The organism is Deinococcus frigens DSM 12807 (genome assembly GCF_000701425.1).
GTDB classification, from domain to species: domain Bacteria; phylum Deinococcota; class Deinococci; order Deinococcales; family Deinococcaceae; genus Deinococcus; species Deinococcus frigens.
The window spans coordinates 1-55,272 of sequence record NZ_JNIW01000017.1; the positions used below are offsets into that span (position 1 = coordinate 1).

Here is a 55,272-nt window from a genome sequence, read left to right on the forward strand (position 1 = left end):
CCCCCGCCGCTTCGGAAATCACGCGAACTGTCCCGAATTCAACCGAGTCCGGGACGCCTCACTTTTCTCTATCTTTCCCTACGGGAGAGGACCGGGCCGAGGAGTCTGCCTTTCATCCTGCCGTCCATTCGGCCTCAGACGCTGACTTCGCAGTGGCCCGAGTAGTGGCCCGGAGCAGTGGCCCCAGGAGTTCATGGCGAGGATTTTGCCATCCTGCCCTCGCCACGCCACAATGGCGATGTGAAGCGCCTGTCCCTGGCCGTCCTGATCTGGTTGCTGCTGGCCGGTGTGGGCGTGGCGGCGCTCTTCCTGTCGGCGCGCGGGCAGTTCGCAGAGACCTTTAACACTGACGCGCGTATCCTGCACCGCGTGCTGTCGCAGCGCATGGAGCAGCAGGAGGCGGTACTGAACGCCGTGGACGCCCTGGGGCAGGGAGAGGGCACGGTGACGCTAGACACCTTTCTGGACACGCTACTGCGCCCCTACCCGCAGGTGGTGGCGGTAGAACGCTGCGCGGCGCAGGGCTGCCGGGTGCTGGGAACGCCCGCCCAGCGCCCTCCCAGCCTGGAGGCCACTCCTGTCCTGCAACCCACCGTGCGCTGGCCAGTTGGCGGCGGGCCGCTATACGCCCTGTCGCGGGACATCGGCCGGCGCCTCGTGACTCAGTTGACTACGGGAGACGTCCAGGATCTTTTGAAGGAGCTGCGCGGCCGTCATGCCGACAGTACGGTGAGCAAGGTCTATAGGCGGTTGTGCCGGGTGCTTGATCTGGCGGTGCAGGAACAGGTCGTTGTGCGCAACGTCGCGGCGGCGATCCAGCGCAAGCCGACGGTGAAAACCAGGGTTCCCGCAGAAGGATGGACGACTGAAGAGGTTCAGAAAATCATCCGTACAACCAGGGAGGTCGACCCGGCGATGTACCCGCTGGTGGTGATGGCCTTCGCCAGCAGCGTCCGCATCGGTGAACTGGTCGGTGCTCGGCTTCAGGATTATGACCTGGACAAGAATGTCTTCTGGGCGGACGGCACGGCGAAAGAGGGTGGGGGTCGTGGCAAGGGAAAATCTGACCGGGCCCATCGCCCGATCTCGCTCTACCCGGGAGCGCAGGACGTGATGCTGGCTCACCTGGATCGGCTGCAGCGCCTGAAGGAGGCGGTCGGGCCGGCCTGGGGGATCAAGCGCGTCCACAGCGAGGAAACACGTGAAAAGCAGCGCCAGGCCGCGTTGAGGCAGTATGGGCGACACTACGACCAGACCTGGAAGCCGGCCAAACCGGTGCCCACCGAGACGCACGAGTGGCTGTTCCCGACCTCCCGTGGCACGCGCGACTTCAAGACCAACGTGGGGCGCCGCTGGCACAGGATTCTGGAGGCAGCTCAGGTGAAGGACAGGGTCTTCCATGCCGTGAGGGCGACGTGGATCACCGCGGCACTGGACGACAATGTCCCGATGCACGTGATCCAGGCCGCTGTCGGGCATGCCTCGCCGGTCATGACCCTGCGGTATGCGGAGCGGCCCAAGACGGATGATGCTGCAGCGCGTGTCGCCAGGCGTCTGGGGCTCGACACCGCCGTGAACCCACCGAAAGGCTGAGGCATGCTTCTTGAGCGCGGCCGCGGCAGTCAGGTCAGCGCCGCGCTGGTGCTGTTCCTCAGGGAAGGTACCTGTGCGATACCTTGGAACGGATCACATGCCCAAAATTCTCGACAATATCGACCTCAAGCTGATTGACGACCTGCGGGTCTCCATGCAGTCTGCGGTGCGCGCCGATTTCTGCGTGGGGTACTTCAACCTGCGTGGCTGGAAACTCATCGATGATCTGGCCGATCAGTGGAGTGGCCGCGACGATGCGCGCACCCGCCTGCTGGTCGGCATGCAGGAACTGCCAGAAGGCGAACTGCGCGCGTCGCTGACGCTGCTGGGTTCGTCCACTGGCCTCGACAACCAGACAGCCGTGCGTCTCAAGCGGCGCGCGGCCGAAGGGTTCCGGCAGCAGCTCATGCTGGGCGCGCCATCCAACAGCGACGAGGCGGGACTTCGCCGCCTGAGCTGCCAGCTCAAGTCAGGCAAGGTGCAGGTGAAGTTGTTCCTGGGCTTCTTGCTGCACGCCAAGCTCTACCTGCTCCACCGGCACGACCACGCGGCGCCCCGCCCTAAGCATCAAACGAGATGTCGATGCCCGTGGGGTCAGGCCCGGCCGCCTCCGCCCCACTCTCGACCTGAAGGGCCTGCCAGCGCCGCAGCAGCTCCCGGTGCTCCGGGACGTGGTTCAGAAAACGCTCGCGCCACTGCGGGTCGCCGATGCTTTGCGAGCGCCCGATCAGCTCGTCGTGGCCGGTCTCCAACGCCAGTCGCTCGGTGTGGTGGTCTCCCTGCGCGGCGAAGACGTCGGCGCAACTCAGGTAGACGAGGGTCAGGGCCTCGATGCTGGCCCCCTGGCTTTCTTGCAGGTACCGCCACACCTCGGCGGCGCGGCGTCCGGCGTCCTCCAGCCGGCCCAGGGCCAGGTCGCAGCGGGCCAGCGCCGCGTCGGCCTCGGCCAGGTAGCCTGGAAGTTCCGCCTGTTCCACCAGCGTGTGCGCCTCAACGTAAGTCGCGCGCGCTTCCACCAGTCGACCGGTGCGCTCGAGAATGAGGCCAAGGTACATCTGGCTGCCACTCAGACCATAGATATCGCCGATTCCATCCAGTTCAGTGAGGGAATCCCGTGCCGAGCGCTCCGCCACCTCAAACTCGCCCAGGTGGAGAAGAACCACGGCAAGATTCTGCAGACCATAGCCTCGCCCCCGCCGGTATCCCACAGCAGTGGCCAGCCGCAGGGATTCCTCGAGCGTGTCGCGGGCCTGCGGGTAGAGTCCCAGCATCGAGTAAGCCATCCCAAGATTACTGGCCGCTATCATTTCCTGAGTCCGGTCTACGGCGAGCTGCGCCTCCTGAACGGCGAGCAGGCCCTGGTTTATCGCTTGCACGAGATCCCCTGCCTCAGTGTAGAAAGCCTGGGTGAAGGTCAGGATCTGGGCGCGGACAGGGCCGGAGGGGACGTGCTCGAGCAGTTCCAGTGCCCGCCGCATGGTGTCCTGCGCCGCGCCGTCGCCCAGACGCAACAGCGCGCTCGCTTTGCGCGACAGGGCCTGGGCCTCCAGCGCGGGGTCACCCGCATCGGCGGCGGCAGCGATGGCCTGGTCGAACAGGGGCAGGTCATCCCGCTGGACTCCTTCATCGGTGAGAACGACCGTTCTGATCCCGTAGGATTCGGCCAGCCAGGCCCTGTCACCGGAGCTCTGAGCCAAACGCACCAGCGAGTCCAGGTTGACCTGCCGGGCGTCCCGCTCGCCCAGCAGCCGGAGCGTTTTCTCCTGTGCGAGCGCGATCTTCCAGCGGGTTTCAGCGTCTGTCGGGTCGGCCAGGGCCAGGGTGCGCTCCAGCAGGCTGCGGGCCTCGCGGGGGCACCCTGCTGCACGGCGCGTTCCCCGGCCTGCAGGTAGTAGCGCGCCGCCCGCTGCGGCTCGCCCCCCAGGTCGAGGTGCCACGCGAGCTGGGAGCTGAGTTCGGCCGTGTCGGGGCCGCACAGCTCCTCCAGCACCTCGCCGACCTCGCCGTGCAGCAGCCGGCGCTGAGCCTGGCCCAGTTCGCCGTACAGGTACTTCTGGAACAGCGCGTGGGTGAACCCGTACGCCGACAGCCGGCTGCGCCCGGCCACCAGTTCGCCCCGCTCGGTCACCAGGCGGTGCTGCTTTTCCAACCCCTGCGAAAGCTCCCGGATCAGGGGGCGCAGGGGCCGCTGGGTGACCTTCGCCACCACCTCGGCGGTGAACGCGGCCCCCTCGACGCTGGCGATGTCGAGGAGGTCGCGCTCCTGCTGCCCCAGCCGCCCGATGCGCTCCTCGATCACGCCCTCCACACGGGCGGGGAGGGTACTCCAGTCGAGCTGGCCCGCAACCCAGCGCTCGTCCGCGTCGCGCACGAGCTGCCCACGCTCCTGCAAGGTGCGCAGCAGTTCCACCGTGAACAGCGGGTGGCCCCCGGTGTGCGCATAAAGTTGCTGGCGAAAGGCCGCGTCCAGCCGGTTGGGTTCCAGGTCGAGGAGCTCTTTGACAAACGCCAGGCGCTCGGCCTCGCCGGTCTGGGAGAGGTCGAGGGTGACGTCGCCCGCATAGCGCTTGATCTCGGCGAGCACCTTTTCCAGCGGGTGGCGCTCGCCGTCCCTGGCCGTGGCGATCTCATCCGGGCGGTAGGTGCCCAGCATCAGCACCCGACTGCCGGCCAGGCGGCGCGACAGGTGAAAGAGCAGCCCCACGCTGGCCTCGTCGGCCCACTGCAGGTCGTCGAGGACAATCAGCAGCGGCTGCTCCTTGGCGAGCGCCTCGAGCACGTTGGCATACTGCTCGAAGATGCGGCTCTGCTCGATGGCGCCGCCGTGCTCCTGTTGGCGCTGACCGAGCCGGGTGAGTTCGTCCAGCCAGCCCGTGCTCTTGATCACGGTTCTGCCTATCCTGGCCACCAGCGAAGCCCCCGGCACGAAGGCGCCCACCAGATCCGGGCCCACCTCGACCAGCAACTGCACCGAGCGGGCGAACATCGTGTTCAGCCGGTTGTTTCCCGTGTGCATGTCGGCCGCCTGACGCGCCCCGGTCAACGCCGAGAGCACTTCCCTGAAGGGCAGGTAGGGATCGCCGAACCGGCCCTGGGCGTTGCACTCGCCCACCGCCACCCGCAGGGTCTCGTGCTTCGCCTGAGAGCGGGCCACGAAGGTTTGCACCAGCGCCGTCTTGCCGTTGCCCGCCTCGCCGGTCACGAAGGCCACCCCGCCCGCGCCCGCCAGGGCCCGTTCCAGAAATCCCCGCAGGCGCTCCTGCTCTGCGCGGCGACCGATAAAAGCGGCTTCGTCCATAAGCTACCCCCCGTGATGACCTGCGCTGGTTGAATCAGGAACCTGAGAGCGGCGACCCGCCGAATGTGTGAGGTCACCTGGAACGTCTGAAGCCGTGATGCGCGGTGCCACACTCTATCCGCATTTCTGGCGCACCTGCAGGCTCGCCTGCCTGACCACGTCCGCCCTGTTTCGCTGCGCTGGCACGGAGGCCGCCGCGCCCTCCGTGTCGAGCTCTGCGACCGGAGCGGCCGCCATGCACGGTTCACTGGGACGCAGACGGGCCGGTGCCTCCCCGAGCCGGTTCAGGCGCGGCATGGGGTCGGAGGGCACGGCCGCCCCGACACTCCCACCTGCGCTGCTCCCACGCACGGCACGATCTGGCCGTCGAGGCCGGCCGCGTCTGTTGCATGGGTTTCGGTGGACGGCGTGTCCAACGAGGCGGGGCGGGCCGCACTGCGCGCCGAACTCGACGGGCGCGTGGCCCACCTGTACAACCTGACCGAGAGCGAGTTCACTCACATCCTGGGCACCTTCCCGCTGGTGGCACAGGAGGTCAAGGACGCGGCGCTGGCGGCTTATCGGCGGCTTGGAGGGCCTGCGCCTGCTCAGGCTTCGCTGAGCGCTCTGCGCGTCTAACCGCAGCTCGGGGAAGCAGAGAAACCGGGTGGTTTCGTGGCACAAGCGAGATCACCGGTTTTGCGTCCAGAACCTTGTGAATCATGTGCGAGTGGAGTATGCAGTTGGGTATACAGAAATCGACCCAAAAACAGCACTTTTCCTCAGTCTGTCGGTCAACTGTCGGTCAAAGCGTTTGTTCCCACAGTGACAACAAGTGAAAAAACCCCGACTGTGCCGAGGTTCTTGTTGGTGGGCGGTATAGGACTTGAACCTACGACCTCTCGCGTGTGAAGCGAATGCTCTACCACTGAGCTAACCGCCCGAACTGTTGAACGGACACCCTATTCCTGGTGGGCCTTGCCGGATTTGAACCGGCAACCAATCGGTTATGAGCCGACTGCTCTGACCGTTGAGCTAAAGGCCCGCAGCCTTCGCGCTTGCCCTCCAAAAGGCCACGGGCGTGGCGGGTCTTCAGGCGAGGGGAAGTGTAGCAACGGCCCCCCGGCTTGTCAAACCTGCCTGGCCCCAGACCCGTGGATCCGTGAGCGACGCGGGCGGGTACAGTAGCAGCCATGCGTGTTGTTCATGTGGCTGCGGAAGTATTTCCATTCTCGCGTTCGGGCGGGCTGGGGGACGTGCTGGGCGTCCTGCCGGAGGTGCTGGCGGCTCAGGGCGCGCAGACCACCGTGGTCTCGCCGTGGTACGGCTCGCTGGCAGGGCAGCCCACCGAAGTGTGGCGCAGCGTGGTGCCAGAGCTGAGGGCAGGCCCCGCGCCCATCTTCGAGGTCCGGGTGGGTGAGATCGTCCAGAACGGCGTGCAGTACCTGTTTATCGGGCTGCCGGAATTTGACCGTCCGGGGCTGTACTTTGACGACGACGTGCACCGCTTCTGCCTGTTCGGGCGCACCGTGCTGCCGATGCTGCGGCAACTTGGGGTGGCCGCAGACGTGGTCCACGGGCACGACTGGCAAGCGGGGCTGGTGGTGGCCTACGCGCACCTGGCCGGGCTGAAGACTGTGTTCTCGGTACATAACCTGCAATACCAGGGCCGCTGGAACTTGGAAGAGGCCGCGCGCTGGACCGGCCTGCCCCAGTGGACGCTGGGACCGGACGCGCTGGAATTCCACGGCGACCTCAACCTGATGAAAGCGGGCCTGACCTTTGCCGACGCGGTCACCACCGTCAGCCCCACCTACGCCCAGGAAATCACCACTCCCGAATACGGCGAGGGCCTTCAGGGCCTGCTGGTCCGTTTGACCATCGAGGGCCGTCTGAGCGGCATCCTGAACGGCCTGGACCAGGAACGCTGGGACCCGCGCACCGACCCGGACGTGCCGCAATTCGGCGATCCGGCGGGCAAGGCGGCGGCCACGGCACTGCTGCGGGGGGAATTCGGGCTGGACGACGCGCCGATTCTGGGTGTGGTCAGTCGGCTGGCCGATCAGAAGGGAATCGACCTGCTGATCGAGGCACTGCCCGAACTGATCCTGCACTGGAACGTGGTGGTCCTGGGCGGCGGCGACCCCCTGCTGAGCGCCGCGCTGTCCGGCTGGGCACAACACCCGCGCGTGGCCTACGTGGGCGGCCTGAACGAACCGCTGGCCCACCGCATCTACGCCGGGGCCGACATCTTTGCCATGCCCAGCCGCTTCGAGCCGTGCGGCCTGTCGCAGATGATCTCCATGCGCTACGGCACGCTGCCGGTGGTGCGCCTGACCGGGGGGCTGGTGGACACCGTGCCCGCCGACATCGGCTTCCGCTTTACCGACGCCACCCCGCAGGCCCTGAGCGCCGCCTGCGCCGAGGCACAGGCCGAGTATGACCGCCCGGAAGCGTGGCAGGCCAGGATGGAACGCGGCATGGCGCTGGACTTTGGCTGGCAGGGTCCGGCGGCGCAGTATCTGGCGCTGTACGGGCGGCTGGGCCGGTGAACTTCGGAGTTCAGTGCGTCCCGCCTGCCGAACTATTGCCCGCCTTCGCCGCGCTATACGGTGCAACGCCGGAAGACATGATCTGGATGGCCGACGCCTGCACGGCAGGCTTTGTCGCGCTGGCTGACGGGAACGAGATGCTCGGCGCAATCGGCACCCGGCCCAGCCCGCAGTACGGCGCGGAACTGGTGGGCGGCGTGTTCCCCGGCCCCGTGCGGGACGAGGTGGTGCTGGCACTGGTGCGCGCGGCACTGGCACAGGTGGGCCGCGTGTATCTGTTCGCGGACGGCTCCCTGTTCCCCGCCGAGGCGCTGCTCTCTGCCGGGCTGCGCGAGGTGGGCGCGTACCGCCGCCTGAGCGGGCGCGTGCCGTACCGCCACGTGGACCCGCCCGTTGGCGTCCGGTTGCTGCCGCTGGCCGAGGTGCCCGGTCCCGAAACCCGGCTCCAGGCACTGCAAACCTATGAGGACCGCGTCGGCCACCACGCGGTCACGCCCGAGGCGGCGGCGGACGGCGCGGGCGGCTTCGACTCTCACCTGAGCGTGATCGCGCTCGATGACGGGGGACGCGGCGTGGGCGTGTGCCGCGCGGCCATCGAGGACGGCGAGGCAAGGATGGATGCGCCCGGCGTGGCTCCCGAGTGGCGGCACACCAATCTCCGCGCCGCCCTGCTGAACGAGGTCAACACCCGCCTGCGCGCCTCGGGCATCACGCGGGTCAACGTGGATTCCTGGGGCGACACGCCGGGAGACCTCGCCCACGACCTGAAACTGGGCCTGGGCGTCATGGAAGAAGCGCCGATTCTGGCGCTGGGGTAATGGGTTGGGGTAACGGGCTGGGGTTATGGGCTGGGGTAACGGGAAGGCCCGCCACCGTGTCCCGATTTGCGGCCTGCCGGGTGGCTCCCTTCACAAGCCGCTCTCCGGGTCACCTGCGAGGCCGGAAGGGCGAGGGCGAGGCGTCCTCTTCCACAGTCCTCCAAGCCTGCTAGCATTCCGCGCGTGACCCTGGCTGTCGTTCTCGTTTCCCCCAAGACCCCCGGCAATATCGGCTCGGCAGCCCGCGCCATGCTGAATATGGGCGCAAAGGACCTGCGGCTGGTGGCCCCGCGCTGCGATCATCTGGATTCGGGGGCGCTGGCAATGGCGGTTCACGCCGCCGATCTGCTGCGCGGCGCGACGATCTACCCCACGCTGCGCGAGGCGCTGGCGGACCGTGACCTGAGCGTCGGCACCAGCGCCCGCATCCGCTCGGACCTGCCCATGCCGCAGCACCCGGCGCAGATCCGGCCCTTCGTGCGCGCCGCCACCGCCCCCGCCCTGGTCTTCGGGCCAGAGGAGTCCGGTCTGAACAATTCGGACCTGGAGCAGTGCCAGATGACGGTCCGCATCCCCACCGGGGACTATGCCAGCCTGAATCTGGCGCAGGCCGTGCTGCTGGTCTGTTACGAGTTCCTTCAGGGCGAAGGCGATCCCCCGGAGCGGGTCCGCAAAACGGCCACCCGCGAGGAGATGGAGGCCATGTACGGCCACCTGCACGCCACCATGCACCTGATCGGCTACACCGACGCCGTGCGCGCGCGCCACACCCTGCGCCTGTGGCGGGCACTGCTGGACCGGGCTTTAATGAACAGCGTCGAGAGCCGCCTGTTCCGGGGCCTGCTGCGGCAGGTGCACTGGAAGGTGGAGGACGCGGCCAAACGCGGGACGACGGAGCCGAGGCAGGGGGAAGAGAGCGTGACGCAGGAGTAGGGCCGCCGCTTAGAGCATTTGTCAAAAGAGTTCTCCACTTTTGACCGAACGGAGTGAGTGAATTTTGCCGAGTATTTGGGAGAATGGAAGCATCGGGAGTTTCTTTTCCGATGCTGTAATTCGGACAAATGCTCTAAACGGATTCCGTTTTCCTGCTTCTCGCGGTCTTGCCCAGGGCAGCCCCCATGAGAACGCCTGGACGCCCGCTCGGATGTCCAGGTGGTTCCAACACTTCTCAATCGGAGGCCGTATGAGACTCGGTTCACAGCGGCCCGGTCCCACCCGCGCGCCGAAGCGTTCGCGCGTTTCTGCCGTCTACCTCACCACGCCCCGGTAGCGGCGGGCGCTCAGGGCAGAACCTCGTACAGTTCTACCTGCCGCATCACCGCGCCGCCGAAGGACAGCACCGCGCGGTACGCGCCCTCGTCCGGGGCGGTCAGCCGGAACGTCGCCGTGCGCTGGCTGGCGTCCAGATACACGCTGTCACTGCCGATGGCGCGGGTGCTCTCGAACCAGTTGACGCCCAGGTAGCCCGGCTCGAAGCGGCCATCCACGGTGGCGGTCACGATCAGTTGGTCGCCGTCGCGTTTCAGGCTGGCGTCCGTGACGCGCGGCGGCAGGTCCGGCGTCACCACCGGGGGCAGCAGCGGCACAAAGTTGTAACGGCACCCGCCGAGGCCCAGGCCCAGCGGAAGGGCCAGCGCACACAGCAGGGCGGGACGCAGGAAAGCGGGGCGGGGCATGTCGGCATGCTAGAGCGCCCAGGTGTGAATGCGTACAGGAGGGGCGGGGTCTACCGCGTGTTGGCGAGTGAGCAGCCACGGTCCTCTCCCCTACCGCAGATCGCAATAGAAGTGGACCAGACCGCTCAGGGGGCTGAGGTCTCCCCTGACACGACAAGGCTCTACCAGCTCTGCGGATCGCTCTCCAGTTCTTCCGCAAGCAGCCACAGTTGGCAGCCCTGCCCGGCAGCGTCGCGCTGGGCGTCGAGCATCACGCGCTCCAGCTCGCCGCTCAGACGGGGGTGACGGCGGCGGAAATGCTCGAAGTCGCACAGCAGCAGGCCCAGGCGCGGGGGGCGGGCCTCGGGATCGGTCAACACGTCGTACAGCGCGTCCCAGTTGCGCCCGAAGTTGTCGGTCAGGGCCAGGCCACGCAACATGGCAAGCATCAGCGATTCCTTGTCGTGCACGTCCGAAAACCCGATCTCACGCAACGACACCTGATAGCCAGCGGCCAAAATGCGCGGATCATGGGGGGCTTTCTGAATGCCCTCGGGGGATTGATCGAACACTTGCATCATGGGCGAATCCTTTTAAAACTGGCGTAGTGGTCGGCGGTGTAGTAGCACTCGGCGGTGCTGGTGACCGGCTGGCCCCCGCACACGATGCGCCGCGCGCCCCGGTCGTTCTCGCCGGGGGTGGGCACGGTGTATTCGCGGTAATAGCTGCCGGATTGCCGGGGCAGCAGGCGCTCGCGGTTGCCGAAGGTCACGCCGTCCTTGCTGTACCGCAATTTACCGTCCTGCGCAATGGTCTGAAGAAGCTGCGCGCCCTCGCGCGGCAGTTCAGTGGCGTCGATCCAGCGCAGGCCACTCTGCGGGTCACGGCTGGAGACCTGGTTCTGTTGGGGCTGACTCTGCTGGGTCTGACTCTGCTGCGTCTGGGCCGGGGGTTGCCCCTGCGCCGTGTCCTGACCGGGCAGATCGCAGGCGGCAAGGAGGGCAGCCAGCAGGGGCGTCAGGAACAGGGCGCGCAGATTCACGCCCCTGACTCTAGAGCGCCCGCTCGTCCAGCCAGATGAGGAGGTTCGGCAAAATCCCCCGCAAACCCTTGTAGATCTGTTGCCCCGGCGTCATGGTTCGCAGCGCCGCCGCCAGCGCGCGGGCCTGGGCCGGGGTCTGCACCGCCACCTCCAATGGATACAGGTAAGGCCGGATGGTGAACAATGCTCCGTGCGCCGCTGGAAAGCCAGTCAGGGTCTGCCGCTCCACCCGCACGAACGCCGTGTCCGGGTCAAAGGGGGCCGCCTCACCGGGTTCCAGCGTGGCGGGATGGTGGTCCAGCCAGTAATCCAGCGCAATGCCCCAGACAAAACGCACGAACGGCCCGCGCCCGATCACCGCGTCCACCAGCCGGGACACAGTGGCGTTCATCGGCCCCGCGCCAGCCACCGGGGAATGCACCGCCACGAAATCCCGCCCCAGCTTGTCGCGCGGGTCCCAGCGCTCCGGCGACAGCACATGCGTGGCCGCCAGCCAGTCGCGCCCGGTCTGCGGATCACGCGCGATAATCGCCAGGTCCTCCGGGGCGTTCAGGCCCAGGAAATCCAGTGCGCCCAGCGGTTCGAGGTCTGCCCGCAGTCCGGCCAGCGGCGCGCCGAAACGGCGCAGGTCCTGCACGCCGCCCCAGCGCAGGTCCAGCCGCGCCTTCCAGCCCAGCAGCTCATTGCGGAACGTCTGCCCGTCCCAGGTCATCGCCCCGCCACTGTCGGCGGCCAGGGTGCGCGCTGTGAATTCGAGCGCTGCCACGCGCAATTCGGGTGACAGGTTCGCCTCGCCCGCATATTCGTGCAGCGCCCGGCGGTGGGCCGCCCACTTGCTGACCACGAAGCGTTTGTAGTCGCCCTCCAACGCGAAGGTGTGCGTTTCCGCCGCACCGTCCTCGCGCCAGGGAATCGGCTGTCCGGCCAGACCGGCCCCCAGCCGCAACAGCCCCGCCGAAACCGTGTAGACGCCGTTCAGGAAGGGGCGGTAGACGGTGGGGGCGGGCATGGGGAAATTGTGGCAGAAAGGTGGACGTGGCCTCTGTACCTACCCATCTTGCACCTTCCACTTTCGGAAGCGCGTTCGCGTTAGCCTGACGCCATGCCTGAACGCCCCCGGCGACTGCGCCGCACGCCCGCCCTGCGCGCCCTGACCCGCGAGGTCCACCTCAGCCCGGCGCACTTCATCTACCCCATCTTCGTTTACGAGCAGCCGGACGAATCTCCTATCGCTTCCATGCCCGGCGTCAGCCGCCACAGCATTGACGGCGCGGTGCAGCAGGCGCGCGAGGCGTTGCGGCTGGGGGTGCCCAGCGTCATCCTCTTCGGCATCCCGGACCACAAGGACGCCCACGGCAGCGGGGCATATGCCGAGGAAGGCATCATCCAGCGCGCCACGCGGGCCATCAAGGCGGCGGTGCCGGAGATGACCGTCATGGCCGACACCTGCCTGTGCGAGTACACCGATCACGGCCACTGCGGCCCGCTGTGCGAGGTGCCCGGCCAGAGCGGCGCGGAGGCGTGGACGGTGGACAATGACCGCAGCCTGGACCTGCTGGCCCTGACCGCCGTGTCGCAGGCCCGCGCCGGGGCCGATGTGGTGGCCCCCAGCGCCATGATGGACGGTCAGGTGGGGGCTATCCGCGCGGCGCTGGACGCGGCGGGCTTCACGGACATTCCGGTCATGAGTTACGCGGTCAAGTACGCCAGCGCGTATTACGGCCCCTTCCGCGAGGCGGCGGGGTCTGCGCCCAGCGTGGGCAACCGCGCCACCTACCAGATGGACCCGGCGGGCGGCCACCGCGAGGCGCTGCGCGAGGCCAGGCTGGACGCCGAGCAGGGCGCAGACACCCTGATGGTCAAGCCCGCGCTGGCGTATCTGGACGTGGTGCGGTTGCTGCGCGACTCCTTCGATCTGCCGCTGGTGGTCTACAACGTCAGCGGTGAATACTCGCTGGTCAAGGCGGCGGCACAACTGGGCTACATGGACGAGCGGCGCACCGTGCTGGAAAACCTGACCGCCATGCGCCGGGCCGGGGCCGACGCGATCATCACCTACCACGCGCTGGACGCCGCCCGCTGGTTGCGCGAGGCCGTGTTGCAGGAGGACGCGCTGCGCCCCGTGACGGCCCCGGTGACGCCCCTGCAAGAGGCCGTGCCGGAGAATGGAGCGTGACCCCCTCCTCTGATCACCCGGCACCCGACAGCCCCATACGCGTGGACTGGATTCCCACCGGGCTGTGGCCTGGACGGCTGGGCCTGACCTTTGCCCCCGGCAAGAAGGGGCGCAGTGTGATCCAGCAGGGCGTGACGCATGACCGCGACGTGTACGGCGACATGCAGACGCTGGCGGCGGACGGCGTGAACGTCCTGACCCCGCTGATCGAGGACTTCGAGTTTGACCTGCTGGGCATGGACGGCTACCACGCCGCCGCCGAGCTGAACAACCTGGAGGTCAAGCCCTTTGCCGTCCCCGATCAGCACGCCCCCGGCAAGCGCGCGGACTTTGCCGCCTTCATCGACGAGCTGATGACCGATCTGCTCGACGGGCGCGGCGTGGTGGTCCACTGCCGGGGCGGGCTGGGCCGCGCGGGGCTGGCCGCCGCCTGCCTGCTGGTGCAGGGGGGCATGACGGCGGAGGGGGCCACCGCGCTGGTCCGCCGGACCCGTGGCCCCCAGGCCATCGAAACCCCCGCACAGCAGCAGTTCATCCACGACTTCGCCGACGCCCTGCCGGTCTGATACGGACTCCGGTGAAACCGTTTGCAACAACGGTTTAATCCAAGCGGATGCGAGAAGGAGAGGAGCGGCCTCCGTTCGTTTGATGCACAGACTGCGAAAGCCCCGGTTGGCAAACTCCACGTCCGAACCCATCTGTCATCGGCTCAAGTCCGCCCGGATTGCCTCGTTTGCGCGAGTGATTCAATCGAAGTCAGGATTACAGCCCCACATGCACCCGTGGCTTTAATCCGCCCTGCCGCACGGTCTGGCGCACCTCTTGGCAGCGGCAGCCCCTGTACTGGCACAGCAGGGCCTCGGGGTCATGCTGGAGCAGCCGCACGGTGCTGTCCACCAGATCGCGCACCCGGTACAGCCGCAGCGTGGACGGCCCCACGCGCGCCGAGCGGAACTTGAAGTGCATCTCGGGCAGCAGGTTGTCGAAGTCCGCCGAGCAATTGGGAAAGGCGGTGGGCAGCACCTGGCCGTCCAGCGGCACATAGCGCGTCAGCAGCGGGATTCCGGCCAGGTACTCGCCGTAGTGGACGCTGGTGTTGCTGCCGAAATCCACGCCGATCAGCAGCGCGTAGCCGTTGAGGTCATACAGCGCCCCGATGGGCTGGTATGGGTTGTTCAGCGACTGCGCCGCCGTGATCCGCGCGGCCTCGTCGCCCAGCGCCACGAAGCTGAGGGTGGGATGAAATGAGCGATACGCGTCGCGCCGCTCCACGAGTTCCTGAGACACCCGACCGATGTCGCGGCTGACGCGGGTGTCGCGGTGAAATCTGGCGTGGACCATGCCGCCAGGCCGACTGAGCAGCGTGTTGTAGCTGAAGGCCGGGGCCACCAGCGTGGCCGTGCGCCGCCACAGCGTGTCCACCAGCGCCCTGGCCCCGCCGTCCAGCGTGCCAAAGGACTTCAGGCTGGCGTGGACGATCAGGTGCTGCGTGCCGTCTAGTCCCAGCGCGGCCAGCCCCTCGTCAAGTTCGGCGGCCTGGACAGCGGGTTTTCGCAGCAGATTCAGCACAGCCCGCAGTTTAGCGGTCCTGCGCGGGCTGGGGCTAGGGCCGCGTCCCACCTTCACGGTCAACGGCCAAGGCGGCATGAAGCGCGGCGGCCCGTCTATCCCGCCTCGGGCCGCCCGCATGCAGTCAGGCGCTAGACTTGGGGGCACGTCCAGCAGGTCACGGCGTCGCGAGGCGGTCCAGCGGGCGGACCTTGCTGAAGGCGGGGCGGCGGGCGCGACTTTAAGCGTTCAGTTCTCTCCCAGACCGCCAGCAGCGCGTCCGGGAGGTTTGATGATGTGGGAGATTTGGTGATGGGGAGGAACGACACATGGGAATGACGATTGCGGAAAAGATTCTAGCGGCCCACAGCGGCCACGACGTGCTGGTGCCCGGCCAACTCATTGAGTGCAAGACCGACTGGGTGCTGTGCCACGAGATCACCACCCCCGCCGCCCTGCGGATGCTTGAAGAACGCGGCATGGACCGGGTCTTTAACCCCGATCAGATCGTGGCGGTGCCGGACCACTCGGTCCCGGCCATGAACATCAAGGCCGCGCAGATGTACCAGAAGCTCAAGTCCTGGGTCAAGGAAAAGGGCATCAAGCACTTCTACGACGTCGGCAGGGGCGGCATCGCCCATGTGGTGCTGGAGAACACCGGCCTGATCAAGCCGGGGCAGACGCTGGTCAGCGGCGATTCTCACACCTGCAACGCCGGGGCGCTGGGCTGCTTTGCCACAGGCGTGGGCAGCACCGATCTGGCCGGAGCGATCTACGCGGGCCGGGTGTGGTTCAAGGTCCCCGAGACCATGCTGATCCGCGTGACCGGGAAGTTGCAGCCGGGCGTGACTCCCAAAGACCTGGTGCTGGAAGTCATTAAACGCATCGGCGCGGACGGCGCGAACTATCTGGTCATGGAGTGGGTGGGCGACACCATCGACAATCTGGACATGGAGGGGCGTTACACCCTGACCAACATGGCCATCGAGGCGGGCGGAAAGACCGGCATCGTGGCGGTGGACGACACCACCCGCGCCTACCTGCAAGAGCGCGGCATCAGCCCCGGCGACTACACCGAATACACCTCGGATGCGGATGCCAAATACCGCGTGGTCATCGAGCTGGACGCCTCCGCCGTGGAACCCACTGTGGCCTACCCGCACATTCCCAGCAATGGGCGCGTGGCGGGCAGCGACAGGATTGCCGTGACGCACGCCTACGTGGGCAGTTGCACCAATGGGCGCATCGGTGACCTGCGCGACGTGGCCCGCATTCTCAGGGGCCGCAAGGTGGCCGACGGCGTGCAGATGATCGTGGTGCCGGCCACCCAACTGATCTGGAAGCAGGCGGCCAGCGAGGGCCTGCTGGAAATCTTCGTGGACGCCGGGGCAAGCGTGTCCTACCCCAGTTGCGGCGCGTGTCTGGGCATGCACAGCGGCGTACTGGGGCCGGACGACGTGTGCATCTCCAGCACCAACCGCAACTTCGTGGGCCGCATGGGCGATCCCACGGCGGCGATCTACCTGGCCTCGCCCGCGACGGTGGCAGCCAGCGCGGTCAGCGGCTTTATCTCTGACCCGCGCGAGTACAACGACAGCATCGAAGCGGCGGACTGACTTCAGGGCTGGAGTGGCTAGTTCAAAGGGGGAGGGGAGCGAGGAATGCGCCCCTCCCCTTTTTTTGTCGAGGCCCCCGAAGCCGTTCAGACCAGGCCCAAGACCGCCCGCCATCCTACCCAGACCAATCCATGCTTGACTGTCAACCCTATGGGTGAAGCCAAACGCCGCAAACAACTGGGTCTGATGCCCACCGTCCATCCCTTCGAGGCGCAGCTTGAGGCGTCCGGCGAGGTCACGCTGATCCGGGGGCCAGACGACGCCGCGCTGACGCGGACCATCGTGGACGCGCTGAAAGGCACGCAGCTCAGCGGAGCGGCCTGGGACAGCGAGTACCGCACCTCGCTGGTGCTGTCCGGGAAGCACGGGGGCACGCTGTCCACGGCGGCGGACGTGGAGGCCGTACCCGTGCCGGACCTGCGCCGCATCACGGGCGAGCTGGCGCTGGGGCCGCTGGGGAGCAGCAGCGAACAGGTGACCATTCCGGTGGAGGGCGGCGCGATCCGTCTGCGGGAGCAGCGGCATTCCTTTGACGGCAAGTGCTGGGAGACCCTGAGCGCGCCGCACAGCCCGCAGCAGCTCATGTCGGCCATGCAGAACAATCCGGCCTTTTTCCTGGAAGGCGAGCTGATCGGGCAGTTCAATGCCGAACACTGGCAGGCCGGGCGCATCGACATCGAACCCGATCCGCCGGAAGAACTGCTGGAAGCGCTGGAAGACGTGGTGCGCGAGTGGCACGGCGAAACCGAGAGTTTGTGGGCCGAACTGCACCGGGACCGCATGGAGGACCATGACGTCCCCATTCCACTGGCCCGCCGCAGCACCTTCGAGTTGCGCGTTCCCGCGCCACTTCAGAATCCGCTGGGGAAGGTGTTCGCCATTCGCAACGGCGCGGAGTTCAGTCCGGTCATGGACACGGATGCCCATACCCCCGATGGCGAAACCTGGCTCAGTTACGCGGACCCCGACGCCGAGGTAGACGGGGGCCACCTGCCCGCTGAACTCGCCAGCATCTTCGATATGGAGACGGTGGGCGTGACCGTGTACGCCGACGGGCGCGTGGAGTTTGAGGAAGGTGCTCCCGAGGACCATACCGGGCGCATCCGCACCGAACTGCGCGAGGCCACCGGGGCCGGGGACGCGCAGGAGTGGGCCGAATGGACCGCCCAGATGCTGAGCGAAACCTACGGCGACGAGCTGGAGGTGCCGGAAGGTCAGACCCTGCCCGTTCCTGTCGCCATGCGCCTGGACATCCCCGAGGACGCCTTACAGGACCCCGATCCGCTGTCCCAGACCTTTATGGAATCCGAGGTGAGTTTTGACGGTCAGCAGTGGCGCGACCTGTTTGGTGACCTGCCGCCGGAACTGACCGCCTTCGCCGCGCCGCCCACGGAAGAGGACGACGCCGGGCGGCTGAACTGAGGTGGACGCTCTGGCGCTGACCATCCCCAACCTGCTGCAACTGCTGCCGGGGCTGCTGGCCTTCGGCGCGGCGTGGCTGTGGCTGGCGCTGCGTCCGGTGGCAACGGGAGAGAAGGCAGGCCGTCCGCTGGGCCTGTGGGGCGCGCTGGCCGGGCTGGTGGCCGCCGCCACCCCCAGCGTCATGGCATCCGTCATTCAGTTCATCACTCTTGGCCGCTTCAACACCGAGCAGCGCAATTTTGTCCTGCTGACCACCCTGCCCGCCACGCTGCTGTTTCTGATTCTGGCGCTGGTGGTCCTGGTCGTCAGCGCGGCGCAGCGCCAGGACCCCCTGCGCCGCAGTTTCGCGGCGGCGGCCCTGTTCGGCGTCTTCGTGCGCGAGCTGCTGATGCTGCTGTTCGTGGGGGCCGGGCTGGTGTTCGGTCTGTTTGGTCTGCGCTAGCGCGTCCCGGCGTTTCCCTCCAGCCACACCCGCGCCTCCGCCTCGCCGTGGACGAAGCGGATCAGCGGGTGGGGAGCATGTTCGTGGGTCAGTTCCGCGAAACGCTCGTCGTGGGCCGCAAAATCCGGCAGGACCAGCGCCACCCGGATTCGGTAGTTGGTGAGCTTCTGAAAAGCCTCGCCCGCCAGCCCGCTGCGAAGGTCAAAGAATTGCGGCGACAGGTCCGCCTCGCTCAGGCTCAGGCCGTCCAGATCAAAGGCCGCGCCGATCAGGGTGTGGATGTCGTCCGGGCCGCGCAGGGACACTCCCAGGTTCCGGGCCGTCTGGACGCGGAACGCTTCATGCGGGTTTATCTGGAAAGCAGGCTAACAAATCCCCGGTCTGCGAAACTGAGACCATGACGGAACCTGACCACGATCCCGCCCACCGCAACGCACGCGCCCAACTGGCCTTTGCCCGCCTGCTGCCCAAGCTGTTCCGGGGCGGACAGGCGTTCGTGGGCGTGGAGGCCACCTTAAGCGGCCTGGACGCCGGGGCCGCGGCGCGCGTGCCGGACGGGTTGCCGCACAGCGCCTTGGACCTGCTGGCGCATGTGAACTGGTGGAACCGCTGGATGCTGGACATCATCGAGATGGGCCAGGCGCAGCCCTACCCCGCCCACGCCGCCGACACCTGGCCGGAGGTGGGGGCCGCCGACTGGAGCCGGGTCAGGAGCGAATTCTACGAGCTGCTGGCCCGCGTGGACGCGCACGCCTCGCGCCCCGATCTGGCGAACCCGGTCAACCACCAGGAGACCATCGGCGAGCTGCTGGCCGACTTCGCCCTGCACACCGCCCACCATTTTGGGCAGATCGTGACGGTGCGCCAGGCGCTGGGCGCGTGGCCCCCCCCCGGAGGAGGCGATACCTGGTGAGCGGCCAGACCTTTGGCAAGGCGGTGGGCAACCTGTTCCCGGGCGGCCCGGCCAACGTGTCGTGGGAAGCAGCACTGGCAGACCTGGAGGCCGGGGACGCCGAGCGCACGCCGAACAACCTGCCCCACAGCGCCGCGCAGATCGTGGCGCACGTCCAGTTCTGGCAGGCGCACCTGCTGGACACGCTGGCCGGGAAGCACCCGGCCACGCCCGAACACTCGGCGGGAGGCTGGCCTGCGCCGGGCGACTGGCAAACCCTGCGGACCACCTTCCTGCGAGACGCCGGGAAACTGCGTGCCCACGCCCGCGATCCTGAACTGTGCGCCGCCCTGGACCGCAGCGGCGTTCCCCACGCTGCCACGCTCACCAACTCCGCCGGACACAGCGTCTATCACCTGGGTCAAGTCGTGACCATCCGGCAGGCGCTGGGGCTGTGGCCGCCGCCGGGTGGGGGCGATACGTGGTAGGGCGGCAACGCGGTTTTGAGGTGGTATCTGAGCCGCACCGCCAGCACCCGGACGCCGGGATTCAGCTTCCCAGCCGGGGTTCACGGCACTCTGCCGGGTACGATTTGCACACGCCGGTCGGCTTCACGCTCATGCCAGGGGCCAGGGCGGTCATCGTCACCGATCTCAAGTCGTACATGCTCCCGGACGAGGTTCTAAGCGTGTATCCGCGCTCATCGGTGGGATTGCGCGGCGTCATGCTCACCAACACGGTGGGCATCGTGGACGCCGATTATTACGCCAATGCCAGCAACGACGGCAATATCCGCCTCTCCTTCCACAACATCGGTCCCGAGGCATTCACGGCGCAGGCGGGGGACCGCATCGCGCAGGCCATCTTCACCAAGTACCTGCTGGCCGACGGCGACGGCTTCGCGGCTGGCCCCGAACGTCTGGGCGGGCAGGGTCACACTGGCCGCTAAGGCGGCTGACCCCATTCAACTCTAGGATCATCCCATGTCCAACGTCTTTTACCGTTCCCGCAAACCCTACCCCGTCGCCACCCGTGCCGAGGGCGTCTATATCTTCGACGACAGCGGCAGACGCTATCTGGACGGCAGTTCCGGCGCGCTCGTCGCCAATATCGGGCACGGGCGGGCGGCAGTGGCGGACGCGATGGCGGCCCAGGCCCGGCGGCTGGCCTTTGTGCACGGCTCGCAGTTTTCAAGTGGCGTGCTGGAGGAGTATGCCGCCCGCCTGGCCACCTTCCTGGGTCTGCCGGATTTCCGCTTCTGGGCCGTTTCCGGCGGTTCGGAGGCCACCGAGAGTGCCATTAAACTGGCCCGCCAGTACCACGCCGAGCGGGGCGAGACGGGCCGCTACCGGATCGTCACGCGCAGGCCCAGCTACCACGGCGCGTCGCTGGGGGCGCTGGCGGCGTCGGGCATGGGCGCGCGGCGCGAGCTGTACACGCCGCTGATGAACGAGGCCGCGTGGCCCAAACTGGCAGCCCCTGACCCGGAACTGTCCGGCCAGGCCGATGCCGAACGCCTGCGCGCGCTGCTGCAAGAGGTGGGGCCGGACACGGTGGCCGCCTTCATGTGCGAGCCGGTGGTGGGCGCGTCGGACGCGGCGCTGGCCCCCAACACGGGTTACCACACGCGCATCGCCCAGATCTGCCGCGAATACGGCGTGCTGTTCGTTGCCGACGAGGTGATGTGCGGCATGGGCCGCTGCGGCACGCCGCTGGCCTTGCGGCTGCATGAGGACGTCACGCCCGACATCACTGTTCTGGGCAAGGGACTGGCCGCCGGGTACGCTCCGCTGGCCGGACTCATGGCGAGCGGTGAGGTTCACAACACGGTGATGAACGGCTCCGGGGCGTTCAAGCACGGCTTTACCTACGCGGGCCACCCGGTCAGCGTGGCGGCGGGCCTGAGCGTGCTGGACATCGTGGAAGGCGAACGGCTTATGGAGGCGGCGAATGAACGGGGCGCACAGCTTCTCGAAGGCTTACAGGAGCTGAAGGCACAGTATCCGCAGATTCTGGAGGCCAGAGGTCATGGCCTGCTGCTGGGACTGGTGTTGGGCGATCCGGCCACTGGCGAGGCGTTCGAGACTCCGGGGCTGGCAGAGCGTGTGGCGGCGGCGGCGCGCATAGGCGGGCTGATCACCTACCCCGGCTCCGGTGCGGTGGATGGGGTGCGCGGCGATCACCTGTTGCTGGGGCCAGCGCTGAGCATCACGGCGGCGCAGGTGGACGAGATGCTGTCGGGGCTGGACGGGGCTTTAGCGGACACGCGGGATTGAGGGCGGCTTCGCTGCTGAACTGTTCTCTCCCCTGTCGCAAGCGGCTGTGCCAGTCACCACGAGGGGAGAGGGGTGAATTCACCCTTTCCGCCGCTTCTCCGCACCCACCATCCGCATAAAATTGAGCAGGCGGGGCGCGCGGTTCCACCTCTTGCGGTCCCCGGCGACGCGCCAGATCCATTCCACGCCCAGTTTGCGGGTCCAGGCGGGGGCCAGTTCCGCCGTTCCGGCCAGCACGTCGATGACGCCGCCGCAGCCGATCATGACGGGCACGCCCAGCACGCCGCGCCACTGCTGATTAAAGACCTCCTGCCGCCCCGCACCCATCGCGGTCAGCAGCAGATTCGCGCCGCTCCCCTCCACTAGACGGGCCACCCGCTCATCGTCCTCCGGGCCAAAGTAGCCGTGGTGGAGTCCGGCCACCGTGACGCCGTAGTCGCGGGCTGCCTTCTGCGCGGCAGCCTCGGCCACGCCGGGTTTCGCGCCCAGGAAGAACACCCGCAACTCTGCGCCGTGCCGCTCCATCAGCCCCTGCACGATGTCGAAGCCGGGGGCGCGCGGCACGTCCTGGCCGCGAAGCTGCCGGGCCGCGTACACGATGCCCACGCCGTCCGCCGTCACCAGATCGGCGCGCTGCACGGCCCCCGCGAATTCAGGGTGGCTGCGCGACTGCACGATGATCTCGGGATTCAGGGTGACCACGGTGTGCGGCGCGCGGGCCGGGTCCGCCAGCCAGTCGCCCAGCAGCGTCAGGGTGCCTTGCAGATCGATCACGTCCAGCGGCAGATCGAACAGCCGCAGGCGCGGGCGGGAGGCAGGTGAGGACATTCAAGGGGGATTCTAAACGTTTGCGCCGGAACGGGGGCGGTCCACTCCCCGGTCTCAGGGTGCGGGGCGGAGGGGTTACGCGGCAGGGAACACCCTGCAACACCCTGCCAGACCGCCTGACCATGGCGTCTGCCCACCGGCCCCGTGCTCCCGCTTGCGTTCCCCGGCGGCAATTGCGGCATACTGACGCACATATGTTGCCCGGAGCATTTGGAACCCTGCCTGAGACGGCGCAGGCGCAGGTCATGGCGGCGGGGCGGGTGGGGCGCTGGGCGCGGGCCGGGCTGCTGTTTCACCCGGAAGACGCCGCCGAAACGCTGTTTTTGATCCTGCGCGGCACGGTGCGGCTGTACCGCCTGGGGACCGGCGCACGTGAGGTCACGCTGGACGTGCATGGCCCCGGCGCGCTGCTGGGCGTCTCGGCCCTGACCCCCGGCGAGAGCTACAACGTCTACGGCGAGGCGATGGACGACGTGGAGGCGCTGATGCTGGGCCAAGACGCCCTGAGCCGCCTGACGGGCGCACAACCGGCGGTGGGCGTGGCCCTGACCGAGCAGATCACCCGCCAGACGCGCGGCGTGCAGGAACGCCTGTCCGGGCTGGTCTTTCTAGAGGTCTCGCAGCGGCTGGCGCTGGCGCTGCTCAACCTGGCCGAGCGCGAGGGCGGCTGGCCCAACGAGGGACCGATTGCCCTGCGGGACCGGGTGTCGCATCAGGACCTGGCCTACGTGGTGGGCAGTACCCGCGAGACGATCACCAAGCTGCTGGGCGACTTCCGCACGCGCGGGCTGCTGGACCTGGGCTACCGCCGTATTATCCTGACCGACAGAGGAGGTCTGCAAAAGGCCTCACGGGAATCGCTGCGCTAGGCAGGGCAGGGTTTTTCAAATCAACCAGCAACTGGTCCCCGGTATGCGCCGGGGCGGGAAGGAATGGGCGGTATGGCGCGGAATATAGCGGCGGAGTACAGGGCCGGGGGGCTGGAAGAGTTCTTCCGTCTGCCGGTGGACGGGATGAAACAGGCTCAGGCCGGGGCCAGGCCAGAGCTGGACCGCGTGGCGCTGGCCGAGGCGCTGCGGACGTATCACCGCGACCTGGGCACGCTGGACCGGAATGTGGAGGACGCCCTGATCCGGCTGGCCCACCCCGCGTCCAGGGTGATCGTGACCGGGCAGCAGGCGGGCGCGCTGAGCGGCCCGGCCTACAGCGTCCACAAGGGCGCAGACGCGGCGCTGCTGGCCCGCCGCCTGAACACCGAGGACGCCCCGGTGGTGGCGGTCTACTGGGTGGCGAGCCAAGACCATGACGCGGCAGAAGTCGCCAGCACCAGCCTGCTGGATTTCTCAGAGGTGCTGCACCGCCTGACATTCGACGTGTCGCCAGGACTGCCGGTGGGCCGTGTGCCGTGGCGACAGGACTGGACGGCGCAGGCGCTGGCGTTGCTGGACGCCTTCGACGCCCCACCCGAACACATTGCCGCCGTGCGTGCGCGAATCTTGCGGGCAGTAAAGGCGGGGGGCTGTGACGCCGACGCCAGTTATGCAGATGTTTTTGCCCGCCTGATCCACGGGCTGCTGTCCCCCGCCGGACTGATCGTGCTGGATCCCCTGCACCCTGCCCTGGCCCGGCTGATGGCCCCCACGCTGGCGCGCGAACTGGAAGACCCGCTGGCGTCCTCAGCGCGCATCGAGGATGCGGCGGCCCAGTTGTCGGCGCAGGGCTTCGCGCCGCAATTGCGCCGCCCGGCGGGGGCCACCAACCTCTTTATCGAGGAAGACGACGGGGGGCGGCGACTGCTGCGGCTGGACGGACAGACCTTTAGCACCGACACCCGCAGGTACACCCGCGCCGAGTTGCTGGCCGTGCTGGACGCCGATCCCAGCCATCTGACCCCGGCAGCGGGCCTGCGCCCGGTGGTTCAGGACGCGCTGCTGCCCACGCTGGCCTTTGTGGTGGGGCCAGGGGAAATCGCCTATGGCGCGCAACTTCGCGAGGTCTACGAATTGCACGGTCTGAACCAGCCGCTGCTGTGGCCGCGCCTGAGCGTGACCTGGCTGGAGCCAAATGTGGCCCGGTTGCTGGGACGGCTGGGCGCGACCGCCGCCGAGGTTCAGGCCGATCCAGAAAGCGTACTGGGCCGCGCCCTGGCCCGTGAACGCGGAGCGGAGGCGGTGACCTCTCAGGCGCTGGAGCAGATCGACGCCCAGCTCCGCACCGTGATGGACGAGATCGCCGCTCTAGATCCCACCCTCGTCGGCGCGGCGGAGCGCACCCGCCAGCGCGTGACGGCGCGGGTGGGCCGCCTCCAGGGTCAGGCGGCGCGCGCCCTGGCCCGGCAGGAAGATGACCGCAGCGGGCAGCTCACCCGGCTCAAGGCACATCTGCTCCCGAACGGCACGCCGCAGGAACGCGAGATGAACTTTCTGACCTACCTGCTCAAGCACGGCGAGACACCGCTGGAACTGCTGCTGGCGCTGGAGCCGGGCGGGCGGGAAGAGATCAAGATTCCATAGGAGGAACACTTGGCGCTGCTCTGGCCCCTGACCTCACCCTTCTGCCGCACCACGTGGACACCATCGTCCGGGAGAGCCTGGAGCTGGCACGCGGCATCATCCGCATCCAGGCTGGCGCGATGGACCCTGAGCGTTGGCGGCAGGGAAAACGCGGTTTTCAGGACCAGCGCTGGCCTGGATTCCGGAGCAACCTCCATGAGCACGGGGGACGGGAGGTGATACGGGTTGCTTCGCAGCGCGTCTGCTTTGCTTCTCCCTCCAGTCGGGCTGAAGCGGGGACGTTCACCGCAAGCCGGATGGACACGGATCAAGGTTCGACTTCCCCCACCGCAGGCGCATCGGGTCCAGCCGCTGCAAAGCGCGCTTCACGCCGCATGGCCCCAGGAGGTCAGCTCAGCCCCGGATCACGACGGCGCGGGCTGGGCAGAGGCGGCGGGCGCAAATTTCACCCGGTTCTGGGACAGGGCGTTCAGGGTCACGATCACCGTGCTGGCGCTCATCAGCAGGGCGGCCCACTCCGGGCGCAGCAGGATGCCCAGCGAGGGATACAGCACCCCGGCGGCGAAGGGAATGGCCAGCAGATTGTATCCGGCGGCCCAGAACAGGTTCTGTTTGATCTTGCCGCGCACCTGCCGCGCCAGCGTGATGGCCCCGGCGACACTGGCCGGATCGCTGCGGACCAGCACCACGTCCGCCGTCTCCACCGCCACGTTCGTTCCCGCGCCGATGGCGATGCCCACGGTGGCCTGCGCCAGCGCGGGAGCGTCATTCACGCCGTCACCGATCATGGCCACCTGACGGCCCGCGTCCTGTAACGTCTTGACCTGGGCGGACTTCTCCTCGGGCAGCACATCTGCGATCACCGTATCCAGGCCCAGTTCACGGGCCACCGCCCCCGCCGTGCGGGCATTGTCGCCGGTGAGCATGACGGTCTGAATGCCCAGTTCGCGGAGCGATTGAACGGCCACCCGCGCCGAGGGCCGCACCCGGTCCGCCACCGCCACGACGCCCAGAAGCTGCCCGTCTGCGGCGACAAACATAGGGGTCTTGCCGTCCGCCGCCAGGGTCTCGGCTTGCTCCAGGTGCGCCCCCAGAGCCACGTTCTCCCGGTCCATCAGTTTGCGGTTGCCGATCATCACGCGCCTGCCCTCTACCCGCGCGGTCACGCCCTGTCCCGGCACCGAGTCGAAATCTTGCGCCTCGCCCAGCTCTATTCCCTTCTCTTTCGCTCCCGCGACAATGGCAGCGGCCAGCGGATGTTGAGATGGTTGATCGGCAGAGGCGGCCAGACGTAGTAGCTCGTCCTCAGATACGCCCCCTGCGGGCCGCAGATCGGTCAGGGCGGGCTTACCCTCAGTCAACGTGCCTGTCTTGTCGAAGACCACGGTGTCGATGCTGGCGGTGGCCTCCAGCGCGCCCGCATTTTTAAACAGCACGCCTTCCCTGGCTCCCTTGCCCACGCCCACAGTAATGGCAGTGGGCGTCGCCAGCGCCAGCGCGTCCGGGCAGGCGATCACGATGGCCGAGACGGCAGCGGTCAGCGCGAAGACCACGCTCTGCCCCAGCAGGGTCCAGACGATAAAGGCCAGCAGGCCGCTGCCCAGGGCCACGAAGACCAGATATTTGCCCGCCGTATCGGCCAGGCGCTGGGCGGGAGCCTTGCTGGCCTGCGCGTTCTGCACCAGCGCCACGATGCGGCTCAGGGCGGTGTCTGCGCCCACGGCAGTGGCGCGGAATTGAAAGGCCCCGGTCTGGTTGACCGTGCCGCCGGTCACGCGGTCCCCCGCCGCCTTGCCCACCGGCAGCGGCTCGCCGCTGATCATGCTCTCGTCCACATAGCTCTGGCCCGCCGACACCTGGCCGTCCACCGGCACGCGGTCACCGGGACGCACGGCCAGGCTGTCGCCCACCTCCACCTGCGAGAGCGGTACTTCCATTTCCTGCCCGTCCCGAATTAAGCGGGCGGTGTCGGGTGCCAGTTTCAGCAGGGCCTCCACCGCGCGCCCGGTGGCAAAGCGCGAGCGCATTTCCAGCCAGTGGCCGATCAACGAGAAGGTGGTCAGCATGGCAGCGGCCTCGAAAAAGACGTCCTGTGATCCCAGGAACACGGTGGCCCACACCGAATAGAGGTAGGAGACCAGGATGCCCAGGGCGATCAGGGTCATCATGTTGGCCTCACCGCGCCGCAGCGCCCGCCACGCCGCAGAGATGAACGGTCAGCCGCCCCACCACACCACCGGCGTCGCCAGGATCAGCCCGAACCAGGCCATGTCCAGCCCGAACGGCGGCGCGGCCCGGAAACCCAGCGCCTCGCCAATCGGGGAGAACAGCACGGTGGGAACGGTCAGGATCAGCGAGACGACAAAGCGGCGCAGCATGTCGGCCACTATCGCCTCGCCGTGACCCGCGTGTTCGCCGTGACCCCCGTGTTCGTCATGGCCAGGGTGGTGCTCATGGCCAGCGTGGGCAGCGGCGGCGGCCTGCGCCGGATGACCGGGCTGCGAGGCAGACGGCGCACAGTCCTGGCATGCGCAGGCGTACCCCGCCGCATGGAGCCGCGTCCTGAGCGCCTCCCCGGTGACGGCGGCGGGATCGTATTCCAGATGGGCCACCCCGCGCGTGCGGTCCAGATGGGCGTGGTGGACGCCGGGCTGCCGGGCCAGCTCGTCCTCCAGACCGGCATACTCACTCGCGCCAAAACAATCTTTGAACGCCACTTCGAGAACGCGGCGGGAGGCCGCTGGTAGGGGGTGGTGCTGGGTCATCGGTAAACTTCCTGGGGGCGTTGCTCCTGCCCCGCAGGTTAGGTGCGCCGTGTTCAGCTCGTGTGTGGCCCTGGCTGGCGCGGGAGGTCCGATCAAATAAAGGTCAGCACAGCAGCGAGGTCACGCCTCTGCGTACCGCTCCGTCATCCCGCAACCCATGGGTCGCCTGCCCACACGGACTCCGATTGAAAGGCATCGAAGGCACTTGGACATCCGGGAGGACGTCCAGGCGTCCTCATGGGCGCTGCTCTGGAGGAGGCCGCGAGCAGGCGAACAACGGGTTCCGGGCGTGGGGGGACAAACCGGCGCTTTCCCACCGCATCCACGAAACAAACGAAGTCCGGCTCAGTCCCTCGGCACGTCCACATCGAACAGTGCCCGCACAAATTCCTGGCTGTCGAAGGGTTGCAGATCGCCCGCGCTCTCGCCCACGCCGATGAACTTGATCGGCACGCCCAGCTCGCGCACGATGGGGATTAAAATGCCGCCCTTGGCCGTACCGTCCAGCTTGGTGACGATCACGCCGGTCAGGGGCGTGGACTCGTGGAACTTCTTGGCCTGCTGTAGCCCGTTCTGCCCGGTCACGGCGTCCAGCACTAGCCAGACCTCGGCGGGTTCGCCGGGATCGGCCTTCTCAATGACGCGGCGCACCTTTTTCAGCTCTTCCATCAGGTTGTGCTTATTGTGCAGGCGTCCGGCGGTGTCCACGAACAGCAGGTCCGTGCCACGGGCGGCGCGGGCGGTGGCGGCGTCGTAGGCCACGGCGGCGGGGTCCCCCCCGTCCGTTCCCTGCACCACGGGTACGCCCAGCCGGTCCCCCCATTCGCCCAGTTGTGCCCCGGCAGCGGCGCGGAAGGTGTCGCCCGCCGCGAACATCACGCTGTTGCCCCGGCCCATGTAGTACTGGCCCAGCTTGGCAATGGTGGTGGTCTTGCCCACCCCGTTGACACCGATCACCATGACCACGTGGCCGCCCGGCTGCACCGACACGCGGCTGGCCTGCGGTGAAAAGCCCAGCTTGCGGAACTCGGCGCGGCTGGCATTGGGTTCGAGTTGCAGGGTCAGCGCGTCCATCAGCGCCTGCTGCAAATTCTTGCCCTCGCTGCGGCGCACGTCCTCCAGGATTTCCCCGGTGGCCGCGCGGCCCACGTCGGCGGCGATCAGGGCGTATTCCAGATCCTCGATGGTGTCCAGGCGGTTGTTGAACACATCTTTTACGTCGTTGCCCATGAATCCGGCGGTGTCGTTGATCTGCGCGCGGGTCTTGCTCAGGCCGCTGCGCAGCCGTTCGAGCCAGCTCACGGGCGGTCCCCAGCGGGGGTAAGTGTCGGGCAGAAAAAGGGTGAGGCGATCATCCCCCCACCATAGCGCCCGCCGCCGGGGGCAAAAGGACGGTGGGCGGGAAGATCTCTGGCCTCTCTAGCCTCTCTGGCGTCTACGCCTGCGGCATCTGGGCCTCGATGGTGGTCCCCTGGGCCGGGGCGCTGAGGATGCGGTACTGGCCGCCCCTGGCCTGGAGGCGTTCGCGCATCTGGACCAGCCCCAGCCCGCCCGCACTGCTGACGCGCCCGGTGACGGCCTGTGGGTCAAAGCCCGCGCCGTCGTCGCGCACGCGCAGCAAGACCTGATACGGGCCGCCGTCCACGGTCACGCGGACCTCGCCCGCGCGGGCGTGCTTGGCAATGTTGTTCAGACTTTCTTGCAGGATGCGGAACATCACGGCCTCGTCGCCGGGCGACAGATGCACCTCGCCGGTCACGTCCAGACTGCTTCTCATGTTGTTCTGCTCGCCGAAGTCCAGCACGTAGCGGCGCACCGTTTCCAGCAGGCCGTAGCGCTCCAGATCGATGGGCCGCAGCGCGAAGATGCTGCGCCGGACTTCCCTGATCTGCTCGCGCAGCAATGTCGTCGCGGAGCGCACCTCGGCCTCAGCGCGCGCCGGGTCACTGTGCATCTGACGGGCCACCACGTCCAGCTTCAGGGCCGCAAAGGCCAGCGACTGCGCCACACCGTCGTGGATCTCGCGGGCAATGCGGGCGCGTTCGTCGCTGATCGCCAGTTCCTCGGAGTACAGGTAGGCGCGGGCGTTGCGGACCGCCAGGGTGGCCTGCCCGGCCATCAGCGCCAGCAGCGAGACGCGGGCGGCCTCGAAAGCCCCCTCGCGCGGGTCGCCCAGCATCAGCACGCCCACCAGCCCCTCCTCGTCGCGCATGGGCAGGCCCAGCACGCTGCGGGCCTCGGGGAAGACCTGACAGGCCTCGGCCCCAGTCACGATTAGCGGCCCGCTGGCCTGGGCCACCTGCGCGGCAAAGGCCGGGACCACGCCGCCGGGGGCGTCGTCCCGGCTGGCCCCATCGCTACCAACACTGCCACCGCCAACACCGCCGCTGCCCACCCCGCTGACCTCGCCGCGCCGGTCCTGGGCGTATTCCAGCCTCAGCACGCCGTCCTCGTCGCTTAAATATGCCGCGCGGGCCTCCGCGCCCACCCGGCCCGCCATCGTTCCCGTCACGCGTGACAGCAACCGCCGCATGTTGCGCTCGGCGCGGATGCTCTGGTCCACGCTGTACAGCGTCATTAAATCCAGGGTGCGCTGCCGGGCGGCCTCCACGCCGGTCGCCACCTCGGCGGCCAGGGCCTGGGCCAGTTCCGCCGTATCGGCCCCCGGCGGCGTTTCGAAGTGCAGCAGCAGCGCGCCGCCGCCGGGGACGCTGACCTTGAGGGGATGCAGCGCGGCGCTGGGCGCACTGAGCAACGTCTCGCCGCGCGCCGTGCCGCTCAGACCGCCGGGCACGGTCAGGGTGGCGTGGGTGGCCCCGGTCACGCGCACCGCCCCGCGCGCGGCCACCTCCAGCACTGCGCCCAGATCGGGTGCCCCACCCAGATCGCGCATCAGCTCCTGCACGCCCTGCAAGCGCCCGTGCGAGGCGCTGAGTTGCCCGTACAGGTCGCGCAGCTCACGCTCGGCACGCTCGCGGGCGCGGGTGCCCTCGGCGATCCACTCCACGCTGAAAAAGGTCACGGCGGGGCCGACCAGGCCGTAGAACAGCAGGTGCGCCCACAGCTCGCGCTGCCCGTTGCCCAGCAGCGAGATCGCCAGTTCCACCGCGCCCACCACCAGCACGATCAGCGGCGGCAGCAGGTTGCGCACCAGCCGCACCCGGTCCGACAGCGGCGCACGCGGCGGCGCGGCGGGGGGCCGGGCAAGCGGTGTCCGGGTGGCGGGGGCGTCGGTCATGGTTCCAGTCTAGAGTTCCTGGCGGGGCGAGGTCAGTAACTTCCGGCGCGTGTCCAGCAGTGGCGCGGTGCATGGGGTGGTCCCCGTTCAGGTCGATTCGCGGCTCGCCCGGCGGCTCTCTCACCTTTCCGTTCCTTCGCGCCTCCTTCTGCCGCAAGGGGCGAGGGGAAAAGCGCAGGTCCGAGATTCAATCTCACCGGGTGGCGCGGGACGACAACCCGCAGCGGTACCGCAGGCCCACACCCGCCGCGCCTCCCCCCACCGTCGAGCGCAGCTTGCCCGGCCCCCACTGTGAGCGCGTGACTTGCCCCCCACCCGGCTTTGCGGTACTACTAGCCCATATGCATGACGCCGTGATGGCCGCCCTGAGTACCGTCAACGACCCGGAACTGCACCGCGATCTGGTGTCGCTGGGCATGATCGAGCGGGCTGAGGTCACCGGCGGCGTGGCCGGGATCAAGGTCAAGCTGACCACTCCCGCCTGTCCCCTGAAAGGCCAGATCGAGCGCGAGGTCCGCGAGGCGGTGCTGACCGTGCCAGGGGTGACCCAGGTAAACGTGACCTTCGGCGCGACGGTGCGCGTGGCCGCGCAGCCTGCCCTGCCCGGGGTCAAGCACGTCCTGCTGGTGGGCAGCGGCAAGGGCGGCGTGGGCAAGAGCAGCGTGGCGGTCAATCTGGCGGCCTCGCTGGCCGCGGACGGCGCACGGGTGGGCCTGCTGGACGCCGACGTCTACGGCCCCAGCGTGGCGCACATGCTGGGCCAGGGTGCGGCCCGTGTGACCGCCAACGCCGAGCGCAAGATGCAGCCCCTGGAGGCGCATGGGCTGCGGTTTATCAGCATGGCCAACCTCTCCCCTGCCGGGCAGGCGCTGGTGTGGCGCGGGCCGATGCTGCATTCGGCGGTGCAGCAGTTCATCAAGGACGCGGCCTGGGGCGAGCTGGATTACCTGATCGTGGACCTGCCGCCCGGCACCGGGGACGTGCAGCTTTCCCTGACGCAGACCGTGAATGTCACCGGGGCGGTGATCGTGACCACCCCCCAGGACGTGGCCCTGATCGACGCGGCGCGGGCCATCGACATGTTCCGCAAGGCCAGCGTGCCGGTACTGGGCGTGGTGGAGAACATGAGCTATTTCGTCGCGCCGGACACCGGGAAGGTCTACGACCTGTTTGGGCGCGGGGGCAGCCGCAAGCTGGGCGAGCAGTACCCGCTGCTGGGCGAGGTGCCCATTGACCTGGACGTGCGTCAGGACGCCGACGCCGGGGTGCCCGCTGTGCTGGCCCACCCGGACACGCCCGCCTCACAGGCGTTGATCCGCGTGGCCCGCAATCTGGCCGGACAGGTTAGCGTGCTGGCGGTGAATAAAGAGCTGGCGCAGTCGCTCTCGGACCTGCCGGACCAGTTGACCGTCGTATGAATACCGGGTCTGCTCACACAGCTTCTGCCCAGGCCGCCCCCGAACTGCCGCCCCCTGCCCCGCCGGAACGCACCAAGGTGCGGCTGCTGGAACTGGTGCAGCGCCACGGCCCGCAGACCGCACAGGACCTGGCCGCGCGGCTGGAGGTCAGCGTGCCCGCCGCGCGGCGTCACCTGGGCGACTTGCAGGAGCAGGGGCTGCTGCTCGCGCGCACCGAGCGGCCCGGCGGGCGCGGACGGCCCCAGCACGTCTTCAGCCTGACCGAACGCGGCGAGGCAGCCTTTCCCCGCAGCTATTCGGGCCTGTGCGTGGACGTGCTGCGCCACGTCGAGGAACTGTTTGGTGAGGGCGCGGTCCTGAAGGTGCTGGACGCCCGCAGCGTCGAGATCGCCTCGCGCCTGGAGGCCGAGCTGCCGGAGCATCTGCCCTTGGAACAGCGGGTTCGGCGGCTGGCGGCCCTGCTGGGGGATATGGGCTTCGATCCCGTGCTGGAGCAGGACGGCGCGGACTGGTGCCTGACCCAGCGCAACTGCCCCAACTTGGCCGTCGCCCGCCAGTACGCTCAGCTCTGCGACTCGGAGTTGAACCTGTATGCCGAGCTGCTGGGCGCGCAAGTCGTCCGGGAAACGCGCATCGCCTGCGGGCAGGGTGCCTGCCGCTACCGCATCATCGGCTGAGCGCTGCCTATCATTCCTGAAGCTGACCGGATCATGAGACGGTACAGTAACCACCAGGACCCCGCCCCCATGACCCATCACCTTCCCCCCATTCCCGAGCCGCCCAGGCCGCTGTACAGCCTGGTGGCCTGGCCCCCGCAGGTGCTGGACACCTGGATGCGCCGTGCCCAGGCCACGCTGAATGTCAGTGGCTTTGGCCTGCCGCACCTGAACCTGCGCGCCCCATTCCAGACCAGCCTGGGCAGCCCCGATCTGATGGCCGCCTTCCGGGAGGGACTGCGCGGCGAACCGGCACTGGAAGTCCGTGTGCGCGGCTGGAAACGCCTGAGCAGCGTGATCTTTCTGGAGTTCGAGCTGGACCCGGCGCTCTCGGACCTGCACGCCCGGATGCTGAACATCGGCCCATCGAGCCGCGCGCCCTACGACGGGGCCGACTACCGCCCGCACCTGACGCTGGCGCTGGGCATTCTGCCGTGGGCCGAGGACCTGCTGTGGGAGCAGGTGCAGGCGCTGAGGCCCCCACTGGACCACTTCACCGTTCAGGCCCTGAGCCTGACCCGCGAGGAACGCGGCGAGGTGCAAGAACTCCACACCTTTCCGCTGGTCCTCCCGCTGGAAGACGAGGGGGCCATGAACGAGGCCGGGGCCGCGCCCAGCTAAATGGCCCAGTTAAATAGCCCAGCTAAATGGCCTGGCTGATGGCCGAGTTGGGGCACGCCCGTCTTGCACCGTTTCGCAGCCTCTGCTAACCTGTACAGGCCCGCGAGAAAGCGCCATCTCCCGGCGGGTGTTTGGTCAGCAACGTCTTGGCAGGGGTTCTTAGCTCAGTTGGTAGAGCATCGGTCTCCAAAACCGAGGGTCGTAGGTTCAAGTCCTGCAGGGCCCGCCAGGCACAACCCCGCATTACGCGGGGTTTTTTCGTTTCTCTATGATGTGTTTTTCGCTTCTCTCTAGCGTGAAGGGTGCTGGCCTCAGCACGGCAGCGGCATACGGGCGGACTCACCCCGGCAGTCCCTCTCCAGGCAGCCGCAACGTCGCCGTGAAACCCCTACCCGGCGCGCTGCTCAGGGTCAGGGTGCCGCCGTGCAACTCGGCGGCGCGGCGGACCAGCGCCAGGCCCAGACCATGGCCCTCGCCGCTGCGGCTGGCGTCCGGACGGTAGAACGCCTCGCCCAGCCGCGCCAGCACGTCCGCGCCAACGCCGGGGCCGTCGTCGTGTACGGTGACGCTGGCCGCCGCCTGCTGCTGCTCCAGCGTCACCGTCACCGTTGCGCCGGGGGCATGGCGCACCGCGTTCATGGTCAGGTTCCAGATCGCCTGGCCCAGCAACACCCGGTCCCCGGAAACCGTGACGGGCTGCGGCGCGATCAGGTCCACATCGGCCTCCGGGGCCAGTTCGCGGGCGCGGTCCACGGCGTCGGCAGCCAGCTCACGCAGCGGCACCGGGGCGCGGGCCACCTGCGAGGCGTCGCGCGCCAGCAGCAGCAGGTGGTGGGTCAGCGTGGACAGGCGGGTGATGTCGGTGCCGATCTCCCGCAGGTCGCTGCGGTAGCGCGCGGGGTCCCGGTCACGGGCCAGGCTGCCCTCCACGCGCGCGGTCAAGGCAGCCAGCGGAGAACGCAGGTCATGCGCGGCGGCCCGGAAAAACGACTGCTCGCGGTCACGGGCGTCGGCCAGGCGGCCAAAGGTGCCCTGCAAGGTCAGCGCCAGCCGCGCCAGCTCGTCGTCCTGGCCTGCGCCAGGCAGCGGGCGGCGCAACTCGGCTCCCTCGCCCACCTCGCGCGCCGCGTTTTCCAGCGTCCGCACCGGGCGCAGCAGCCGCCCGGCCACGAAGAAGCCCACGCCCAGCGCCAGCAGCAGCGCCAGCGGCAGCAGCCACGCCAGCGCCCGCGTGAACGCCTGCCTGGCCTCGCCCAGCGCCCGCGCGTCCGAGATGACGGTCAGGCGCAGCGTGCTGCCCCGCAGTCTCTGCACGGTCAGCAGTTGATCGCCGCTGATCCCCACGCCCATCGGCAGGTCCAGCGGCACCCCTGGCGGAAAGCGGGAGGTATGCACATCCGACAGCTCCCCGCCCTGCACGCCTTGGATGCGGACCTCGAAGGCCCGGTACTCGCCGCGCGTGTCGGCCAGATTTTCCAGGTCCGCTGGACGGATCGCCACCCCGTCCAGCCCGAACGGCCAGTTGCGGTCGCTGGCCCGCTGCAAGGCCGCCTCCAGCCGCACCGCGATCACCGCGCTGGTGGTCAGGAGGCGCTCGATCTGTGCCTGGCGGAGGAAGGTGTTGACCGCGAAGAACAGGCCTGTCGCCACCAGCAGCGCGGCCACCCCCGTCGCCAGCGCCGAGAACAGCGCCAGCCGCAGGCGCAGGGTCAGGCGCATGGGCGGGACGCAAGCAAAAAAGACGGTAGTGCCTGACCGCACACCACACCGGATGGCGCGAGCATCAGGAGGACACCGATGGTAAGGGAGTGCCGCTCCCTCCTCCTCATTTCTCCACCCGGTAGCCGCGTCCGCGCTCGCTGCTGATCGCCTCCGGAGCCAGTTTGCGGCGCACGTAGCGCACGTACACGTCCACGATGCGGGCCTCGCCGCCAAATTCCGGTCCCCACACGCGGTCCAGCAGATCTTCGCGGCTAAACCAGCGCTCGGGCGAGAGGGCCAGCGCCTCCAGCAGCGAGTATTCGCGGCCCGTCACCGCCACCTCCGCGCCGTCCCAGGCCACCGTGCGGGCCACCGTGTCCAGCGCGCCGCGCCCACCCGCGAAAGCCACCTGCGGCGCAGCCTGGCCCCGCTCGCGCCGTGAGAGTGCACGCAACGTCGCCAGCAGCTCCGGCACCGCAAAGGGCTTGGCCAGATACGCGTCGCCGCCCAGATCCAGCCCCTGCACCCGGTCCGAGACCTCGCCGCGCGCGGTCAGGAACAGCACGGCGGCCTCCACGCCGCTGGCGCGCAGTTCGCGGGCGATCTCGAAGCCGTCCATGCCGGGCAGCATCACGTCCAGCACGATCAGGGGAAAATCCCCCAGCAGCGCGGCCTCCAGCCCCTCGGGGCCGGTCTGCGCCCAGGTCACGGCGTAGCCCGCCTCGCGCAGCGCCCCTGCCGTCGGTTCGGCGATGCGCGCGTCGTCTTCCACCAGCAGTAAGCGCATATGGGCGTCAGTCTACGGGGCGGCGTTAAGGGAGGGTTAGATGAAAACGGGAAGGCCCGCCTGCACGGCGCGGGCGGGCGATGCGAGGGGGTTTAGCGGGAGAAGGGGAGGTTTAAACCGTTGAGACTCAGAGGCTGCGCTGCATTATCGGTCAGATACCATCTGGCGTCGCCAAGACTGCCCTTGCGGATGGTTCCCTTCACCGTGATACCGGTTTCACTCGCGCTGATCTGCTGTGAAATGACGACCGTATTCCAGCCCTTACGAAACTGAGCATCGACGTCGAGTGAAGCCTCTACGAACGGATACGCGCATGTCTGCTGACCTTTCAAAGTCACGTCGCGGTCCACATAAAACGGAAGGCTGATCTGTTCAGTGTGGGTGACGTCATCAACGGCGATCTGCGCGATGGTTCCACTCTTCTTGTCCGCAGTAACGGAAAGGTATGCGGCGGTTGCCAGCGCCTTGGCGTCGCTGACCACGACGTTCTGGGTACAATTTTCTGGGACGGCATCAAGAGCGGGTACCAGAAGGCTGGCAGCAGGCGTAGGTAATGCAGCAAATGAAAACTTACCATCACTTTCCAGGGCAGTACTGGCTAAGCTTGTTTCAGAGCCTTTGCCTGAACTTAGAGCAAAGACGGTAACTTGACCTGCGCCGCCCGTCCAGGCGCTGGTGGTCAGAACAGGATTGTTCTCCTTGTCCATGCTTAAACCACCATCGGCCAGCGTGCCGACCAGTTCATTGACGGCGGGCTGGGCCGGGGGATCACAGGCGACAAACAACAGGAGCAGAAGCCAGCATCAGGATTGATTGAGGTTTCATGGCAGGCAAATTTAGCATGCGGTTCATGCCAAAGCGCACGGAATGACATCTGTGGAAATCCATCTGCCCGCACGCACATTAGAGCCGAATTTTCACCCGCTCAGCCCCCGCCACAGCCCCCATACCAGCAGCACTATTCCCACCACCACACTCACCCCCAGCGCGGGCAGCAGCCACGGCAGGCGGCGTTGCAGGTCCGCACTGCGGGCGCGGGCGCTGAGCAGCACCGGGGCGGGCAACGAGCGGGCCGCCAGCGCCAGAATCGCCGGGACCACCAGCAAGTCGTCTCCCAGCCCCAGCACAGGAACCGCGTCGGGAATCAGGTCAACCGGGCTGAGCGCGTAGGCCACCAGCGCCAGCAGCGCCCCCAGCCGTGCGGACATGGGGGTACGGTTGTCCCACACCGCGAACAGCAGGGCCAGCGCGTCGCGCCAGATGGGTTTGAGGCGAGTGATCACGTCCCCCTATATGCGGCGGGGCGAAATGAAGTCCCGGCCTCTGGCCAACTGCGGCCACCGTTTGCTATGCTGTGTCCTCGCAGCGGCCCCCCAACTGGCCGCGCCGGAGGACAGAGAAAGCGCGGCTCATTCAGCTCAGTTTCAGGGCGTGAGTCTAGGTGTACCGTGAGGACACCTCCACAGACACGGGAACACGCACACCATACACCTTTTGGCCCCTTCATGGGGGCGTGTGACCTGTGCATCCCCGCTGTCTTGAGGAGCTTCTCTCTTCTGTTTGGCAACGGGGCGGTTCCGTTTGTGTTAAAGTTCCAAGTTGGTGTGTTGTGCTCAGGCGGCGCAACAGCAAAAGAGGCCACGCCCGGCAGCGTTCCGGCGGCGGCAGCACAAGGAAGGTAGACGATGTTTGCAATTATTCAGACCGGCGGCAAGCAGTACCGCGTGCAGGAAGGCGACGTGATCCGCGTGGAAAGTCTGGCGGGCGAGGCGGGCGACACGCTGGACCTGACCCCACTGTTCGTGGGCGGCGACAGCGCTCTGTTCGGCGACGCCGTGAGCAAGTACGTGGTCAATGCCGAAGTGGTGGAACACGGACGCGGCCCCAAGATCTACATCCGCAAGTACAAGAGCGGCGTGCAGTACCGCCGCCGCACCGGCCACCGCCAGGATTTCACGGCGATTAAAATCACTGGAATCAAGGGTTAGTTCTGCCCTGGCCGCAGGCCGGGACCGAGCGGAGCGAGTAGGACGAGATAAGGCTGACGCGCAGCGGAGCAAGGTAAGGGACTTTTTCCGAGCATTGCGGAGCGGAGCGGCAGCCGAACAACGGGAGAGGTGAAGAGTCATGGCACATAAGAAAGGCGTAGGTTCGTCCAAGAACGGACGTGACAGCCAGCCCAAGTACCTGGGCGTCAAGAAGTTCGGCGGCGAAGTCGTCAAGGCCGGAAACATCCTGGTCCGCCAGCGCGGCACCAAATTCAAGGCAGGTCCTGGTGTGGGCATGGGCCGCGATCACACCCTGTTCGCGCTGGAGCATGGCCGCGTCGTGTTTACCAACCGCGGCAACACGGGCCGCTTTATCAGCATTGAAGCCGCAACCGCCGCCCCCACCGAAATCGCCGCCGACTGAATCACGGCGGATGAGCAAGAGCCGGACCTGTAAGGGTTCCGGCTCTTTTCTTGATGTGCGGCGGCGGCTCTAACCCGCCAACCCTGCCTGCACCGCTTCTTTCAGCGTCGTGGTGGGGCGTCCGATCAGGCGGCCCAGATCGCCGCTGTCGCTGTGCAATTCGCCTTCCTGCGCGTTGGCGTCGGCATCGGCCAGTTTGTCAGCCAGGGGCGCGGGAAGGCCGAAGCCCTTCAGCATTTCAAAATATGCCGTTTCGGGCATGTCCTGGTAGGTCACCGGGCGGCCACTCTGGGTGGCAATCTCGGCGGCCAGTTCCTCCAGGGTAAAGGCGCTGTCGCCTCCCAGTTCGTAGATGGTGTTGTCCTGATCCGGCAGGGTCAGCGCCGCCGCTGCCGCCGCCGCGTAATCGGCCCTGCTGGCAGCGCTGATTCGCCCATCACCTGCGCTGCCCGCCAGCGTGCCGGACTGGGCCGCCTGGGCCACGTTGTAATTTTCCATATACCAGCCGTTACGCAGAAATACGAAGGGGACGCCTGACGCGCGGATGGCCTCCTCGGTGGTCTTGTGGTCTGCCGCCATCTTCATATCGGCTGTATCGGCGCGCAGGATGCTGGTGTAGGCCAGCGATTTTACCCCGACGGCTTTTGCGGCGTCCACCACGTTGCGCTGCGGGGTGGCCCGGTCTACAACGTCGTTCGACGAGATCAGCAAAAGCTTGTCGATGCCTTCCAGGGCAGCGTTCAGGGTATCCGGCAGAGTGTAATCGGCCAGCCGGACCGCTACACCTTTCGCCGCAAGGCCCAGGGCCTTTTCGGGATTCCGGGCAAGGGCGACAATTTCGCTGGCGGGCGTTCCCCGCTCCAGCAGGACGTCAATGGTCAATTGGCCGAGGTGGCCGGTGGCTCCGGTGATGGCGATCATAAAACTCCTGGGGTTCATGCGCTGAACGGGCGACGAGAGGGAGGCTTGATGAGATGTAAAACTTTTCTTTACATCTAGGCTCGAAAAAGGGAGCCAGACTTAGCTGGCCTTGTCATGCAGCGCGGCGGTGACGTCAGCCAGCGTCGTCTGTGACAGACGGTCTTCCAGCGCAGCCTGGGCCTGAGTAAAGACCTCATCCAGCACGCTCTGGATGTTGGCCCCCACCGGGCAGGCGGGATTGGGTTTCTGGTGCATCTTCAGCGTGGACCGGGGCGCGTCCACGGCACGGTACACGTCCAGCAACGTGATCTGATCGGCGCGGCGGGTCAATGCAGCTCCGGCCACGCCGCGCCGGGTGTCCAGCAGGCCAGCTTGCCTCAGCCGCCCGGTCACGTTGCGGATGACCACCGCGTTGACGCCCACGCTGCCCGCGAGATACTCGGAACTGTGTGGTCCGTCTCCCCCATTTAGCAGCGACAGAACATGGACGGCAATGGAATATTCACTGTTCACCTGCTGACCCTCCCGAATCCTGTAATTATTATCATTACAACTGGTGGATTGTCAAGCTGTGCCGTTTCGAGCCTTCCCCTCTCGCCCCGCGCGGGTGTATACTTCTGCGGTTGCCCGCTACGCACAAGCGACGTGGCGGAGGAGGCACCAACATGAAAAAGGATATTCACCCCAAAGCGGTTCCCACCAAGATCATTTATCAGGGCAAGGTCATCATGGAAACCATGAGCACCCGCCCCGAGATTCACGTCGACGTCTGGAGCGGCGTTCACCCCTTCTGGACCGGCGAGGAACGCTTTCTGGACACCGAGGGTCGCGTGGACAAGTTCAACAAGCGCTTCGGCGACAGCTACCGCCTCAAGAAGAAATAAGCCCGATTCTTCGGATGCGCCCCGCCCATGTGGTGGGGCGTTTTCCGTTGTCGTGGATCAAGCTGGACTGAGGTTTGACATACTCCCAGGGTGCTTAAGTCTCCCTTCCACGGCGGCCACCTCGAAGTGATCGTCGGCCCGATGTTCAGCGGCAAGAGCGAGGAACTGATCCGCCGCGTGACCCGCTCGGTCATTGCCAAACAGAATGTGCTGGTCTTCAAGCCTGCGCTGGATGACCGTTACCACGAGTCTGCCGTCGCCAGCCACGCCGGGCGCAGCGTGCAGGCGCTGGCGGTACGCAATGTGGCCGATATCCGCGCCCACCTGTCTGGCGAGGACCGTCTGCTGGGCGCGGAACTGGAAACCGAGAAGCCGCCACTCCCGGATGTGGTAGGCATCGACGAGGTGCAGTTCTTTGAGGCGGAGGTGGTGGCGCTGGCCCTCGAACTGGCCGACGCGGGCGTGCGCGTCATTCTGGCCGGGCTGGATCTGGACTTCCGCGCCGAGCCGTTCGGTCCCATGCCGCAACTGCTGGCCCGCGCCGAGAGCGTGGACAAGCTGACGGCCATCTGCACGGTCTGCGGCGCACCGGCCACCCGCTCGCAGCGCCTGATCGGCGGCCAGCCCGCGCGCTACGACGACGCGGTGGTGCTGGTCGGCGCGCAGGAAAGCTACGAGGCCCGCTGCCGGGTACATCACGCAGTTCTGGGGCAGCCGCAGACTCAGGACGCTGCCGAGGGGCGGGCGGTGGGCGTCTGAAGACGGCACCGCCCGGCTCAGGCACCGCTGTACCAACACTTCAAAGAAAAAGGGAGAGGTCCCAGACTGGCCTCTCCCCTCCGCTTCGCTGTGAATCCTAGAACGTGTAGCCCTTGGGCACCACCACCACGCCGCTCTCGGTGACGGTGAAGCCGCGTGCGCGGTCCTCCTCGACGTCCAGACCGATCTTGGTGCCAGGGGGAATGACCACGTCCTTGTCCACGATGGTGCGGCGCAGGTGCGAGTGACGCCCGACCTGGACCTCATCGAACAGCACGGAGCTCTCGACCAGCGAGTACGAGTGGGTATGAACACTGCGCCCGAGCACGCTGTCGCGCACGGTGCCGCCGCTGATGATGGTCCCCCCGGCCATGATGGTGTTAAAGGCCTGACCCTTTCGGCCATCACTTTCATGCACGAATTTGGCAGGGGGCGAGAACTCGCTGCTGGTCCGCAGCGGCCACTCGGCGTTGTACAGCCCGAATTCGGGGTTGACGCTCACCAGGTCCATGTTGGCCTCAAAGTAAGCGTCCAGCGTGCCCACGTCGCGCCAGTACAGATTCGCGCCGTCCTGACCGGGAATGGGGTTCTTGTGAAAGTCGTAGGCCATCACGCTGTAACCGTCCGACAGGGCGCGCGGGATCACGTCGCCGCCAAAATCGAAGCCGTCCTCGCCGTCGGACATGCTGGTCACCAGCAGTTCTTCCAGGGCGCGGCGCGAGAAGATGTAGTTGCCCATGCTGGTCAGGCTGGTGCCGGGCTGCCCCGGAATGCTGGGCGGGTTCTTGGGCTTTTCCAAGAAGTCCGTGACCTTCCACTTCTCGTCCACATGCATGATGCCGAACTGGTGGGCCTGGTCCTGCGGCATCGGGTAGGCGGCGATGGTGATGTCGGCGCGGGTGTCGATGTGGGTCTGGATCATGTGCTCGACGTTCATCTTGTAGATGTGATCGCCCGAGAAGATCGCCACATAATCGGCCTTGTTGTTGTCCAGCAGGTGCAGGTTCTGGTACACCGCGTCCGCCGTGCCCCGGTACCACACCGGCCCCAGTTCCTCGATACGGTACATCTGCGCCGGGACCAGCGTGATGAAGTAGTCGCTGAGAAAGGTGCCAAATCTCCAGCCGCGCTGGATGTGTTCGGTCAGGCTCTGGGCCTTGTACTGGGTCAACACGTAAATGCTGAACAGCCCGGAGTTGATGAAGTTGTTGATGGCAAAGTCGATGATGCGGTACTTGCTGCCAAACGGCACGGCGGGCTTGGAGCGCTTCTGCGTCAGCGGAGCCAGCCGCGATCCCTGGCCCCCGGCCAGAATCATGCCTAGTACACGTGGTTTCATGTCTTACCCCCTGCAAAAAGAAGTGCTGAACAAACGTGGGCTGAGACGGGAAGGTGGTCCCTCCCATAATGCGTTCCCCGATGATGGGGGCTGAGCTGGAGATTGATCTCGCCCCCACTCTACCCGCGCCGGGCCGGAAACTTCAGCCCCGGTCTAATTCACCCTCGGCCTAAGGACGGCGCTCAGGTCTTCTCGCAGCCGCGCGTCCGCCTGTGGCTGGGTCAGTATCTGCGCCCCCAACTGGCTGCGCGTGGCGGTCAGTTGCCGCTTGGCGTACTGCCGCGAGGCCAGCACGACGCGGCCCGCTGCCTCGGTCTCCTCCAGCGCTCCGGTGTGGACCGCCCACGCCTCGCGGTAGCCCAGGGCCTGCCAGGCGGTGGGGCGGGGCAGCGTGGCGGGGTCCAGGTGGGCAGCCAGCCACGCCGCTTCCTGCGCCCAGCCAGCAGCGAACATAGCCTGCACACGCGCAGCCATGCGTACCTCCAGTTCCGGGCCGGGCCGGGAAAAGGCAGTCACGGCGTACTGAAAACGCGGCGGACGGTTCCCGAAAGAACCGGGATACTGCCCGGTGCGGCGGTGAACTTCGGTGGCGCGCACGACGCGGCGCGGGTTGCGTTCCATGCGTGCCGCCTCTGCCAGGTCGGTGGCAGCGATGTCGGCCAGCAGGGCGTCTAGGCCACGCTGAGCCAGCTCGGCCTCCACATCGGCGCGCACCAGTGGATCGGCGGGGGGAGTCAATGGCAGGCCGCGCAGCAGGGCCACCAGGTAAAACGTCGTGCCGCCCACCACCAGCGGCATGCGCCCGCGCTCCAGCACATCCGCAATGGCAGTTTCGGCGTCCTGCACGTAGCGGGCCACGTCGTAATTCGCGGTTACGTCGGCCACATTGATCAGATGGTGGGGAACGGCAGCGCGTTCGGCGGGCGTGGGCTTGGCGGTTCCGATGTCCAGGCCCCGGTACACCGTGAAGGCGTCTGCCGAGATGAGTTCCAGGTCAAATTCCTGCGCCAGCCGCAGCGCCAGCGCCGATTTTCCGGCGGCAGTGGGCGCGGTCAGCAGGGGGATGCGGAGCGAGGGCGGGGTCATCCCTCCCACTTTAGGCGGTGGTGTCCCATCTGGCGCGGGTGGTAGCGTGGTGGGCATGAATGAGCCGGTGCTGGCCCGACTTCAACACCTGATGACGCTGCGCGAGGAGGTGGAAACCCTCTCTGGCGGCCCGTGGACCCCCACCGCCGACTGGGCCGACGGGGACGCTCACCTGACGCTGTACCTGGACGTGCCGGGCATCAACCCGGACCGGCTGGAAATGCACGAGGAGGGCGGTCTGCTGACCGTGGCCGGGGAACGCGCCGCGCCGCAAGACCTGCTGAGCGCCGAGCGCCCTGCCGGAGTCTTTCGCCGCGTGCTGGCCTTCCCGCGCGAGGTGCTGCCGCAGTCTGGCGAGGCCCACCTGGCGGGCGGCGTGCTGACCGTGCGGTTCCAGAAGAAACATCCCACCATCGACGTCCAGGCCGACGACATTCACCCCGCTGACGGCCACGCTGCCGACGGGCGCGGGGACACGGGCCACTCCGGCTGAGCGGGCCTCGGGACACCTGCCTGGGAACACCTCAAAAATCTTCATGCAAGCCTTTCCAGTCCGGGGCGCTCATCTACACTGGGCCATGACGAAACTGCTTGCCCTGAGCCTGGCTGGACTGACCGTACTGGGTTCGGCCCTGGCCGCTGGCTACAGGAACGCCGAGAACGGCTTCTCGGTCACGCCGCCGTCCGGCTGGACCCAGATGAGCGTTCCCGGCGTGACCGTGGCCTTCGCCGACAAACCGCAGGGCAATTTCACGCCCAACCTGAATGTGGCTGTGCAACCGCTTCCGCCGGGGATGACCCTGGCGCAGTACCACGCCCTGAGTCTAGATCAGGTTGGGAAACTGATCACCGACAGCAAGGTCATCAGCACGCGCGCCACCACCCTGGGTGGAGCGGCGGCCAACGAAACCATCTTTACCGGGCGGCAGGGCGAGTACAAGCTGTATTTCATCTCCACCTACACGGTCAAGGGCGGCAAGGCTTATCTGATCACCGCAACGACCAGGCAGGGGCTTCAGGCCAAGATGACGCCCGTGAACGCGGCCTTCATCAAGAGTTTCAAGATTCTGCGTTAAGGAGGGCGGTTTGCCCGGCCCCCGCCCGCTAGACTCCGAGCATGACCGTTTCCGACTTTCACAGCGCCGATTTTCAGCTTCCCGATGTGACGCCCGAAGGCAGTATCGACTGGGCCACTATCCCCAGCCCGGCCTTCGTGCTGGACGAGTCGCGGCTGCGGCGCAATCTGGCGCTGATCTCGCACGTTCAGCGTGAAAGCGGGGCGCGAATTATCGTGGCCTTCAAGGGCTTTTCGATGTGGAGCACCTTCCCGATGCTGCGCGAGTACGACATCGGTGGAGCCACCGCCAGCAGTCTGAACGAGGCCATTCTGGCCCGCGAGGAGATGCAGGGCGAGGTCCACGTCTATGCCCCGGCCTACAGCGATGAGGAGATGCCCCGGATTCTGGAGCTGGCAGACCATCTGGTCTTCAACTCGTTCTCGCAGTGGGCACGCTTTAAGCCGCAGGTAGAGGCCGCCCGCGCCGGGGGCCGCGACATTCAGGTGGGCATCCGCATCAACCCGGAATACGCCGAAGTCGAGACCGATCTGTACAACCCCGCCGGGCCGTTCTCGCGCCTGGGCGTGACCCGCCGCGAGTTCCGCGCAGACCTGCTCGGCGGCGTGGACGGCCTGCACTTCCATACCCTCTGCGAGAAGGACAGCGATACGCTGGAGCGCACGCTGGAAGTCGTGGAGCGCAACTTCGGTGAATTCCTGCCGCGCATGAAATGGGTCAACTTCGGCGGCGGCCACCTGATGACCCGCCAGGGCTACGACACCCTCCGCCTGATCCGGGTGGTCCGCGCCTTCCGCCAGAAGTGGGACGTGGACGTGATCCTGGAACCCGGCAGCGCCTTTGGGTGGCAGACGGGCTGGCTGGTCAGTCGCGTGCTGGACGTGGTGCACAACGTCAAGGACGCCGCGCTGCTGGACGTGTCGGTCAGCGCCCACATGCCCGACGTGCTGGAGATGCCGTACCGCCCCCGCATTCTGGGCGCGGGCGATCCCCCCGAACACGAGCACCGTGAGGTGAGCGATTACGGCGGTGGATACCCGTACCTGATCGGCGGCACCACCTGTCTGGCCGGGGACGTGGTGGGCGAGTACGTGTTCGACAGGCCGCTGCATATCGGGGACCGCGTGGTGTTCGACGACATGATCCACTACACGATGGTCAAGACCACCTTCTTCAACGGCGTCAAGCACCCCGACATTGGCATCCTGCATCTGGACGGCAGTTACGAGCGGGTCAAGACGTTTGGCTACGAGGAATTCAAGGCGAAGCTGAGCTAAGAGGAGGCCGCCATGAATGACCAGGACAGACAGCACCTGACGCGCTGCGCCGAGCTGGCCGGGGCAGCGCTGCGCTCGGGCAACGATCCCTTCGGTTCGCTGCTGATGTCGGGCGCAGGCGAGGTACTGTTCGAGGACCACAACCGCACTGCTGACGGCGACGCCACGCAGCACCCGGAAATCGCCATTGCCCGCTGGGCCGCCGCGCACCTCTCACCGGAACAGCGGGCGCGGGCCACCGTGTACACCTCCGGCGAACACTGCCTGATGTGCGCCGCTGCCCACGGCTGGGTGGGCCTGGGCCGTATCGTGTACGCCAGTTCCTCCAGACAACTGACTGAGTGGATGGGCGAGTTCGGCGCACAGCCTGGGCGGGTCAACCCGCTGCCCATTCAGGACGTGCTGCGCGAGTGGTCTGTCGAGGGACTGGAACCGGCGCTGAGCGCACGCCTCCGTGAGCTGCATCGGCAGAATTTTCGCAGGCAGGCCGAAAGCTGATCCAACGTCACCTCAAACAGCCACAAACCCCCGCACTCGCTACGGAGTCGGGGTTTGTGGCTTCCTGCATGAATATCTGTGTCGGGGAAGTCTGGAGGGTGCGCCGGGGCAACTCGTGTGCCCGCAAAAGCGCGCGGATTGGGACCCGGCCCCTGAAACGAGGCTGGGAAGAAGAGTGCCGGGCATGGGGTCACGAACTGGGTGTCCAGTCACGCCCGGCGCAGGGGGGTCAGGTGGGGGCCTTGCTCACTTGCGGTAGATCTTGATGGCTCCGTTCACGGTACGGATGCTGCCGCCCTCGAAGTCGGCGGCCCAGGCCCCGCTGAGCGTGTACTGATCGCGGGTGGGAAAGCCCAGGAAGCTGCCGCTGCCGCCCAGGCCCTGGTAGGACTTGAGCACTGGGCCGGTCAGCCAGAAGGTGCCGTATTTCTGCGAATCGTAGAGTGCGCCGTTTTGAAAGAAGCCGTACAGGCCAGTGGTGCCGTAAAGGTTCTGTGGAATGACCTTTTCGTCTCCGGCGGCCCAGCCCAGTCGGCTGGGGGGGCGGTTTGCGCCGTTCTCGGCCTGAGCCAGCGACAGGTAGCGCGCCAGCAGGCGGCCATGCACCGAGTACGAACGGCTGCTGCCGTTGGCATGCAGCAGCGCCGCGTCGCCGTACGCGCCGACGCCGTTAAACTTCTGCCACCAGCCGTCGCCCCAGGGCACGGCGTAGGTGGTGGCCTGGCCCAGCGATTCGTCGCCCTTCAGGCGGGCGTAGGCGTCCACCATCGCGCCGTCAAAGAAGCCGTCCTGGCGCTGGCCGGGCTGAATCCTGGTGACGGGCGTGGGTGTGGGCTGCGGCGTCTGCGCCACGTTGCCCACCCGGAAAAAGGCGGTGTCGGTGACCCAGGCGTTGGCCGGCAGCGGATTAACCACGATGCTCAGCGCCTGCGCCAGTCCATCCTGACCCTTCACGCTGACGGTGGCGAATTGCTGCTGACCCTCGAAGGTGGCGATGTCCTTTAAGCTCAGCTCGGTGGTGCTCGCCACGGCCAGCAGCTTGTCCTGGCCATTGGGACCACCGACGCTCAGGTTATATTTTGCGCCGCCCTGTGGAAAGACCCGCGTGCCCGCCTGGACATAGTTGCTATCCTCGTACCTGTTGGGGAAGAACAGGTCGATGTTGCCGTCCGCATTCACGTTGAACAGGTAGATGTAGGCGTCGGCATTGGTCTTGACGCCCACGCTGATGCGCTCGCCGATCTGGTAGGTGGGGTTGCCCGTGCCGCTGGCGTCGCGGTTGGTCCAGACCTGCACATTCAGGTCCGGCTGCGAAGGGTTGACGATGATGCTCTGGGCGCTGATCCGCGCGTCGCTGGCCGCTGCCAGTGAAGAGGCGGCCAGGCCCAGCAGGGCAGTGAGGACCGAGATGCGCTTGAAGCTGGACGGTTTGAAGCTGGTCATGGTGTACCCCTCTATGAGTGCTGAGACGAAGTTCGGTGGTGATCGGCTTGAATGCGCGTAAGGTACGGGCTGAACCTGATGAGGCACTGATAGGCTGCGATTATTAAAGCCAGTCAGAAACGGTAAAGGGATTGGAGGCAGGCCGGAACCCCTCCACTCCGCTCAGGGCGACGCAGCCTTTTGCTCTCCCTTTCCCGCGCTACCGGACGAACAGGCCCGCCGCCCACAGCAGCAGCGGGGCCAGCAGCAGCGCCGGGAGCATGCTGGCCACCCGTACGCGCCTATCCTCCATGCCCAGGCCAGCCAGCATCAGGTTCCAGCCGATGCCGATGATGGTCAGCCCACCCGCCCCGGTCAGCATCAGCACGTAGGGATTGGTCTTGAGCGTCTCGGGGTCCGCGCCGCCCAGCAGCGTGGCGGCAAAGCCCCCGGCGGCCAGGCTGATGCCGCCCTGCACGATCAGCACCGTCACGGCGCTGAAGCCCACGCCGATGCCGTAGGCCCCGGCCAGCGCCAGCGAGGCGATGCCGTCCAGCGTACTTTTCAGGATGTAGCTGGAAGCGTCGCCCGTCAAACCGTTTTGCAGCCCGCCCACAAAGGTCAGCGGCCCCACGCAGAACAGCAGGCTGGCGGCCACGAAGCCCTCGGTAAAGCGGCCCTCGCCCCTGAAGCGCTTTTTGAGGGTCTCGCCCAGGCGGTTCAGCCCTTCCTCGATGCCCAGCGCTTCGCCGATCACCACACCCACCGCCAGGCTGACCAGCGCCACGATCACGCCAGGAATGCTGCCTGCCGCCACCCGGTTCAGACTACTCGCCATATCCAGCCCGATGAATAGCGTGACCAGGCTCAGGGTTTGCAGCAGCGAGCGCTGTGTCCGCGCGGGCAGCCGTCCGCCCACCGTCAGGCCCAGCAGGGTTCCCAGCAGCACCGTGCCGACATTGACCAGGGTGCCCGACAGTTGCGCAAAGAGGCTCATTGAGAAGGAGGCTAGCAGGTGACAAGGGCGGTCAGGAGGCCGTGCCTGGCGGAAGGTACGGGGGGCCGGGGTGCAACAGGCCGGAGCCGTCTGGGAGCGGCTTGAGATTCGAATGGCCAGACCGGTGAACGGTGAGCGCCGCTGTTCAGTGGTGAGACTGCTGAATATTTGGACTGCCCTCCCCCCTCCCCAAGGTTCAAGGCTTGGTCAGGTCGGGCCTGATTTTGCCCTGACCTGGCCTGTGGTACTCTCCGCGCAAGTTGAAACGCATGCCTATCCGTTCCGATACCGCGCCCCCACCGGGCGACGGACCGGGCGGCGGCGCTGTTTTAACCTGCTCTGTTTTAACCTGCTCTGTTTTAACCTGCTCTGTTTTAACCTGCTCTGTTTTAACCCACACTGCCGTCGCTGGACGCCTGAACACTGAAATCAAATCCTGTCTGGGGCTGGCCGTATGGCAGCCCCGCGCTCTTTTTGGGAGGTCCACCATGACCCTTTCAGACCAGTTCCACAGCCTGCCCATGCTCCTGAAGGTCCGCCAGGTCGCCGATTTTACCGGCACCCACGAACGCACCGTGCGCCGCTGGATCAGGGATGGCCGCTTGGGCGCAGTCGAGCATCCCAGCGGCCTGCGCGTGCCGCGCCGCGCCCTGTGGCGTTTTCTGGGCCTGGACCTGGCGCTGAGCGCATAAGCAAGCAAACAGGCCGAGGCCGGGTTATGCTGCGTCCGCAATGGCCGACGCGCATTCCGAGCTGAGAGCGGCGCTGGAACGCGGCGAACCCGCCAGTGCCTTCGAAGAGCGGTCCCCACAGCACCAAACCGAGGCGGCGAGGCTGGCCCTGCAACTGGGTCGCCCCCGCCTCGCCGCGCTGTGGGCCGGGGCGGACCCGCTGACGCACGCGGCAGCCCTGCTGCGATTGGGAGAGTCAGGCCACGCGCTGCGGGTCTTGGAGCCGCTGCCCGATACCACCCGCCCCGCCACCCTGCGCGCCCGCGCCCTGTGGCAACTGACGGACGCACGCGCCGAGGCCGCAACACACGAGGCCCTGGCCCTGGCCCGTCAGGAGGGCGACGTGGGGGCCGTGATCGCCGCCGCTGTCCTGCGCGGCGAACAACTGTTCCTCCGGCCATATGCCGCTCTGCGCGCGCTGGCCGAAGGGTTGAAGGTGGCCGAGGGCAGCGGGCAGCCCAGCGACGCACATCTGCTGGCGGTGCTGGCCCACGCGCAATTGCGGCTGGGCGGGGCCAAGGGAACGCGCACGGCGCAGAAAGCCCTGGACCGCAGCCTGCCGCGCAGCCCGGCCCGCGTGCTGGCGCTGTTCGCCCTGCAAAGGGCAGCCGAAGCGCAGGCCGAGGCGACAGACGGAGAGCTGGCGGCGGTGTGGTGGCGGGATTTCAGTGCAGGTCCGCCTCACGCCATGCCCGAGCGAACGGCACGTAGGGCGGCGGACGAATAAAGACCTTTGGGCCAGGATTATTGTCGGTGTACACGCTCTCGAAGACCCAGACGTTGCTTTCCTGCAAGTGCGCGTACAGGTGAACGCCGTCCAGCAGTTCCGCCGCACCCAGCGGAAGGATTTGACGGTAGCCCGCCAGAAACGCCCGCGAGAGGTCCGGGCGCAGGCGCAGGCTGTAATCCAGAAACCGCACCACCTCCCAGGCACGCGGGGCCAGGCGGGTCTGCTCCCAGTCGATGATGGAGGCCGGCTGACCGTCCACGAAGAACACGTTGCCCCCGTGGAAATCACCGTGCAGGAAACGAAAAGGAGCGGCAGAGACAAAGGGGGCCTGGGGCGAGGTTCGCAAGAGGGCCAGCCGCTGCCGGGTTCTCTCCAGCGCCCAACCATCCGTCTCGTCAGGTCGGGGCAGGTTCACGATGGCCTGCTCGACGCGTTCCAGACGCTCCCGCGTTCTACCCGAGCTGCCAACGCGCGGAGCCTCAAAATTCACCTTCTGCGGCAATCGGGTATGCAAATCAGCCAGAAAGCCGCCCATATGCCGCACGTCCGCTTCGGTCAACGCTTCGCGGGCGATGACTGCGCCGGGCGCTCTCTCGAACAGCGCTGCCCAGGCCGATCCAAGCTGACCGATGCCGCCAGTTCCACAAGCCCGCAGAGGCACGGGCCGGGGTGTCGAGACGCTGCCCGCCAGCGCAACCGCAATCGCGGCGTGTTCGCGTTCAATCGTCTGGCGCTGAGCGTCGCGGTAGACGCGCAGATGAAAGCTTCCCGCCCCGGCCTTTACCCGGAACGCGCCGTTGATGCTGCCCCCGCCCAGTGGGGTAATGGACCAGACCCTGCCCACGTCCCACTGCCGGGCCACCTCTTCCTTCAACCCGCCACCACGTCCAGCCGCGCCAGCCCGCGAATCACGAAACCGCCGGTGTACTGGCCCGGCTCGTCGGGGTTGACCAGCCGCAGCCCCGGCAGCGCGCGGCACAGCGCCCGCAAGCTGAGGGCCAGTTCCAGCCGGGCCAGCGGCGCACCCAGGCAGTAATGAATGCCCAGCCCGAAGGTCAGGTGCGGGTTGGGACCGCGATTCAGGTTCAGGGCGTCCGGCTCTGCGAACTTGAGCGGATCGCGGTTGCCACTGGCGTACAGCAGCGAAACGCGGTCTCCCGGCTTCAGGGCTGCGCCGTGCAGTTCCAGCGGTTCCAGCACGATGCGTTCGAACAGCGGCAGCGGGGTGTCGTAGCGCAGCAGTTCCTCGGTAGCGCGGCGGAAGACGGGGAGGCTGTCTTCACGCGGGGCCGCCTCCACCAGCGCGTCCCAGTGCTCCCGCTCTCGCAGCAGCGCCAGCACGCCTGCCGCCAGACCATTGACGCTGGCCTCGTGCCCGGCGTTGAGCAGCAGGATGCAGGTGTCGATCAGCTCCTGCTCGCTCAGGCGGTCCCCAGCATCCTCGGCCTGCACAAGGGCGGTGATCAGGTCATCCTGTGGTTCGAGGCGGCGCTGCTGGCTCAATTCCCTCAGCAGAGCGCTGAAGTCCAGCACAGCGCGTTCGGCGGCGGCCTGTGCCTGCGGCCCGGTACTCGGCTCGTACAGCCGGACGATGGCGGCGGACCACGGGCGCAGCAGGGCGCGGTCCCCCTCCGGCACGCCCAGCAGCTCGGAGATCACGGTGACGGGCAGCGGTTCGGCATAGTCGGCCACCAGATCGAACGCGCCAGAAGTCCCCAGCCCGCACAATTGCCCGGCCAGAATCGACTCGATGCGAGTTTGTAAGCCCTCCACCCGGCGCGGCGTGAAGGCCAGTCCCACCAGCGAGCGCAGACGGGTGTGCTTGGGCGGCTCGGAGTCCAGCAGGTGGTTGCCGTTGAAGGCGTCGAAGTGCACCTGTGCGGGGTCCGGCGGCGGCCAGCCCAGCTCGTCGCGCGAGTACCGGTGCAGGGCGCTGCGCCCGAAGCGTTTGTCCCGCAGCGCCGCACTGATGTCGGCGTAACGGGTCAGGACCACGCGGTTCATGTCTGGATCGAAGAAGACCGGCTGTGTCCCGCGCAATTCGGTCAGCAGCGGGTACGGGTTCCGAACGAAATCCGGGTCCTCTACGGGCAGCCGAACGTGCGGAAGATTCTCGCCGGACATCACAGAAACTGGTGGTTTTCCAGCAGGTCCGTGTCCTTCTCGGCGTCCTGTTCGGGGGCCGGGTCCGCACCGGGCAGCTCCCGGTTCTGCGCCCTGTCCTGCGCCCGGCCCTGGCCCTTGAGGTGCTGGCCCGGCAAACTGGAAACGGGCAGGGCCATGTCCTCGGGCAGCACATGGCGGGCCGACAGATCGGAAAAGGAGGTCATCAGGGCGCGGTAGCCGCTCAGGAACTGGGTGTATTCCTGCCGTGCCCCGGCCAGCCGCGAGGTGTATTCGGTGTGGCGTTCGTTAAAATCGCGCTCCAGGGCGTTAATGCGCTCGGTCTGCACACGCTCGCGCTCCAGCAGCAACTGGTGGTGATCGCGCTCCAGATCGGCAAAGCGGGCATGGAAGGTGGCCTCCAGCGCGGTCATGCGTGCCCCGTGCTGGGCCTCAAATTCCACGTTGCGGGCCTGGGCCTCGCGCATCAGGCTCTCGCCCTGAGCGCTGGCGTGGGCCACGATCAGCTCGCTTTCCCTGGTGGCGTTCTGGCGCATGTCGTGGCCCATTTGCTCGGCGGCCACCACGGCGCGGCGAATCTGGTCCTGGGAGGCTTTCAACTCCTCCAGCTCGCGCTCCAGGCGGGTGCGGGTCTCGCGCCCGCGCAGTTGTTCGCCCAGCAGCGCCTCCAGTTCGTCCGACACCTGTGCCAGAAAAGCGCGCACGCTGTCGCGGTTGTAGCCGCCCAGCCTTCCGGGAAATTCCTGGTGGCGGATGTCCAGCGGGGTCAGCCTGTTGGAATCCCGGCGGGCGGTGGTGCCGGGCGTTAGGTCAGAGGGCAAATCTCGGCTCAGGTCAGGCATTGAATCTGTCATTGAAAAAGGCTCCTTCCCACCCGCACCAGGGTGGCTCCTGCGCGCACGGCCTGCGGATAATCGCCGCTCATGCCCATGCTCAGTTCAGGCAGGCCCAGATCGTGGGCGCGCTGAGCGGTCTCGGTGAATAGGCGCAGGATACGGGTTTCGGCCTCCGGGGGCGTCAGGTCCGCGCCGGAGTCCGGGGCCATGACCATCAGGCCGCGCACGGTCAGCCCCGTCTCGCGCACACCTCTGAGCGTGTCGGCCAGCTCGTCGGCCAGGACCCCGTGCTTCTGTTCCTCGCCGTTGTGAAGCTGCAAGAGCAGGTCCGGCGCGTGGCCCCACCTGGCCGCCGCCTCCGCGATGGCCTCGGCCTGCCACACGGCCTCGATGGCATGGACCAGCGTGACCGGGCGCAGGTACTTGATCTTGTTGCGCTGGAGCGGGCCGATGTAGTGCCATTCCCAGTCGGGACGCTCGGCAGCCTTGTCGCGCAGTTCCTGGGCGCGGCCCTCGCCCAGCGGATAGCTGCCGTGGGCCAGCACCTGCCGCTCAATGCTCTCCAGGTCCTGACCCTTGGTCACGGCCACCAGCCTGGCACTGCCCGGCTCCCGTCCGGCCTCGGCCTCCAGCGCGCGCAGGTGGGCGACGACTTCGGGCAGGCTCATGGAGTGAACCTGGAAGGGAGAGGAGTGACTTTGCGGGTTTTCGGGGTGGGTGCCACGGTTTGACCCCTCCCCCCATTCGGGGAACCTCCCCATAGAAGGGAGGCAAGGAGACTCCTGCGCTGTCCGGTCCCCAGCGCTTCTTGGCTCCCTTTAAGGGGAGCTGGCTGCGCAGCGGACGGAGGGGTCTGCGTGGGAGCGTGCCCAGACCCGTGCCCAGACCCTCTCGCGCCCAGAACAGCGCCGCAAACCATCTGAGTAGAGGACATCCCCGCTATTCTCCCCCACCCCGCCGGGCGGCTCAAGTCCTCCCCCCCCAAACCGCGCCGCCAGGGGGCCGTTTTCAGCGTGGCGCACCCGATCTTCACCCTTCTCAGGGGGCTAGCGGCAAGTGTGGACGCAGTGATCGCTCCATCCGGCCCCCAGCCCTGCCATGCCCGCGCCCGCCTGCGGGCATTTGTGCGGCCAGGGCGAGTTCAGAGATGTGCGAAACTAGGAGAAGAATGCGACACCCCCTAACGCTCGCCGTGACCATCGTTCTGGCCGCACCCGCCGTGGCCCAGGCCCAGACCGCAGGCACCGTTCAAGACATCACCGTGGCCGGAACCAGCGAACTGCTGGCCAATTTCCTGCGCGCCACCCTCAGCGTTCAGCCGGGCGCGCCGCTGTCCAGCGTCAACCTGCGTACCGTCGAGCAGGAAGTGGTGGCCACCGGCTACTTCAAGAGTGCCGTGGCCGAACTGCGGACCGTGGCGGGCAAGGACACCCTGAACGTCACCGTGGTCCCCAACCCCACGATCGCGGCGGTGGACGCCAGCGGCCTGACCTTTCTGGACCCGGCAGCCTTCACCAAGTCGATTGGTGAGCTGCTGAACATCGCCCCCGGCGCAACGCTCAACACCGAGCGCATCGACCAGGCCAAGACAGCCCTGGCCCAGAACTACCAGACCGAGGGCTATCCCTTTGCGCCCAGCATCAGCGCCCAGGTCAAGGCGGGCGCGGACGGCAACGTGACCATCACGTTTATCGTGGATGAAACGGCCCCGGTCAAGCGGGTGGAGGTCAGCGGCGTGACCCTGCTACCCGCCGCCACCGTGACCAGCATCTTCAAGCCGCTGTACGACGCCAAGAAGTTCACGCCGGATCTGTACTACGGCGCGGTGCAGCAGCTCCAGAAAGCCTTCGACGACGCCGGATACCTGCAAGCCGGGGTGGACGTGCGGAACAGCGCCCTGGTGGACGGCGTGCTGAAGGTGAATGTGATCGAGGGCAAGGTGGCGGCGGTGGACCTGAGCAACCTGGACGGTCCCAAGGTGGCCCTCCAGACGGCCCCCGGACAGCCCGTGACGCTGGCCAACCTTCAGGCCGACGTGCGGACCCTGGCCAACCAGACCGGCAAGCCGGTGGGCTTCGCGCTGCAACCCAATCCCGAGAATCCCGGCGAGGTCACTGTGCTCTTCGGGGCGTCGGACGTGGCCTCCGGGCCAGTGGGGACCATTGCGATTACCGGCAACACCCTGGTGCCCAGCGCCACGCTGCTGGCGGTCATCAAGACCAAAACGGGCGACATCTACAGCCCGCAACTGGCGCAGGACGACTTCCTGGCGCTGCGCGACGCC

At 67.3% G+C, this 55,272-nt stretch carries 57 protein-coding genes and 3 tRNA genes (1 of these 60 only partly in view); 31 read left to right on the forward strand and 29 right to left on the reverse strand.

The features are described from left to right. Positions 1-240: 240 nt before the first annotated feature. Positions 241-1,593, forward strand: a complete 1,353-nt coding sequence (locus tag Q322_RS0108290; RefSeq protein WP_156952958.1) for a tyrosine-type recombinase/integrase — start codon at positions 241-243, stop codon at positions 1,591-1,593. Between the two features lie 560 nt (positions 1,594-2,153). Here Q322_RS0108290 and Q322_RS0108295 read toward each other — a convergent pair. After that, the gene (locus tag Q322_RS0108295) at positions 2,154-3,071 is read right to left on the reverse strand and encodes a tetratricopeptide repeat protein (protein WP_029477425.1); all 918 of its coding nucleotides are present in this window, start codon (positions 3,069-3,071) and stop codon (positions 2,154-2,156) included. Continuing rightward, a complete protein-coding gene (locus tag Q322_RS0108300) occupies positions 3,008-4,891 on the reverse strand; it encodes an ATP-binding protein (protein ID WP_029477427.1) in 1,884 nt (627 codons plus the stop codon). The genes Q322_RS0108295 and Q322_RS0108300 overlap by 64 nt, the downstream gene beginning before the upstream one ends. Before the next feature lie 408 nt (positions 4,892-5,299). Between Q322_RS0108300 and Q322_RS0108305 the strand changes: the two genes are divergently transcribed. Beyond that, positions 5,300-5,509 carry a hypothetical protein gene (locus Q322_RS0108305; protein ID WP_156952959.1) on the forward strand — a complete coding sequence of 70 codons (210 nt, stop codon included), beginning with the start codon at positions 5,300-5,302 and terminating at the stop codon, positions 5,507-5,509. A gap of 229 nt (positions 5,510-5,738) precedes the next feature. Here Q322_RS0108305 and Q322_RS0108310 read toward each other — a convergent pair. Both Q322_RS0108310 and Q322_RS0108315 read right to left on the reverse strand, forming a co-directional pair. Next, positions 5,739-5,813, reverse strand: a tRNA-Val gene (locus tag Q322_RS0108310). A 26-nt stretch (positions 5,814-5,839) separates the two neighbouring features. After that, positions 5,840-5,915, reverse strand: a tRNA-Ile gene (locus Q322_RS0108315). Positions 5,916-6,063: 148 nt separating this feature from the next. Here Q322_RS0108315 and Q322_RS0108320 point away from each other — a divergent pair. From Q322_RS0108320 to Q322_RS0108330, 3 genes are all read left to right on the forward strand, one after another. Then, positions 6,064-7,422: a glycogen synthase gene (locus Q322_RS0108320; protein ID WP_029477429.1), complete on the forward strand. Its 1,359-nt coding sequence runs from the start codon at positions 6,064-6,066 to the stop codon at positions 7,420-7,422. Continuing rightward, on the forward strand, positions 7,419-8,240 hold the full coding sequence (locus Q322_RS0108325) for a hypothetical protein (RefSeq protein ID WP_029477431.1): 822 nt from the start codon (positions 7,419-7,421) through the stop codon (positions 8,238-8,240). The genes Q322_RS0108320 and Q322_RS0108325 overlap by 4 nt, the downstream gene beginning before the upstream one ends. Positions 8,241-8,423: 183 nt before the next feature. Then, complete coding sequence (locus Q322_RS0108330; protein ID WP_029477432.1) at positions 8,424-9,173, forward strand: RNA methyltransferase; 750 nt, start codon at positions 8,424-8,426, stop codon at positions 9,171-9,173. A 347-nt stretch (positions 9,174-9,520) separates the two neighbouring features. On the opposite strand, the gene Q322_RS0108335 is transcribed toward Q322_RS0108330, so the two are convergent. The 4 genes from Q322_RS0108335 to Q322_RS0108350 all read right to left on the reverse strand — a co-directional run bounded on the left by Q322_RS0108335 (position 9,521) and on the right by Q322_RS0108350 (position 11,946). Beyond that, positions 9,521-9,916 (reverse strand): hypothetical protein, encoded by a 396-nt coding sequence (locus tag Q322_RS0108335; RefSeq protein WP_029477433.1) that lies wholly within the window; start codon positions 9,914-9,916, stop codon positions 9,521-9,523. Positions 9,917-10,077: 161 nt separating this feature from the next. After that, entirely contained in the window at positions 10,078-10,476 is a 399-nt protein-coding gene (locus Q322_RS0108340) for a barstar family protein (protein WP_029477434.1), read from the reverse strand. Continuing rightward, a complete protein-coding gene (locus tag Q322_RS0108345; protein WP_029477435.1) occupies positions 10,473-10,937 on the reverse strand; it encodes a guanyl-specific ribonuclease in 465 nt (154 codons plus the stop codon). Before Q322_RS0108345 ends, Q322_RS0108340 begins: the two co-directional genes overlap by 4 nt. A gap of 10 nt (positions 10,938-10,947) precedes the next feature. After that, a complete protein-coding gene (locus Q322_RS0108350) occupies positions 10,948-11,946 on the reverse strand; it encodes a heme-dependent oxidative N-demethylase subunit alpha family protein (RefSeq protein WP_029477436.1) in 999 nt (332 codons plus the stop codon). Between the two features lie 93 nt (positions 11,947-12,039). On the opposite strand from Q322_RS0108350, the gene hemB reads away from it, so the two are divergent. Both hemB and Q322_RS0108360 read left to right on the forward strand, forming a co-directional pair. Beyond that, a complete protein-coding gene (hemB, locus tag Q322_RS0108355; RefSeq protein ID WP_084147882.1) occupies positions 12,040-13,113 on the forward strand; it encodes a porphobilinogen synthase in 1,074 nt (357 codons plus the stop codon). Next, the gene (locus Q322_RS0108360; protein ID WP_029477438.1) at positions 13,110-13,679 is read left to right on the forward strand and encodes a cyclin-dependent kinase inhibitor 3 family protein; all 570 of its coding nucleotides are present in this window, start codon (positions 13,110-13,112) and stop codon (positions 13,677-13,679) included. Before hemB ends, Q322_RS0108360 begins: the two co-directional genes overlap by 4 nt. Before the next feature lie 196 nt (positions 13,680-13,875). Here the strand turns inward: Q322_RS0108360 and Q322_RS0108365 are convergent, their stop codons facing one another. Continuing rightward, positions 13,876-14,682, reverse strand: coding sequence for an AAC(3) family N-acetyltransferase (locus Q322_RS0108365; protein ID WP_029477440.1), 807 nt, complete (start codon positions 14,680-14,682; stop codon positions 13,876-13,878). 308 nt (positions 14,683-14,990) lie between these two features. On the opposite strand from Q322_RS0108365, the gene Q322_RS0108370 reads away from it, so the two are divergent. The 3 genes from Q322_RS0108370 (at position 14,991) to Q322_RS0108380 (ending at position 18,141) form a co-directional block, all read left to right on the forward strand. Next, positions 14,991-16,277 carry a 3-isopropylmalate dehydratase large subunit gene (locus Q322_RS0108370; protein ID WP_029477441.1) on the forward strand — a complete coding sequence of 429 codons (1,287 nt, stop codon included), beginning with the start codon at positions 14,991-14,993 and terminating at the stop codon, positions 16,275-16,277. A 150-nt stretch (positions 16,278-16,427) separates the two neighbouring features. Next, on the forward strand, positions 16,428-17,699 hold the full coding sequence (locus Q322_RS0108375; RefSeq protein ID WP_051668364.1) for a hypothetical protein: 1,272 nt from the start codon (positions 16,428-16,430) through the stop codon (positions 17,697-17,699). Position 17,700: 1 nt separating this feature from the next. Then, positions 17,701-18,141, forward strand: coding sequence for a hypothetical protein (locus Q322_RS0108380; protein ID WP_029477444.1), 441 nt, complete (start codon positions 17,701-17,703; stop codon positions 18,139-18,141). On the opposite strand, the gene Q322_RS0108385 is transcribed toward Q322_RS0108380, so the two are convergent. Beyond that, the gene (locus Q322_RS0108385) at positions 18,138-18,446 is read right to left on the reverse strand and encodes a DUF4180 domain-containing protein (RefSeq protein ID WP_245593182.1); all 309 of its coding nucleotides are present in this window, start codon (positions 18,444-18,446) and stop codon (positions 18,138-18,140) included. The genes Q322_RS0108380 and Q322_RS0108385 overlap by 4 nt on opposite strands. Positions 18,447-18,538: 92 nt before the next feature. Between Q322_RS0108385 and Q322_RS0108390 the strand changes: the two genes are divergently transcribed. Genes Q322_RS0108390 through Q322_RS0108405 form a run of 4 tightly spaced genes read left to right on the forward strand, consistent with a single transcriptional unit; the run spans position 18,539 to position 21,309 of the window. Next, positions 18,539-19,054 (forward strand): DinB family protein, encoded by a 516-nt coding sequence (locus Q322_RS0108390; RefSeq protein WP_029477446.1) that lies wholly within the window; start codon positions 18,539-18,541, stop codon positions 19,052-19,054. Continuing rightward, positions 19,051-19,521 carry a DinB family protein gene (locus Q322_RS0108395; RefSeq protein WP_245593183.1) on the forward strand — a complete coding sequence of 157 codons (471 nt, stop codon included), beginning with the start codon at positions 19,051-19,053 and terminating at the stop codon, positions 19,519-19,521. The genes Q322_RS0108390 and Q322_RS0108395 overlap by 4 nt, the downstream gene beginning before the upstream one ends. Next, the gene (locus Q322_RS0108400; RefSeq protein WP_029477448.1) at positions 19,515-19,982 is read left to right on the forward strand and encodes a dCTP deaminase domain-containing protein; all 468 of its coding nucleotides are present in this window, start codon (positions 19,515-19,517) and stop codon (positions 19,980-19,982) included. Before Q322_RS0108395 ends, Q322_RS0108400 begins: the two co-directional genes overlap by 7 nt. A 34-nt stretch (positions 19,983-20,016) precedes the next feature. Next, a complete protein-coding gene (locus Q322_RS0108405; protein ID WP_029477450.1) occupies positions 20,017-21,309 on the forward strand; it encodes an aminotransferase family protein in 1,293 nt (430 codons plus the stop codon). 78 nt (positions 21,310-21,387) lie between these two features. On the opposite strand, the gene Q322_RS0108410 is transcribed toward Q322_RS0108405, so the two are convergent. Further along, positions 21,388-22,137 carry a WecB/TagA/CpsF family glycosyltransferase gene (locus Q322_RS0108410; RefSeq protein ID WP_029477451.1) on the reverse strand — a complete coding sequence of 250 codons (750 nt, stop codon included), beginning with the start codon at positions 22,135-22,137 and terminating at the stop codon, positions 21,388-21,390. 194 nt (positions 22,138-22,331) lie between these two features. Between Q322_RS0108410 and Q322_RS0108415 the strand changes: the two genes are divergently transcribed. Further along, positions 22,332-23,006 (forward strand): Crp/Fnr family transcriptional regulator, encoded by a 675-nt coding sequence (locus Q322_RS0108415; protein ID WP_029477452.1) that lies wholly within the window; start codon positions 22,332-22,334, stop codon positions 23,004-23,006. 72 nt (positions 23,007-23,078) lie between these two features. Then, positions 23,079-24,650, forward strand: a complete 1,572-nt coding sequence (bshC, locus tag Q322_RS0108420; protein WP_029477453.1) for a bacillithiol biosynthesis cysteine-adding enzyme BshC — start codon at positions 23,079-23,081, stop codon at positions 24,648-24,650. Positions 24,651-25,054: 404 nt separating this feature from the next. Here bshC and Q322_RS20775 read toward each other — a convergent pair whose 3' ends face one another. The 4 genes from Q322_RS20775 to Q322_RS0108435 form a co-directional block, all read right to left on the reverse strand. Next, positions 25,055-26,860: a copper-translocating P-type ATPase gene (locus Q322_RS20775; protein ID WP_281173636.1), complete on the reverse strand. Its 1,806-nt coding sequence runs from the start codon at positions 26,858-26,860 to the stop codon at positions 25,055-25,057. Positions 26,861-26,866: 6 nt separating this feature from the next. Continuing rightward, the gene (locus Q322_RS24495) at positions 26,867-27,415 is read right to left on the reverse strand and encodes a hypothetical protein (RefSeq protein ID WP_245593185.1); all 549 of its coding nucleotides are present in this window, start codon (positions 27,413-27,415) and stop codon (positions 26,867-26,869) included. Positions 27,416-27,760: 345 nt separating this feature from the next. After that, positions 27,761-28,717: a signal recognition particle-docking protein FtsY gene (ftsY, locus tag Q322_RS0108430; protein WP_029477454.1), complete on the reverse strand. Its 957-nt coding sequence runs from the start codon at positions 28,715-28,717 to the stop codon at positions 27,761-27,763. Positions 28,718-28,850: 133 nt separating this feature from the next. Then, positions 28,851-30,653: a GAF domain-containing sensor histidine kinase gene (locus tag Q322_RS0108435; RefSeq protein ID WP_084147883.1), complete on the reverse strand. Its 1,803-nt coding sequence runs from the start codon at positions 30,651-30,653 to the stop codon at positions 28,851-28,853. A 341-nt stretch (positions 30,654-30,994) separates the two neighbouring features. Between Q322_RS0108435 and Q322_RS0108440 the strand changes: the two genes are divergently transcribed. The 4 genes from Q322_RS0108440 to Q322_RS0108455 all read left to right on the forward strand — a co-directional run bounded on the left by Q322_RS0108440 (position 30,995) and on the right by Q322_RS0108455 (position 33,637). Continuing rightward, on the forward strand, positions 30,995-32,071 hold the full coding sequence (locus Q322_RS0108440) for an Mrp/NBP35 family ATP-binding protein (protein WP_029477456.1): 1,077 nt from the start codon (positions 30,995-30,997) through the stop codon (positions 32,069-32,071). Next, the gene (locus tag Q322_RS0108445) at positions 32,068-32,748 is read left to right on the forward strand and encodes a helix-turn-helix transcriptional regulator (RefSeq protein ID WP_029477457.1); all 681 of its coding nucleotides are present in this window, start codon (positions 32,068-32,070) and stop codon (positions 32,746-32,748) included. Before Q322_RS0108440 ends, Q322_RS0108445 begins: the two co-directional genes overlap by 4 nt. A gap of 69 nt (positions 32,749-32,817) precedes the next feature. Beyond that, on the forward strand, positions 32,818-33,408 hold the full coding sequence (locus Q322_RS0108450) for a 2'-5' RNA ligase family protein (RefSeq protein WP_034418060.1): 591 nt from the start codon (positions 32,818-32,820) through the stop codon (positions 33,406-33,408). Between the two features lie 153 nt (positions 33,409-33,561). After that, a tRNA-Trp gene (locus Q322_RS0108455) sits at positions 33,562-33,637 on the forward strand. 110 nt (positions 33,638-33,747) lie between these two features. Here the strand turns inward: Q322_RS0108455 and Q322_RS0108460 are convergent. The 4 genes from Q322_RS0108460 to Q322_RS0108475 form a co-directional block, all read right to left on the reverse strand. After that, entirely contained in the window at positions 33,748-35,127 is a 1,380-nt protein-coding gene (locus tag Q322_RS0108460; protein WP_029477460.1) for a sensor histidine kinase, read from the reverse strand. A gap of 106 nt (positions 35,128-35,233) precedes the next feature. Beyond that, positions 35,234-35,896 carry a response regulator transcription factor gene (locus tag Q322_RS0108465; protein WP_029477461.1) on the reverse strand — a complete coding sequence of 221 codons (663 nt, stop codon included), beginning with the start codon at positions 35,894-35,896 and terminating at the stop codon, positions 35,234-35,236. A gap of 92 nt (positions 35,897-35,988) precedes the next feature. Continuing rightward, on the reverse strand, positions 35,989-36,681 hold the full coding sequence (locus tag Q322_RS23225) for a hypothetical protein (RefSeq protein ID WP_156952961.1): 693 nt from the start codon (positions 36,679-36,681) through the stop codon (positions 35,989-35,991). 132 nt (positions 36,682-36,813) lie between these two features. After that, positions 36,814-37,179 (reverse strand): YkvA family protein, encoded by a 366-nt coding sequence (locus Q322_RS0108475; protein WP_029477464.1) that lies wholly within the window; start codon positions 37,177-37,179, stop codon positions 36,814-36,816. A 402-nt stretch (positions 37,180-37,581) separates the two neighbouring features. Between Q322_RS0108475 and rplU the strand changes: the two genes are divergently transcribed. Continuing rightward, positions 37,582-37,884: a 50S ribosomal protein L21 gene (gene rplU, locus Q322_RS0108480; RefSeq protein ID WP_029477465.1), complete on the forward strand. Its 303-nt coding sequence runs from the start codon at positions 37,582-37,584 to the stop codon at positions 37,882-37,884. 139 nt (positions 37,885-38,023) lie between these two features. Beyond that, positions 38,024-38,308: a 50S ribosomal protein L27 gene (rpmA, locus tag Q322_RS0108485; protein WP_029477466.1), complete on the forward strand. Its 285-nt coding sequence runs from the start codon at positions 38,024-38,026 to the stop codon at positions 38,306-38,308. A gap of 69 nt (positions 38,309-38,377) precedes the next feature. Here rpmA and Q322_RS0108490 read toward each other — a convergent pair whose 3' ends face one another. After that, positions 38,378-39,229, reverse strand: a complete 852-nt coding sequence (locus Q322_RS0108490; protein WP_029477468.1) for an SDR family oxidoreductase — start codon at positions 39,227-39,229, stop codon at positions 38,378-38,380. A 99-nt stretch (positions 39,230-39,328) separates the two neighbouring features. Beyond that, a complete protein-coding gene (locus Q322_RS0108495) occupies positions 39,329-39,742 on the reverse strand; it encodes an Rrf2 family transcriptional regulator (RefSeq protein ID WP_029477469.1) in 414 nt (137 codons plus the stop codon). Between the two features lie 152 nt (positions 39,743-39,894). Here Q322_RS0108495 and rpmE point away from each other — a divergent pair, with 152 nt between their 5' ends. Beyond that, positions 39,895-40,113 carry a 50S ribosomal protein L31 gene (gene rpmE, locus Q322_RS0108500; protein WP_029477470.1) on the forward strand — a complete coding sequence of 73 codons (219 nt, stop codon included), beginning with the start codon at positions 39,895-39,897 and terminating at the stop codon, positions 40,111-40,113. 90 nt (positions 40,114-40,203) lie between these two features. Further along, positions 40,204-40,872 (forward strand): thymidine kinase, encoded by a 669-nt coding sequence (locus Q322_RS0108505; protein WP_051668365.1) that lies wholly within the window; start codon positions 40,204-40,206, stop codon positions 40,870-40,872. Between the two features lie 97 nt (positions 40,873-40,969). Here Q322_RS0108505 and glgC read toward each other — a convergent pair whose 3' ends face one another. After that, positions 40,970-42,211: a glucose-1-phosphate adenylyltransferase gene (gene glgC / locus Q322_RS0108510; protein ID WP_029477472.1), complete on the reverse strand. Its 1,242-nt coding sequence runs from the start codon at positions 42,209-42,211 to the stop codon at positions 40,970-40,972. Positions 42,212-42,364: 153 nt separating this feature from the next. Next, positions 42,365-43,297: a tRNA (adenosine(37)-N6)-dimethylallyltransferase MiaA gene (gene miaA / locus Q322_RS0108515; protein WP_029477474.1), complete on the reverse strand. Its 933-nt coding sequence runs from the start codon at positions 43,295-43,297 to the stop codon at positions 42,365-42,367. A gap of 55 nt (positions 43,298-43,352) precedes the next feature. On the opposite strand from miaA, the gene Q322_RS0108520 reads away from it, so the two are divergent. The 4 genes from Q322_RS0108520 to Q322_RS0108535 all read left to right on the forward strand — a co-directional run bounded on the left by Q322_RS0108520 (position 43,353) and on the right by Q322_RS0108535 (position 46,148). Continuing rightward, on the forward strand, positions 43,353-43,790 hold the full coding sequence (locus Q322_RS0108520) for an Hsp20/alpha crystallin family protein (RefSeq protein WP_051668368.1): 438 nt from the start codon (positions 43,353-43,355) through the stop codon (positions 43,788-43,790). Positions 43,791-43,875: 85 nt separating this feature from the next. Beyond that, a complete protein-coding gene (locus Q322_RS0108525) occupies positions 43,876-44,373 on the forward strand; it encodes a PsbP-related protein (protein WP_029477477.1) in 498 nt (165 codons plus the stop codon). A 41-nt stretch (positions 44,374-44,414) separates the two neighbouring features. Continuing rightward, positions 44,415-45,650, forward strand: a complete 1,236-nt coding sequence (gene nspC, locus Q322_RS0108530) for a carboxynorspermidine decarboxylase (RefSeq protein ID WP_029477478.1) — start codon at positions 44,415-44,417, stop codon at positions 45,648-45,650. 12 nt (positions 45,651-45,662) lie between these two features. Further along, positions 45,663-46,148 (forward strand): nucleoside deaminase, encoded by a 486-nt coding sequence (locus Q322_RS0108535; protein WP_029477479.1) that lies wholly within the window; start codon positions 45,663-45,665, stop codon positions 46,146-46,148. A gap of 246 nt (positions 46,149-46,394) precedes the next feature. Here Q322_RS0108535 and Q322_RS0108540 read toward each other — a convergent pair whose 3' ends face one another. Continuing rightward, a complete protein-coding gene (locus tag Q322_RS0108540; protein WP_029477480.1) occupies positions 46,395-47,591 on the reverse strand; it encodes a DUF4384 domain-containing protein in 1,197 nt (398 codons plus the stop codon). 199 nt (positions 47,592-47,790) lie between these two features. Next, positions 47,791-48,567, reverse strand: a complete 777-nt coding sequence (locus Q322_RS0108545; RefSeq protein ID WP_029477482.1) for a DUF554 domain-containing protein — start codon at positions 48,565-48,567, stop codon at positions 47,791-47,793. Between the two features lie 488 nt (positions 48,568-49,055). Here Q322_RS0108545 and Q322_RS0108550 point away from each other — a divergent pair, with 488 nt between their 5' ends. Beyond that, entirely contained in the window at positions 49,056-49,259 is a 204-nt protein-coding gene (locus Q322_RS0108550; protein ID WP_029477483.1) for a helix-turn-helix domain-containing protein, read from the forward strand. A 40-nt stretch (positions 49,260-49,299) separates the two neighbouring features. After that, positions 49,300-50,025, forward strand: a complete 726-nt coding sequence (locus Q322_RS0108555; RefSeq protein ID WP_051668366.1) for a hypothetical protein — start codon at positions 49,300-49,302, stop codon at positions 50,023-50,025. On the opposite strand, the gene Q322_RS0108560 is transcribed toward Q322_RS0108555, so the two are convergent. From Q322_RS0108560 to Q322_RS0108575, 4 genes are read right to left on the reverse strand one after another with little or no spacing between them, the layout of a single operon-like run. Then, positions 49,964-50,902 carry a phosphotransferase enzyme family protein gene (locus Q322_RS0108560; RefSeq protein ID WP_029477485.1) on the reverse strand — a complete coding sequence of 313 codons (939 nt, stop codon included), beginning with the start codon at positions 50,900-50,902 and terminating at the stop codon, positions 49,964-49,966. The two genes, Q322_RS0108555 and Q322_RS0108560, sit on opposite strands and share 62 nt — an antisense overlap. Continuing rightward, complete coding sequence (locus Q322_RS0108565) at positions 50,899-52,152, reverse strand: cytochrome P450 (RefSeq protein WP_029477486.1); 1,254 nt, start codon at positions 52,150-52,152, stop codon at positions 50,899-50,901. Before Q322_RS0108565 ends, Q322_RS0108560 begins: the two co-directional genes overlap by 4 nt. Beyond that, positions 52,152-53,006, reverse strand: coding sequence for a DivIVA domain-containing protein (locus tag Q322_RS20780; RefSeq protein WP_245593186.1), 855 nt, complete (start codon positions 53,004-53,006; stop codon positions 52,152-52,154). The genes Q322_RS0108565 and Q322_RS20780 overlap by 1 nt, the downstream gene beginning before the upstream one ends. Beyond that, a complete protein-coding gene (locus tag Q322_RS0108575) occupies positions 53,003-53,656 on the reverse strand; it encodes a YggS family pyridoxal phosphate enzyme (protein WP_029477488.1) in 654 nt (217 codons plus the stop codon). Before Q322_RS0108575 ends, Q322_RS20780 begins: the two co-directional genes overlap by 4 nt. Positions 53,657-54,156: 500 nt before the next feature. Between Q322_RS0108575 and Q322_RS0108580 the strand changes: the two genes are divergently transcribed. After that, a protein-coding gene (locus tag Q322_RS0108580; RefSeq protein WP_029477489.1) for a BamA/OMP85 family outer membrane protein crosses the window boundary here: on the forward strand, positions 54,157-55,272 show its beginning. The gene runs 1,503 nt beyond the window's last position; the window shows 1,116 of its 2,619 coding nt (coding positions 1-1,116); the start codon lies at positions 54,157-54,159; the stop codon falls past the right edge of the window.

Coding starts and splice junctions, on each gene's coding strand:
- Q322_RS0108460 (WP_029477460.1), bottom strand. CDS start 35,127: ATGCGCCTGACCCTGCGCCTGCGGCTGGCGCTGTTCTCGGCGCTGGCG.
- Q322_RS0108540 (WP_029477480.1), bottom strand. CDS start 47,591: ATGACCAGCTTCAAACCGTCCAGCTTCAAGCGCATCTCGGTCCTCACT.
- Q322_RS20780 (WP_245593186.1), bottom strand. CDS start 53,006: ATGACAGATTCAATGCCTGACCTGAGCCGAGATTTGCCCTCTGACCTA.
- hemB (WP_084147882.1), top strand. CDS start 12,040: ATGCCTGAACGCCCCCGGCGACTGCGCCGCACGCCCGCCCTGCGCGCC.
- Q322_RS0108490 (WP_029477468.1), bottom strand. CDS start 39,229: ATGATCGCCATCACCGGAGCCACCGGCCACCTCGGCCAATTGACCATT.
- bshC (WP_029477453.1), top strand. CDS start 23,079: ATGGCGCGGAATATAGCGGCGGAGTACAGGGCCGGGGGGCTGGAAGAG.
- Q322_RS0108410 (WP_029477451.1), bottom strand. CDS start 22,137: ATGTCCTCACCTGCCTCCCGCCCGCGCCTGCGGCTGTTCGATCTGCCG.
- glgC (WP_029477472.1), bottom strand. CDS start 42,211: ATGAAACCACGTGTACTAGGCATGATTCTGGCCGGGGGCCAGGGATCG.
- Q322_RS0108340 (WP_029477434.1), bottom strand. CDS start 10,476: ATGATGCAAGTGTTCGATCAATCCCCCGAGGGCATTCAGAAAGCCCCC.
- nspC (WP_029477478.1), top strand. CDS start 44,415: ATGACCGTTTCCGACTTTCACAGCGCCGATTTTCAGCTTCCCGATGTG.
- Q322_RS0108565 (WP_029477486.1), bottom strand. CDS start 52,152: ATGTCCGGCGAGAATCTTCCGCACGTTCGGCTGCCCGTAGAGGACCCG.
- rpmA (WP_029477466.1), top strand. CDS start 38,024: ATGGCACATAAGAAAGGCGTAGGTTCGTCCAAGAACGGACGTGACAGC.
- Q322_RS0108415 (WP_029477452.1), top strand. CDS start 22,332: ATGTTGCCCGGAGCATTTGGAACCCTGCCTGAGACGGCGCAGGCGCAG.
- rplU (WP_029477465.1), top strand. CDS start 37,582: ATGTTTGCAATTATTCAGACCGGCGGCAAGCAGTACCGCGTGCAGGAA.
- rpmE (WP_029477470.1), top strand. CDS start 39,895: ATGAAAAAGGATATTCACCCCAAAGCGGTTCCCACCAAGATCATTTAT.
- Q322_RS0108350 (WP_029477436.1), bottom strand. CDS start 11,946: ATGCCCGCCCCCACCGTCTACCGCCCCTTCCTGAACGGCGTCTACACG.
- Q322_RS0108575 (WP_029477488.1), bottom strand. CDS start 53,656: ATGAGCCTGCCCGAAGTCGTCGCCCACCTGCGCGCGCTGGAGGCCGAG.
- Q322_RS0108465 (WP_029477461.1), bottom strand. CDS start 35,896: ATGCGCTTACTGCTGGTGGAAGACGACGCGCGCATCGCCGAACCGACG.
- Q322_RS0108405 (WP_029477450.1), top strand. CDS start 20,017: ATGTCCAACGTCTTTTACCGTTCCCGCAAACCCTACCCCGTCGCCACC.
- Q322_RS24495 (WP_245593185.1), bottom strand. CDS start 27,415: ATGACCCAGCACCACCCCCTACCAGCGGCCTCCCGCCGCGTTCTCGAA.
- Q322_RS0108525 (WP_029477477.1), top strand. CDS start 43,876: ATGACGAAACTGCTTGCCCTGAGCCTGGCTGGACTGACCGTACTGGGT.
- Q322_RS0108375 (WP_051668364.1), top strand. CDS start 16,428: ATGGGTGAAGCCAAACGCCGCAAACAACTGGGTCTGATGCCCACCGTC.
- Q322_RS0108535 (WP_029477479.1), top strand. CDS start 45,663: ATGAATGACCAGGACAGACAGCACCTGACGCGCTGCGCCGAGCTGGCC.
- Q322_RS0108445 (WP_029477457.1), top strand. CDS start 32,068: ATGAATACCGGGTCTGCTCACACAGCTTCTGCCCAGGCCGCCCCCGAA.
- Q322_RS0108435 (WP_084147883.1), bottom strand. CDS start 30,653: ATGACCGACGCCCCCGCCACCCGGACACCGCTTGCCCGGCCCCCCGCC.
- Q322_RS0108555 (WP_051668366.1), top strand. CDS start 49,300: ATGGCCGACGCGCATTCCGAGCTGAGAGCGGCGCTGGAACGCGGCGAA.
- miaA (WP_029477474.1), bottom strand. CDS start 43,297: ATGACCCCGCCCTCGCTCCGCATCCCCCTGCTGACCGCGCCCACTGCC.
- Q322_RS0108520 (WP_051668368.1), top strand. CDS start 43,353: ATGAATGAGCCGGTGCTGGCCCGACTTCAACACCTGATGACGCTGCGC.
- Q322_RS0108370 (WP_029477441.1), top strand. CDS start 14,991: ATGGGAATGACGATTGCGGAAAAGATTCTAGCGGCCCACAGCGGCCAC.
- Q322_RS0108335 (WP_029477433.1), bottom strand. CDS start 9,916: ATGCCCCGCCCCGCTTTCCTGCGTCCCGCCCTGCTGTGTGCGCTGGCC.
- Q322_RS0108320 (WP_029477429.1), top strand. CDS start 6,064: ATGCGTGTTGTTCATGTGGCTGCGGAAGTATTTCCATTCTCGCGTTCG.
- Q322_RS0108295 (WP_029477425.1), bottom strand. CDS start 3,071: ATGCGGCGGGCACTGGAACTGCTCGAGCACGTCCCCTCCGGCCCTGTC.
- Q322_RS0108440 (WP_029477456.1), top strand. CDS start 30,995: ATGCATGACGCCGTGATGGCCGCCCTGAGTACCGTCAACGACCCGGAA.
- Q322_RS0108545 (WP_029477482.1), bottom strand. CDS start 48,567: ATGAGCCTCTTTGCGCAACTGTCGGGCACCCTGGTCAATGTCGGCACG.
- Q322_RS0108450 (WP_034418060.1), top strand. CDS start 32,818: ATGACCCATCACCTTCCCCCCATTCCCGAGCCGCCCAGGCCGCTGTAC.
- Q322_RS0108550 (WP_029477483.1), top strand. CDS start 49,056: ATGACCCTTTCAGACCAGTTCCACAGCCTGCCCATGCTCCTGAAGGTC.
- Q322_RS0108390 (WP_029477446.1), top strand. CDS start 18,539: ATGACGGAACCTGACCACGATCCCGCCCACCGCAACGCACGCGCCCAA.
- Q322_RS0108300 (WP_029477427.1), bottom strand. CDS start 4,891: ATGGACGAAGCCGCTTTTATCGGTCGCCGCGCAGAGCAGGAGCGCCTG.